Here is a 57,671-nt window from a genome sequence, read left to right as displayed (position 1 = left end):
TGCGGCCAAGTTCTATACCTTGCTCTAAATAGGGTTTCATTGCTTGTGTGTAACTAAATAAACTATCGGTGTATAAGCCTTCTCGGCCATGTTTATCTATTATTTCCTTTGCGCAAGCTAGGCGATATGCCCCCACCAACTCTAACTGCGTGGGATCCCATAGCACTAAGTGTTGGTAATCCATATCATATTTGTCGATGTCGCGGCGTTTTCCGCTGCCTTCACCTACCGCTCTAAAGGCGATTTCTCTGAGTCTCCCAAGCTCTCTAAACACCGGTGAGCTCCCCGTGTATTGATATAAATGAATATGCATGCCATCGTGTGTTTTACCTAATAATTGGCAACTCTCTATGGCTTTTTTTAGCTCTTTTCGACACTCAGGAATAGCAATAGGGGTTTGAGTTTTAAGGGGGAGAGGCTTTTTAGTGGTAAGGCGATAAAGTTGTTTACGAATGAGGTTTACGATTTCTTTATCTTTTAAATTTTCGATTAAATATGACTCGGGTGGAATGGAAGCGCCAATTTCAAACTCTAATGACTTTTGACGCTGCTTAAACATTTCTTTTACTAATAATAAGCTCGCAAGCGGTTTATAAATCATTGATGTACCATAAAAAAGCGGGCTGTTTTTGGCTTTTATATAAATAGGTAAAATAGGGCTGTTTGCTTTTTTAGCCATGCGTAAAAAGCCACTGTTCCACTTGCAATCTTTAATTCCGGTAGGGCTTAATCGAGATACTTCACCAGCAGGAAAAATTAACAAAGCACCTTCATTTTTTAAGTGTTTTTGAATATTGCTTAATTCTTGTTTTTTACTGGTACCTGATAAGTTATCTACTGGCAACAGCAATGAATGCATAGGGGTAACCGACATTAGCATTCGATTGGCAACCACTTTTAAATCTTGCCTAACGCTGGATAGTACTTTTATCAGCGCGAGTGCGTCGAGCGACCCAATGGGATGGTTAGCTACAATAACTAACTTACCTTCGCTGGGTATATTTTCAATTTGCTTTGGTTTGTAGCGGGTATCAAAGTCAAGCTCATCAAGCACTTGTTCAACAAACTCTAGCCCTTGTAAATGGGGGTAAGCATCGCCAAAGGCGACAAATTCTTGTTCATGTAATAAGTAGCCAAGCCCTTTTTTAACTAAACCTTTTACTTTAGGGGAGTTCTCTAATTGTGGTAAGTTTGCTGCTATTACTTTATCAACGCTTATCATATTAACCTCGTTTACAATTTGGCCTATTCGCCATGCTGTTTAGAGTAAAAAAAGGGTGTGACATTTACTTTGCAGTTGTGTGACTTTTTAAAGAGTAAATAATCAGCAGTAAATTTACTCAATGATGAAGGTAAAAATATTAAAGATTATAAGGAGTTTACATGTCGGTTTTAGTTGCCATTTCAGGGCGCGATAATACAAAACTAATAGCAAGGCTAACTGAATTGTTACTTAATGAAACTATTGAGCAATGGCCATCGTGTAAAAACCCCAGTGCTGTAGAGTTTGTACTGGCTTGGAATGCCCCGAATGACCTATGGCAACGATTGCCTAATTTAAAAGCCGTTTCTTCATTTGGCGCGGGTGTAGACAGTATTAATATGTCGCTATTGCATGAGCATGTAGATGTGGTGCGTATTGTTGATGAGCAACTAGCCGAGGACATGGCAGAATATGTATTAACTCATGTGTTAGCTCAAAAGCTGCGCTTAAAAGAATACTTTGTTAAACAATCACAAAGTAACTGGAAGCCTAAACGCGCCTATAAATATAAACATGTGGGTATTTTAGGTTTTGGTGAATTAGGAAAAGCATGCGCAGATAAGTTACGCATTAATGGCTTTACGCTAAGTGCATGGTCTAAAACGCCTAAAAAAAGTGAGCAGGTCAAGCTATACACCGAATTACAAGGGCTTGATGAAATGCTGCCCAAAATAGATTTTTTAGTGTGTTTATTGCCACTTACTGAGGCAACTAAAGGAATTATCAACGCACAATTATTAGCAAAGCTCCCTAAGCATGCTTGCGTAATAAATGTAGCAAGGGGTGAGCATGTTATAGAGCCAGATCTATTATCAGCGCTAGATTCAGATAATTTAAGATCGGCAACCCTTGATGTATTCACCGAAGAGCCATTACCAGGCTCTCACCCATTTTGGCAGCACCCAAAAGTGACTATTACTCCACATTGCGCAGCAATATCAGACTTAAATAGTGTTACAGAGCAAATAGCAGAAAATGTTAATCGCTTAAATAGCGGGCTTGAGCTAAACAATCGAGTTAATAGAACAAAAGGTTATTAATAGATAGCCAAACAGTTTAAAAAACAGCTTGTTAACATTTGTAATTTTAATTAATGTAAGGGCTAAACCTATAATAAAAATAATAAGAGTAACGTATGAAATCGAGTCAAGGTGGCGTAAAACTAAGCTTAGTTGTGGTTTCTATTATTGTATTGGGTGTATCGGCATGGTTTAACCAAGCGAGTGCAGATCAAATACCGCAAAGTAAAAACCAAAGTGAGCAAACAACGCAAACCGATTAGAAGTCAATTTTAGAAATTAAGCATGTAACTTACGGCTTAGCTTTAATTATAACTACTCGGCTTATAAAGCTAGTAAAGTAGCGTTTAGCGTTCTTCTACTAGCTTAAAATATCTCGCTACAAGTTATCCATCCCTAAATAAACCCTAAACCCCAAAGGGGCAGAGTAAGTGCCACTTTATTTGTTAAAAGTGAGGCATTAGTTTTGCACTAAAAGCGCTTAGCGTGTATCTCTCTGTTTTCATGTTTTTTCTCATCACTTTTTTTAAGCAACACATACGTTGCGCCGCTGCCACCATGATGTTTAAGGGCCGTATGATAAGCCAATACCGCAGGTAGAGCCTGTAGCCACTTATTAACGTAGCTTTTAAGTATACCTGGCTTAGCTTTATTTTTTATGCCAATGCCATGGCGTACTAGTACAACGCGTATGTTTCGCTGGTGGCAATCAGTAATAAAGTTAAATAATGTTGTGCGTGCGTTTTTAAGTAATTGGCCATGCAAATCTAATGTGGCATCAACTTGGTATTTAGCTAAGCGTAAGTTTTTAAATACAGCGCTTTGTACGCCGTCTTTTTTAAAACTGAGTAATGCATGCGGGTCTAAAAGTTCTACATGCTCAGTTTGTAAGTAATTTTCATCATTCGTAAGGCTAAGCTCAGCAGCTTTGCGTTTTTCTTGCTGGGCAAGGGTGGCACTAGGGTTACTTGCAAGAGGAGTTACAGTATCGTGGTTTATAGGTTTTACATCTTCCATAGAAGATAAAAATAAATCGAAATCAGATAAAGACATAGTAAGACCTAAATGAGGATTAATACGAGATAAATTTTATCTTAGTTCAATCTGTTCCCCAAGCCTTTTAATTTTTTAAATAAAAAAGCCCAGCAAGGCTGGGCTATAAAATATTCTAAGGAGAAATGTTAACTCTGCGTTACATTAAATTGTCCAAACGTATACATTTTGAACAAGTAAAATGTATTGATCAACACTAAACTCATATTTGAAACAACACTCGACGACATTAAATCCAAGCTAAAAGACAAAAATAACAGTCCACATGCACTAATTGCTGCAACACGCAGTATTGTTATGTGGTTAATAAAGAATGCACCTAAACCTAGTGCAAGTAATACAGTGTTTAAAAGCCAATCTAGCTCGTTTAGCATGGTCGTTTCAATAGTTCAGTTGTTGAAAAAAGGAGCGCCATTATGTTGATCTTTTGCACACCTTTCAACCAAGTAATTTTAAATTTTCAGATTAGTTTTTTTAATGCTAAATGTAGCTGGTTAGGGCTGCAAAAAAGCCATTATTTTTTATTAGTTGATACTTTTGACAGCTTTGCGGCGCCTTTAAATCTGCGCATAAATAAAGGGCGTTACGCTTCTCGTCTAGCTGCGGGTGTAAGTTTGAGTCAAGTAATGTACGGCCATGGCCAAAAACTCCAGGCCAATAAATACTTTCACTCACTAACCCTAATTTTTTATAGGTGAGTAAAGTTGGTTTTGGAAAAATAATGGCTACCGCAAAAATTACAGCCAGCGTAATAAGTAACCATTTTTTAGACTTTACAGGCAGCTCTGCAGGGGTAGATGTTGTTGGCTTAGTTGAAGGTTGCGGTGCTGTTTGCGGCCTATTGCGGGGCTTTTTTACTGGTGCTTTTCTTTTTTGTGGTGTTTTACCAAGCAATGATTGTTTTTTTGTGTTGTTTGACATAAAGCAAATCTGGCCTTTTTAGCGTAGGTCTCTATAATAAAATGATTAAATATCTAGTTATATAATAACTTATACAATGCTTTTAGCCTACGAGGAACATACATGGATACGCAGCTATCGATTTTAATAGTAGATGATGTTAGCACAGTGCGTAGTTTTTTGAGCCAAACGCTCATGCACTTAGGAATAGAAAACGTTAAAGAGGCTTCAACGGCTAAACAATGTATTAGCGAATGCCAAGCAGCTAATTACAATATGATCTTTTTAGATATTGAGCTGCCTGACGGTGATGGTAAAGAGTTAATCGCACAAATTAATGATATTAGCCCTGAAACCAATGTGGTAATGGTGTCGGCTCATTCAGCTGTTGAAAATGTTAAAGAAGCCATAGATAAAGGCGCTAAGGGATTTGTGGTTAAGCCATTTACCCCTAAAAAAATAGCTGCGATGTTGAAAAAGTTTTACCCAGATTTAGAAAGCGTTTAACCATAGATATTTAATACCGATCCACAATTAAATTTAATCGTTTTTAGGGGCTAAACGTGTCGCTATCTGCGTTAAGAAACTCTCATTTACGACTGCATGGATGCAGAGTAATGCAGAAACAATTGCAGAGAACAACTAAACAGCGAATTTTTTACCTTGATACCAACACGCTTTTTCAACCTGAAAATAGCTCACTTAATTATGCGGATTGGTATAATCCGCTAAATCTTATGGGATTATGCGGATTACTAACACTAAAAAGTATTAATGCTAAATTTTAAATATAAAAAAACCGGCCTAAGCCGGTTTTTTAATCATAAAACAAATTATAGCGCTTTAATTTTAGCTGCTAAACGGCTCTTATGACGAGCTGCTTTGTTTTTATGAATTAGACCCTTAGTTGCGTAACGGTCTAGGATAGGTGTAGCAACAGAGAAAGCTTGCTGTGCAGCTTCTTTATCGCCAGCTTCAATAGCAGCGGTTACTTTTTTGAAGTAAGTACGCATCATTGAACGACGGCTTGCGTTGTGCTGACGGTTTTTTTCGCTAGTGATAGCGCGTTTTTTTGCAGACTTGATGTTAGCCAAGGTTTGCTCCTAACAATCTTAAATAAAGCTTAAATTAAAGGCCGTGGAATATGCCTGTTTTTATCATGAATGTCAATGTAATTTTAACAATTCAAGAAAAACTGCTCCTTATAACGAACATCAATTTGCCGCTTTAGCAGTTAATATCGCTATTGTAACAAAGCACAGACGCCCAGCCTAGTGCTTTAAAGCGATTTATAAAAAAGACTGTGGCATAATCGCGTTAACTAAAGGTTTTTAAGTAGGTTTAAGGTGTCAAAAGGATTATTTCGCTCCGGTATGATTGTAAGTTGTATGACAATGATATCGCGTATTTTAGGGTTAGTACGAGATGCCGTCGTTGCAAACTTATTAGGCGCCAGTGCTGCTGCCGATGTTTTTTTATTTGCTAACCGTATTCCCAATTTTTTACGCCGACTATTTGCAGAGGGGGCCTTCGCTCAGGCATTTGTACCTGTACTTAGCGAAATTAAAGAGTACCATGGCGATGATAAGGTTAAGCTATTTGTAGCACAGGCTGCCGGCACGCTGGGCACAATTTTACTTTGTGTGACTATTTTTGGCGTTATTGCCTCGCCTGTTATTGCCGCGTTATTTGGTACTGGCTGGTTTATAGATTGGTGGCATGGCGGCCCAAATGCAGAAAAGTTTGTACTGGCAAGCTCGTTATTAAAGTTAACTTTTCCGTATTTGCTATTTGTTAGTTTGGTGGCACTTAGTGGTGCGGTAATGAATGTGTATAACCGTTTCGCAGTGGCTGCTTTTACGCCCGTATTACTTAATGTTTCAATTATTACTTGCGCTATTTTATTGCATGACCAATTTAGCGTAGGGGCGTATGCGTTAGCCATTGGGGTATTTGTGGGCGGTGTAGTGCAATTGTTGTTTCAGTTACCATTTTTATACCGAGCAAAAATGTTGGCACGTCCTCGCTGGGCGTGGCAAGACGACAACGTTAAAAAAGTGCGTAAGCTTATGCTACCGGCATTATTTGGTGTTTCAATAAGCCAAATTAACCTCCTGCTCGATACCATGATTGCCTCGCTATTAATGACGGGCTCTATCGCATGGCTTTATTATTCAGATAGGTTAATTGAGTTTCCACTAGGTTTATTTGGAATTGGTATTGCCACTGTTATTTTACCCGCACTTTCTAAATTACATAGCAGTAAAAAGCTCAGTGATTTTCAAGATACGTTAGATTGGGGTGTGCGTTTTGTCATTTTTTTAGGCATACCCGCCATGGTCGGCTTAATGATTATAAGCCCGCTTATCATTACTGTACTGTTTGACCACGGTGCATTTAAAGACGCTGATGTTGATCATGTCAAAGCGGTAAGCTTAGGGGTAGTTGCCTACTCGGTAGGGTTAGTTAGCTTTATGCTTATTAAAGTATTAGCGCCGGGTTTTTACTCGCGCCAAGATACCAAAACACCTGTGCGCATTGGTATTATTACGCTGGTGCTTAATATGGTATTTAATATCATGTTAGCCCCGTTTATAGGATATTTAGGGCTTGCTTTAGCAACGTCTATGTCGGCCAGCTGCAACGCTTTTTTACTTTACAGGCAACTTAAAAAAGAAAATGTGTATCAGTTTTCTGCTATGAGCCTACGCTTTACCATAAAATGCATAGTGGCAAGCTTGGTAATGGGCGCGCTAACTTGGTACATCAGCAGCCGTTATTATTGGGCTACATGGCATTTTTCTGAGCAAGTAATGTTGTTAATTGTATTGCTAGTAATTGCTGCAATAAGTTACTTTGCGGTGCTGTTTTTACTTGGTGTAAGACTAAATACGATAAAAAGTGTAGCAACTACTGAATCAAATTAAAAAAAAGATTATAATCGGCAGCCCTGTGGTTTTGAACGATTTTAAAGTCGTTAATAATACTCGCTGAAAAAGGCATTAGGTGGCATGGAGTTAATTAGAGGTATACACAATATTCGAGCGCAACATTATGGTTGTGTGTTGACTATTGGTAATTTTGACGGTGTGCATTTAGGCCATAGCGAAGTGTTAAAAGGGCTGTTAGCTGATGCTAAAGCACATAGCTTACCCAGCACTGTAATGTTGTTTGAGCCGCAGCCGCAAGAGTTTTTTGCTAAAAACAATGCGCCAGCAAGGCTTACTCGGTTACGCGATAAACTTAAGTTACTGAGCAACTTAGGTATTGAACGAGTTATTTGTATTAGCTTTAACCAACAATTTGCCAATATGCACGCTGAGCAATTTGTTAGCGATATTTTAATTAAAAAGCTAGGCGTTAAAGCACTCACAGTAGGTGATGATTTTAAATTTGGTAAACAGCGCCAAGGGAATTTTAATTTACTGCGCAGTATGGGCAAACAAGCGGGCATGGATGTAAAAAGCACCGCGAGTTTTCGCCAATTAAATGCTAGAGTAAGCAGCACACTAATACGTGAAGCATTAGCCGCAGGCGACTTAGAAAATGCAAAGTTAATGCTTGGGCATAATTATGCGATTTCAGGGCGTGTAATACATGGTTGGAAAAGAGGGCGAGAGCTTGGTTTTCGAACTGCAAATATAGCGCTTAAACGCCAAGTTTGCCCTGTAAATGGGGTGTTTGCAGTAAAAGCAAATATTGCCGGAAAACAGGTTTATGGGGTAGCCAATATTGGTAATAAACCCACTTTTAATGGAACGCGTGCTTTGTTAGAAGTTCATCTTTTTGACTTTGCACACGATATATATGGACAGTTTATGCATGTGGAGTTAATAAAAAAACTTCGCAATGAGAAAAAATTCGAGACATTAACACAGTTAACGGCACAAATAGCAACCGACGTTGCCGCCGCAAAACAGTGTTTTGGTTTAAATTAGGTAGCCGATAGATACGGAAAGTAGGATTAATGAGCGACTACAAACATACTTTGAATTTACCGGAAACGCAGTTTCCAATGCGTGGCAATTTGGCACAACGTGAACCAAAAATGCTTAAAGCATGGTATGAAGACGACCTGTACGGTCAAATTCGCAGCGCTAAAAAAGGTAAAAAAACCTTTATTTTGCATGACGGCCCTCCGTATGCAAACGGCGATATCCATTTAGGCCACTCAGTAAATAAAATTTTAAAAGACATTATTGTTAAGTCTAAAACTTTATCTGACTTTGATGCACCTTATGTACCTGGTTGGGACTGTCATGGTTTGCCAATTGAGTTAATGGTTGAGAAAAAAGTAGGCAAGCCAGGCGTTAAAGTAACCGCGAGCGAGTTTCGTGAAAAATGCCGTGCTTACGCTAAAAAGCAAGTTGAAGGTCAAAAAGTAGACTTTAAACGTTTAGGTGTGTTTGGCGATTGGGACAAACCTTACTTAACAATGAACTATGACTTTGAAGCAAACGCTATTCGCGTGCTTGGTCGTATTATTAAAAATGGCCACCTTCATAAAGGTGCTAAGCCTGTGCATTGGTGTACAGACTGTGGTTCTGCATTAGCAGAAGCTGAAGTAGAATACCAAGATAAGCAATCACCAGCGATTGACGTACGTTTTACATTTGCCGATCAAGATGCGGTTGTTAATGCCTTTGATTTAGCCGATGGTCATGAAGGGCAAGGCAGTGTAGGTACTGTTATTTGGACTACAACACCGTGGACCTTACCCGCTAACCGCGCCGTAGCTGTGCATGCAGATTTAGAGTACGCCTTAGTACAAGTAGATGATGAAGGCTCACAGCAACGTTTAATTTTAGGCTCAGAGCTTGTTAAAGATGCAATGGACCGTTATGGCTTTAATCATTTCCACGTACTAGGTTATGTTAAAGGTGCAGCACTTGAAAACTTACAGGTTGCTCACCCATTTTACGATTTTGATGTACCGGTAATTGTAGCAGACCACGTTACTACTGACTCAGGTACGGGTGTGGTACATACCGCGCCAGGCCATGGTCAAGAAGATTTCGCGGCAGGCTTAAATTACAACCTTGAAGTAGCAAACCCTGTAGGTGCTAATGGTGTTTATTTACCAGACACAGAGTTATTTGCTGGTCAGCATGTATTTAAAGCAAATGCCAGTGTAATTGACGTACTAACAGAGCGCGGTGCTTTAATGCATCATCATGCGCTTACGCATAGCTACCCGCATTGTTGGCGCCACAAAACGCCTATTATTTTCCGTGCTACACCGCAGTGGTTTGTAAGCATGGATCAGGCTAACTTACGTCAAGACTCGTTAAGCGAAATTAAAAACACGCAATGGTTGCCAGAGTGGGGCGAAAGCCGCATTGCAAACATGGTTGAAGGTCGCCCAGATTGGTGTATTTCACGCCAACGTACTTGGGGTGTGCCAATTGCTTTATTTGTTGATAAAGACACCGGTGCTTTACACCCAAATACGCAAGCGCTTATTGAGCAAGCTGCAGAACTAGTAGAAAAATCAGGCATTCAAGCTTGGTATGACCTAGAGCCAGCAACCTTGTTAGGCGAAGAAGATGCCAAGCAATACATGAAAGTACAAGATACGTTAGATGTATGGTTTGATTCGGGCGTAACACATGCATGTGTTGTTGATGCACGTGAAGAGTTAGTTGGCCCAGCCGATTTATACCTAGAGGGTTCTGATCAGCACCGTGGTTGGTTTATGTCATCAATGATGACCTCAGTTGCGATTAACGGTCACGCACCTTACAAGCAGGTACTAACGCATGGCTTTACCGTAGATGAAAACGGCCGCAAAATGTCAAAGTCGTTAGGCAACGTTATTTCACCACAAAACGTGATGAATAAACTTGGCGCTGACATTTTACGTTTATGGGTAGCCTCTACCGATTACACCGCCGAAATGACGGTATCGGATGAAATATTTAAACGCTCTGCAGACCGCTACCGCCGTATTCGTAACACCAGCCGTTACTTATTAGCTAACCTAAGTGGTTTTGATCCAAAAACAGATCAAGTTGCTGTTGATGATATGGTTGAGCTGGATAAGTGGATTGTTGGCCGTGCAGCCCAATTACAAGAAGAAATTTTAGCAGCCTACGATAGCTACCAAATGCTATTAGTTACGCAAAAGCTAATGAACTTCTGTACAGGTGAGCTTGGTTCGTTCTACTTAGATGTAATTAAAGACCGTCAGTACACAGCGAAAAGCGACAGTCATGCACGTCGTTCTTGTCAAACTGCGCTTTACCATATTGCTGAAGCAATGACGCGTTGGATGGCACCAATTATGAGCTTTACAGCGCAAGAAATCTGGGAAGCATTACCGGGTGAGCGTAGCGATTACGTATTTACATCAGTATGGTACGACGGTCTACACGCACCGACAAACAGCCAATTTAGCAACGATGACTGGCAAGCGATTCTAAATGTACGTGACGAAGTAAACCGCGTACTAGAAGCAGCCCGTAAAGAAGAAGTTATTGGTGCAACGCTGCAAGCGAGCGTTGACTTATACGCCGAAAAAGCACTGGCTGATAAGTTAGCAGCATTAGGTGATGAGTTACGTTTTGTATTACTAACGTCTGCGGTGAATGTATCTGCAGTAGATAGCCAGCCAAGTGATACGCAAACAACCGAAATTGAAGGTTTATACATTAGCGTAGCAGCCACAGATGCAACTAAATGTGAGCGTTGTTGGCATTACAGTGATGATGTAGGTTCAGAACCTGCTCACCCTGAAATTTGTGGTCGTTGTGTAAGCAATGTTGACGGCGAAGGTGAAAAGCGTCAATTCGCTTAGGAGTTTTACTCAGTGAGCAAACTAGCCCAAAAAAGTGGTTTAGTGTGGCTTTGGTTAAGTCTATTACTACTTGTAATAGACTTTGCCAGCAAAACACTTGTTGTAAATACCATGGCTTATCAAGAGTCGATTAATTTACTACCCGTTTTTAGTATTACTTACGTCCATAATTATGGTGCAGCCTATAGCTTTTTAAGCGAAGCGGGCGGTTGGCAGCGTTGGTTTTTAAGCTTTATTGCCATTGCTATTAGTGCGCTACTGGTGTGGTGGTTAAAGCGTTTACCAGCGACGAATAAAATACTGTGTAGCGCCTATGCATTAGTACTTGCCGGTGCTATTGGTAATTTATATGACCGTGTTGCATATGGCTATGTAATTGACTTTATACATGTGTTTTATAAAAACTCGCATTTTCCAGTATTTAATATTGCCGACTGTGCAATTTGTATTGGTGCCGCATTATTATTATTTGATGCCTTTACAGGCGAAAGTCCGAAGGAGCATAAAGCATGAGCCAAGCTGTAATTGGTGAAAACTCAGAAGTTATTTTTCATTTTTCTATTAAGTTAGAAGATGGCTCTGCCGCAGACTCTACAAAGGTTCATAACAAACCTGCAAAATTAACCATGGGTGATGGTAGCTTAACGGCTAACTTTGAAAAATGCCTGTTAGGTTTAACTGCTGGTGAAAGTAAAACATTTGAACTTGAGCCAGAAGATGCCTTTGGCCAGCCTAATCCAGATAACATTTATTACGTTGAGCGCAGTAAGTTTGGTGCAGAAACACCGGCTAAAGTAGGGGCTATTATTGCTTTTACTCAGCCAGACGGTACTGAGTTACCAGGGCTTGTTCGTGAAGTGCAAGGTGAGTCGGTAACAATAGACTTTAACCACCCACTAGCGGGTCAACGTTTAACGTTTGAAGTAGACATTATTGAGGTGCAAGGCTAATGGATATTTTATTAGCTAACCCACGAGGTTTTTGTGCGGGAGTTGACCGTGCAATAAGCATTGTAGAGCGCGCTTTAGATATTTTTGAAAAGCCAATTTATGTTCGTCACGAAGTGGTTCATAACCGCTATGTGGTTGATGGTTTAAAAAACCGCGGTGCAGTATTTGTTGAAGAGCTTGATCAAGTACCTGACGACAGCATCGTTATTTTTAGCGCCCATGGTGTGTCGCAAGCGGTACGCTCTGAAGCGAAGCGCCGTGATTTAAAAGTGTTTGATGCAACATGCCCATTAGTGACTAAAGTACATATGGAAGTGACCCGCGCTAGCCGTAAGGGAATTGAATGCATTTTAATTGGTCACCATGGTCACCCTGAAGTAGAGGGTACTATGGGGCAGTATGATAATAACGACGGTGGTATTTACCTTGTAGAAACCGCAGAAGATGTTGCCAAACTTAACGTTAAAAATGCTGATAACCTATTTTATTGTAGCCAAACTACGCTTTCGGTAGATGACACTGCAGATGTAATTGATGCGTTGCGCGAAAAATTCCCCGCAATTGATGGCCCGCGCAAAGATGATATTTGTTATGCCACACAAAACCGCCAAGATGCTGTGCGTGATTTAGCAGACAAAGTAGATGTGCTATTAGTTGTGGGGGCAAAAAACAGCTCTAACTCTAACCGTTTACGTGAACTTGCAGATAAAATGGGTACTACGGCTTATTTAATTGATGATGCAACTGATGTGCAAGAGCAATGGGTTTGTGAGTCTAAGTCTGTTGGTGTTACGGCTGGTGCCTCTGCGCCAGAAGTGCTTGTACAACAAGTTATTGCACGTTTAAAAGAGCTAGGTGGCAAGCAGGTAGTAGAAAACCCAGGTGAAGAAGAGAATATCGTATTTGCCGTTCCTGTTGAGCTGCGTTAATCTATATAAATTAATTATTTAGATTACAAGGAGAGCCGTTATGAGCAAGTTGCCGCAAGGTGAAACATTGCTTTTTTCGGCTCTTTTTAATGAGCGAGGGGTACTTGCCTCGCTTATTGTTACCCAAGTTGTTGCTACTATTTTAGCGTTTGCTCCTTTTGTTGAAGGGGATAGCTGGCAAAGCCTTGGCGTAATTAGTTTATTTTCTCATATGACCGTTTTGGTCAGTATTTCTGTTTTATACTCTTTTCGGCGTGTTTTACAAAAAAAGTCGCAAACCACCCAACTTTTTGCTTTTTTTATTTCCTTTTTAGTCAGTACCGCTTTATTTAGTGTACTGTGTGCCCGCTACTTTTTAGATATTGCAAATAATGAAACGAGCATTTATTTTGTACTACGAAACTGCTTAATTGTTTTTTTGATTACGGCTTTATTTGTACAGTTTTTACTGATTTATTTCGAAAAAGAGCAGCAAACAAAAGCGCTCTCTCGCGCGGAGCTTGATGCTTTGCAAGCCAGAATTCGCCCTCATTTTTTGTACAATAGCCTTAATACTGCTGCCGAGCTAACACACCACGATGCCGATGCTGCAGAGCAAGCAATACTTGCGCTTGCGGCGTTGTCGCAAGCGGCTATGCGCTCGGGGCAGCGCGTTTCACTTGAAGATGAGCTGACCTTATCAAAACAATATGTTGCGCTTGAAACATGGCGTTTTGGCAACCGCTTAAAGGTTAACTGGCATGTACCTGCTGATTTACCTGACCTTGATATACCGTGCTTAACCCTTCAGCCGTTAATAGAAAATGCGGTATGCCATGGTGTAGAGCCCAGTGAGACAGGGGCCGTTATTCGTGTTGAGCTACATGTAACAACAGGGTATTTAACATTAATTGTTTCTAACCCAATCACTCACAATGAAGCGTTAAAAAGACCAAATAACGGTATGGCTCTCGAAAATATTCGTCAGCGATTGTTTATCTATTACAAAGAAAAAGCACAACTAACGATCACACAAAAAGAGGATGTATTTAGAGTAAAAGTGGTGATCCCTAAGCAGTTTGAGAACCCCCAATGAATGTTGTAATTATTGATGATGAACCGCTAGCTCGCGCTAGAATAAAGCGGCTACTGCAGCACAACGAGCATATTTTAGTTAAAGGCGAAGGTGATAACGGCGCGCAGGGGCTTGCTATTATTAAGCAGGTTCAACCCGATTTGGTGTTTTTAGATATAGATATGCCGGGTATTAATGGCCTAGAAGTAGCACAGAAACTAAATACGCTAAGTGTGCCACCGGCAATAATATTTGTAACCGCTTACCCCGAGCATGCACTTGATGCGCTACAGCTCAGTGCCGCAGGGTACTTAGTAAAACCAGTTACTGAACAGGCATTAAATAAAGTGTTAGGGCAAGTAGGGCGCTTAAATAAAGCGCATATGCAAAAGCAGCAATCTACAAAAATTAGTTATCAGCTTGGTGGTACAATGAAAAGTATTGAACTTGATCAAGTGTATTACTTTAATGCCCAAGAGAAATACACCAATATGGTATTTCAAGGGGGCGAGGCCCTGATTGAGCAAAGTTTAAAGCAGCTTGAGCAACGCTATCCAACATTATTGTTACGCATTCACAGAAATACCCTTATAAACAAACAAAAGCTTGTTGCGCTGCATACCCAAAGCTCAGGTGTACATAGTGTAGAACTAGCTGGGTGTAAGGAGCAATTAAGCGTGAGTAGGCGAGAGCTAAAAACAGTAAAAAATATTCTACAGTAACTTTGTTTACCGTTTATCAACAAATTTAACCGCTTGTCCTAGTATTTATTGCATAACCACTTTCAATGCATAAACTTATAATTAGATAAAATTTATTTGGTTTTACTATGCATTCACCTCACAAAAAACCTCAAAAAGGCTTTACCTTAATTGAAGTGCTGATTGCGTTTATTATTTTAAGCTTTGGCTTATTAGGCGCTGTTGCACTGCAAGCAAAAGCTAAACAGGCAAGCTTTGACTCTATGCAGCGTGCAGCAGCAGTAGCGTTAGGAAATGATATTATTCAGCGCATTAGAGCAAATGATACCGCGCAGCTCGTTGCTTTATATACGCAAACCTTCACAAGTAAAACATCAACGACTACCTCTACGACTTGTTTTAGTGGGTCATGTACTGCTGCGCAAGTTGCAGCTCTTGATTTACAGCAATGGAAACGCGCTATTCGTGCGCGCGAAAACACAGGCTCATTGGATGATGCCACTGTATGTATAAATCCTACGGCCGCAGCAGGTACGGGCGGGCGTGGGTTTAATATTGAAGTCATAGTGTCTTGGCAAGGCCGCCAAGAGTTTAATGCTAATGATGAAACCAAAGCACTTAAATGCGGTACTGATGACAAAAAACGCCGTTTGGTTGCATTAAATAGCTATATATACCTAAGGAGCTAAGATGAGACAAAAAGGTTTTACACTAATCGAAATGATGATTTCATTATTTATTGGTGGGCTTATTTTAGGCGGGGTGATGTTTACCTATATTGGCATGAAAGTAACCACAAAAGACACAATGACAATAGGCGAGCTACAAGAGTCTGGCCGCTTAGCCATTAATATAATGCAGCGTGATATTGAGCAAGTGGGCTTTTGGGGCACTTACTACGATGATTCATTTACTGCAGCAAACACACAAACGTTGGCTAACCCCGGGGGGGATTGCTTTGAAGGGCTTAATAACGGTAGCTTCCCAGATTTAGCATCCGCTAGTAATTTCAGAACTATTTATGCAAAAGAAGCCAGTTCAACAAGCGAGCTTAACTGCATAAGTAAGCCCATAGCAGGAACTGATATTTTACAAATTAAGTTTTTACAAGGCGAGCAGCTAACTGTAGATGGCACTACGAACGAAACACAAGCAGGTGAAAACTATTTTATAGCTGAGCAAGAAAGCGCTGAGTTTGCTCGAGGCGTTGTAGGTGCAGGTAGTTTAAACGTAAATGCCACAGTGTGGCCTTATAGTCACCATGTTTATTACCTCGCAGAGCAAACTTATACGGTAAACAATAAAAGCCTTAAAGTACCAGCATTAATGCGTAAACGCTTAAATGGCGCCAATATGAAAGCCGAAACAATTATGGAGGGCGTTGAAAACATGCGCTTTGTTTTTGGTTTAGATACAGACAGTGATAGCCGTGTTGATTCGTACCGAAGTATTGACGACATGCAGCACTTTGATTGGGAAAACCGAAAAAGCATCTTAACAGTGCAAGTTTTTTTATTAGTAAGAGCACTGCAGCCAGATCCAGGTCTTAAAATAAAAAATCAAACCTATATTTTAGGTGAAGATGAAGACGCTCGAGAGCTTACTTTTAACGACTCTTACAGAAGAACAGTATTTACCACCACCATTCGTTTAAATAACGTGGGAGCAAATTTATGGCGTATCTAAGTCAACACGCAAATAAACAACAAGGTGTAGTGCTTATTACAGCCCTCATTATGGTTATTGCAGTAACGGGTATTGCCGTTACATTAATGAGCAGTAGTAGCGTTGACATAAAAATTACCAATGCAGCCCAAGAGCGCGAAGTGGCTGAAAATGAGCTTATTGGTGAAGTACAGCGTATGATTTCTGATGAAGCAAGCAAAGGCGCTGCTAATCAGTTTTTTTTAACGCCAGATGAAGTATCAAGCCATGCAGGCGCAGACGATGAGGGAATGGTCATCGCCGCGCATGACGATATGCAAAGTAAAATGGTAAACCTAAATCAGGGGGCACTTGATTTAGAGTGTCCCCGCAGATTTAATTTTACTGCGGGTATATCGTGCAACATGTTGCAAGTTTCTACCACTATTAAATACGGCTCTAAAGCAAAACACGAACTTACAATTGTAACCGGTGTTGCTCAAGAAATGGCCAGTATAAGTAAGGGGATTTAAAGATGAAAACGAATAAAGTTCTCGCCTCTTTAATTGGCATCACTTTAAGCAGCTATGTTGCTGCTGAAGATATAGAGTTGTATGTAAACCATGATGTGGATGTGGAAGAAAAACCGCGAGTACTGTTAATTTTTGATACATCAGGCAGTATGGCTTTTTCATCAACTAATGGTAATAGCTGTGGTTATAATAATTTTTTAGGCTTATTTAACTTATGCATAGATAGCCGCCTCGCTGCTGCGCAATTTGCCATGAATAAAGTGGTATTAGATAACGAAGACACTATCGATTTTGGTCTAATGCGCTTTGAAAGAAATTCAGCTGGAGGATATGTTGTAAATGGTGTTGGTAGTGATTCATCCGTGGTACGTACTTCTATTGCCGGGTTACCAGCAGATGGGGGAACACCATTAACAGAGACACTCTGGGAAGCATATTTGTATATTACTGGGCAGGAGGTTCAATACGGAGAGGGCGTTACTACTGCAGAGCGTGATACAAATGTAGAATTACGTACAGGTAGCCAATGGACAGACGTTGAGTGTGATTGGGTTTGGAATCGCCGTCGAGGTTGGGTGTATGAATGTGAAAATATAGTAAGAGACAATTACGAGTATACTTATATATCACCATTTGCAGACAGTGAAGCTGAAACAGCTCGTTGTGATAATTCAATTAATATTATTTACATGACCGATGGTGATCCATCTAATGACAACGGCAGTGATAGTGATATTAGTGATGAACATGAAAAGTACTTTGGAGAGCCATTAAACTGGAGCACCGATAGCTATTACAGTAACTACTTACATCAAATGGCTAAAATTATCCACGGTACAAGTGATGTTACTGTTGATTTATACCCAGCTACCCCCGATATTCACGAAACAGGCCGCTTGTACACGATAGGCTTTGGCTCAGGCATGAGCGCAAACGGGCAAGAACTATTAAGGCGCGCAGCCTTATTAGGTGGTGGTGAAAACTTACCAGCAAGCACGCCAGATGAGCTTTCTAACTCGCTAAATAGTGCTATTTCTCGGATTCGTGAAGTTAACGATAGCTTTTCATCGCCTTCAGTAGCAAGTAACAACGTAGATCAAACACGTAGCCGCGATGCTATCTACTTTGCCATGTTCTACCCAGAAACAAACACACGGTGGGGCGGTAATTTAAAAAAATTAAAAGTATCAGGAAGCGAAATAGTCGATTCAGCGGATAACACTGCGCTTGATTCAAACGGTCTAATAGACACTGATGCTAAAACATTTTGGTTGCCAGATGGGCAGTCTGCCGATGGTAACTTAGTAGCACAAGGAGGTGTAAATTATCACTTGTCTTCATTAACAGGCTCACCCGCTGAAGACAGGCGTAATCTTTATACCGATAAACAAGGCGATATAGTTGAGTTTACCACTAATATTGTGAGCGATATTTTAGATTTAGTCACCAACAACCCAATTAGCCTAGCCAGCTCTGATATTAAATGGGCAATGGGAATAGATGTTGATGATGAAGATAACGATGGCTCTAACACAGATCAACGTAGTGATATTTTTGGCGATCCTTTGCATTCTAAGCCCGTAGCAATCGACTATGGTAATGATGACATACGTATATTAATTGGTACTAACGCCGGCTTTTTACATATGTTTAAAGATGATGATACTAATAACCAAGTAACAGAAAGCTGGGCATTCATCCCCTCTGACCTTTACGATATTATTCAGCCCTTACGCAATAAAGACACTGGTAAACTCTATGGTATGGACGGCCCAATCAGTGTTTATTTTAGTGATAAGAGCTTGAATGATGAAGGTATCAACGATGGTATTGTTGATGCGAGCGATGGTGATGACGTGTGGGCGTTTGCAGGTATGCGCCGTGGTGGGAAAAACTATTATGCCTTTGATATTACTAACCCTGATCAGCCAAAAAAACTATGGGATAATCCTATAGAGGGCGGTAAAGGCGATTTTAAAGAGCTTGCTCAAACGTGGTCAAAACCCCAAATAGCGTACATAAAAGCATTTGGTGATAAACCATTACTCGTTTTTGGTGCAGGGTATGACACGAATAAAGATGCCGTGGTAAGAAGTGAAGACTCAGTTGGTCGTGGTATTTATATTGTAGAAGCCGAAACAGGCAAAAAAGTGTGGGCTTTAACACCAAGCGAAAATGGATTTAAAGGTAAACACTCGATTGCAGCAAATGTATCAACGCTTGACTCAGATTACGATGGTTACATTGATCGAATTTATGCTGCCGATACCGGGGGCGATATTTGGCGTATCGATATGCCAGGCACAAGCACCAATAATTTCACGCACTTCAAACTTGCTGAACTAGGTAGTAGTTTAGCAAGCCAGGACCGTAGATTTTTTTACCAGCCACTGGTGGCACGTACACTTTATAGTAAAGTAAGTGAAACAACAATTAATGGTGAAACAGTCATTACACGCTTAGATACACCGTATGATGCCATAGTAATAGGTAGTGGAAATCGCTCCAAACCAACAGGTACAAATGAAGACGATCAGCTGTTTATGATAAGAGATGAAAACACTGTAACTCAGTCATTCACGAGTGCCCCTACAGCGATTAAACCTGCAGATTTAATGCTTATGAACAGCGACCCGTTTGGTAATGCATTGGATGATGTAGATGAGTTTGTTGATTTAGAAGTTGATTTAGCTAAATTTAAAGGCTGGCGTTATGAATTAGGCACCGGCGAAAAGTCTTTAGCAGCAGCTACAGTGGTTGGCGGTGTCGCTTACTATACTAGCTTTACACCTTCATCTGAAACTTCGACAGAGAACCAATGTTCGTTAAGTGGCGGTGGCGGCTCGTTATATGCGTTCCATTTACATTATGGCACCAAAGTATATGACGACCTAAAATTTACTACTAGTTATGATGTGCCTGACACACCACAATTGTACTTCGGTGAAGGGCCTTCTTGTGCAGATGGCAACGGTGATGGCATGTGTGATGATAACCCAACCATTGAAGTGACCGAAGAAAGTCAGTTTTATCTAATTGGACCAGGAATAAAAGGCGAAAATGCACAAAATCCAATGAAGCCAGTAGAAATTATGGGGCCAGGTTTAACGGTTGTAGATGGTACCGTACAATTAGTGAATGACAATGATAGCGTAGGGTTTGGTTTTAAAACGCAACAAACCTATATTTATAAACGTGAAGAAAATGATGAAATTGATGATTAAGGAATATTAATGAATAAACAAGCACGCGGATTCACGTTAATAGAGCTAATGATAGCCGTAGCTATTGTAGGGATTTTAGCCTCAATAGCACTGCCAAATTATACTGAGTATGTAAAACGCTCTTCTCGGGCCGAGGCCGCAGCGGCGCTTTTAGACGCTGCTAACAAACAAGAGCAGTACTTTGTAGATAATCGTGAGTACACAGAAACATTTTCTGACTTAGGTATACAAGACACCACAGAAAACGGCCATTTTGAACTGTCGATTGATGTGGATGATGACGACAATACCTTTATAATTACAGCTAAACCTATTGCGGGTGCAGTAAAAGGCGACGGTGATTGCACACAAATTACAATCACTGACACTGGTTACAAAGGCGCTAAAGGAACCAAAGGTAACTCAGATGTTGAGTATTGTTGGGGGCGTTAACTAGGGCGTGTTGAACTTTGATGGTTGAATTTGCAGCAGCATGTTTGGTTTTTAGGCAAGGCAGAGCCTATGAAGTGTGGTTGTTCCCCATAAATAGGCGATAACGCAGCATAAATGCTAAACATGCGCTGCCCTTCGGGTTCTGCCTAGGGGCGATAAACTCTTTGTTGCCTACATGGATGTAGGTAAGGGGCGTGAGCAGGACGCGGAAGCTTTGCTCGGTTTTTACTTATTCTTACATGGATGTAAGTCATTAGAATAACGCAGGAGCAGTTATCGAGCCCACTAGGTTACAAACCTCGCGCCGCGATTTAATCGCCCCTAGATTGAACAAATTTCAATCCGCAAAGGTCAACACGCCCTAGTTGCTCTGACACTTATCGGTTGATTTAACACGTATTCGGCCTGTTTGACTCACAGATAAAGCCAACCCCTCAAGGTTGGCTTTATCTTTATTGGGGCAATATATAAATGTTCCGTTTTGAAAACCATTCAAAGAGCCGTCAGGTCTAAAGGTAATTGCACTACGAGGGTATTGCATAGAATCTGCAACGTGCACTTTTTCAAATGTGCTCAATAGTAAGTCATCGGTGTCTAGTGACGTAGACTTATCGTTATCAATAAACAGCGACATTTGCCCATCCCACTCATCTTTAGTGCATTGATTATCTTTTAAGCCACATAAAGTTACATAAGTGCCATTCTCAATGGCATAAAGGCGGCCATAATTAATGTTTCTGTGCAGCAAACTAACATGATTGTCGGCTCGGTTTTTCGCTAAAAAATCAGGAAAAACCGATAGAGAAATTTGGCTAACAATACTCACAATAGCAATAGATGCCATTAATTCTAAAAGCGTATAACCAGCCTGAGTTTGGGTAGATAACCTCATCCCTGAAGCCCTGAGTCAAAAAATATATTAGCTCAGTGTAGTAAATGATAGAAATATGACAATATAAAGCTGTATATTTTTTAACCGCAAGTTTGAGTTGTATCACCTGTATAAAAAGCTGTCCCCGATTGCGATAAAGTCAGTGCTTTATTATTTTCAGTACCACCATTAGGGCAAAAAACAAAATCACCAGGGTTTGTCGTAATTCTCCCGCTGGTATTAAAACGTAAGCGGCGGTCATTCCCTGTAAAGGTTAACTTGTCGTTATCTGATATTTCTTCCATTACTCTAAGTAATGTATCGGTAGCGCCATTATAGTGCCCGTCGTTATCTACATCGATAAATACAGCTATAATTTTATTCTCGTCCCACTTTTTATTGCAGTTAAAAGTGTCTTTACTATTTTTAATTTTACCTTGGCCAGTAGGGCATAAAACAACAATTTCATCTGTACTGGCAGCTTGTGATCGAGCAAAACTAACATTGCGCTTTAGTTCAAGTAAAAAGCTCTCAGCGCGGTTTTCTTCAAGCATGTCGCTGCTATCCCAAAGAGCAATAGAGGCAATAATGCCCACTATGGCTACTGCCACCATGAGCTCTAATAAAGTTAAACCGGTTTGGAATTTTTTCATATTATTTATACCTACTACATTTGTTATTATTATAGCTAGTTGAGAAAGATTTATAATTTAGACTTATAAATAATTATACCACGCTTGGTTGTTTTATCATCGAATTCAATTGCTTTGTTTGCTATGAACTCCGTGATTGTCTAAAATCGAGTCAACTAAAGCTTTAATAAGTAGTGAGCATGAAAAAAATAGAAGCAATCATCAAACCGTTTAAGTTAGACGACGTACGCGAAGCCTTATCAGATGTAGGTATTACGGGTATGACAGTAAGTGAAGTAAAAGGTTTTGGTCGTCAAAAAGGCCACACAGAACTTTATCGTGGTGCTGAGTACATGGTGGATTTTTTACCTAAGGTAAAACTTGATATTGTGCTAACCGATGAAGACGTTGAGCGCGCTATAGAAGTAATAGTAAAAACAGCGCAAACAGGCAAAATTGGCGATGGTAAAATATTTGTCACTGATGTTGAGCGTGTAGTACGTATACGCACAGCAGAAGAAGACGAAGAAGCAATTTAATTTTATAACGCAAAACATCTTTGTATATAAAGCTAAAAAGGCTGCAAATAGTTATATTTGCAGCCTTTTTTGTAAGATACTAATTTTTTAAATAGTAAAACTACTAAAGCTTATTGCTCTTGAGAATGCGCTTCACGCGCTTCTTCAATTTCTTGTGCAATTTCTTGCGCTTTTTGCTTCGTTTTTTCGGTTAATTCGCCCGCTGCTTCTTTGCTTTTTATCCATGCATCAACAGCAATTTCTTTGCCATCGTCGTACATGTTTAAGCCCATTGCTTTACTTTGTTCAAGTAGCTCATTTAAAGACTCATCGTTTTTAAGATCGTTGGCTTTATCTTTTACATCGTTCCATGTATCACCAAGCTGCTCTTGCATTTGTGCGCTTTTATCTTTTGCATCTTCTTGTACTTGTTGAGCGTCTTCACAGCCCGTAAGAGTAATTAAAGTGCCTAATAAAGCTAAACCTGCTAATTTATTCATGTGCCATCTCTCCTTAGAGATAAATTATTAATTCATGTAAATAGTAGAACAATGAAAATGAACGCACCTGTAACAACACGCTTAAATTTCAAATTAATGAATGAACACGATTGGCCGCTGCTGCATGAACTAGATCAAGACCCAGCGGTAATGAAATATATAAACCGGGGTGTACCGTCGTCATTAAAGCAAATTAAAGAAATTGGGCTCCCCAGAATGCTCGCCTATAAAAATACAAACAAAGGTTGGGGGCTGTGGAAAATCACCCTTAAAAAAGAGGGCTCTTTTATAGGGTGGGTACTTATTAGGCCTATGCACTTTTTTACTCAAACGCCCGATTTTTCCAATATTGAAATAGGGTGGCGCTTTAAGCAATCTATTTGGGGACATGGTTATGCAACGGAGGCGGCTAGTGCATTATGTAACGCCTTAAAAATGCAGCCAGAGATAAAAACGCTATCAGCAATGGCACTGGCCGATAATAAAGCTTCAATTAGCGTTATGCAAAAGCTGGGATTTACCTGGGTTAAAAACTATATACACACTGATGAGCAAGGCGATTTGGATGCTGTTTTATACGCAAAGGCGTTATAGCATACAAAAAATTACTTGTATAAACATTGACCTAGTATTCTATGGTATGCATAAATGAGCCAAGCGAGATTCTAATAATAAAGAAAGGATGTTTTATGGGTTTATTTTTTCGACCAAGCCGGCTCATTGTTAAGAGTGTGTTGATTGCACAATTTTGTATATTTAGCGTGCAGGCGGAGCAAGTTACAAAAAGCGCTGTAGCAATGCCTGACTCGTTTAGTGCAGATACAGCACAGGCTATTTTAGAGCAAGGTGGCAATGCTGTTGATGCGGCTATTGCCGCGCAATTTGTTTTAGCGGTAACGCTACCAGAAGCTGGAAATATTGGTGGGGGAGGCTTTATGCTTATACAAAAAGAGGGTAAAGGCGACTTTATAGACTATCGCGAAACCGCTCCCCAAGCAGCGCACAGAGATATGTATTTAGATGCCAAGGGCGATGTAATTAAAAACAAGTCAATTTATGGTATTCACGCAAGTGGTGTACCGGGGAGCGTAGCGGGTATGTGGCTGGCTCATCAAAAACACGGCACCTTAAAATGGCAAACATTAGTACAGCCTGCGGTTACCTTAGCAGAGCAAGGCTTCAAAGTGCCGCCCAAATTGGCTCAAGGGGTCGCACAATACATTGCTCATTTAGACAAGCAAAATATAAATGTAAATTTTAAACACTACTTTGCAGATATAAAAGCAAATCAGATTTTTAAACAGCCTGAGCTGGCCGCTACTTTAAAGCGCATTAGAGATGAAGGCCAAGATGGGTTTTATAAAGGCGAAACCGCCCGCATTATTGCCAACTTTATGCACCAGCACGGTGGTATTATTAACAAAACTGATTTGGCTAATTACACTGCTGTGTCGCGCAGGCCTATAAAGGCTAATTGGAATGGCTATGAAGTATTAACCTCACCACCACCAAGCTCTGGTGGGATTGCTATTTTACAGTGGTTAAAAATGTTTGAGCTTAAAAAAAGCGAAATGGGGCTGGTACATAACTCTACTCAATATGTACATTTACTTGCTGAAATCGGTAAGAGAGTGTTTGCAGATAGAGCAGAGTACTTGGGCGATCCGGACTTTTTTGACGTGCCAGTAACTGAGCTTACTGATATTGATTACTTAAAAGCGCGCAGTAACGATATTTCTCTAACAGCTATTTCTACCACCGAAAACATTAAACCAGGCCTTAAAGAAAGTGAGCAAACCACGCATTTTTCTATTATTGATAAAATGGGTAATGCGGTGGCCAATACCACAACGATTAATTTAAGCTTTGGTAGTGGCGTTGTGGTTGAAGGTGCTGGCTTTATATTAAATGACGAAATGGACGACTTTAGCGCTAAACCTGGGGTAATGAACGCCTTTGGTGCACTTGGCGGTAAAGCCAATGAAATTCAGCCACACAAGCGTATGCTTAGCTCAATGTCGCCAACTATACTGCTTAAAAACAATAGCGTTAAAATGGTTACAGGCTCGCCTGGGGGCACAACAATTATTAGCTCGGTGTATCAGTCTATTTTAAATGCGGTTGAATTTAATATGAGCGCTGAGGATATCGTTAACAGCACGCGGTTTCATCATCAGTTATGGCCTAAAAATGTGATCAGAACGCACGCAGGGCTTAATGAAAACACAAAGGATGAACTTATAAAAATGGGCTACACACTAGATGAGCGAAGTTTTGGTGACTTGCAGGTTATTGTAAATAAGGACGGTCAGTTACAAGCGGCTTCTCAGGCTACAGGTCGTGGTGAGTCTCGGGTATTTTAACATTTTTAGCTAACCCCTTTAAGCTAAAGGGGTTAGCCTTTACTGTATTAACCAATTGCGGGTACTAATCCCAGCATTTGCATAAATTGGGCTACAATAATTACAATGCCGCACAGCCCTGCAACCGCTAACCCCACATTACCACTGCGCACTTTGTATCCCGTTTGAGGACCCGATTTACGCTGCTTATACACCATAGATACCGGTAAAAATATTGCTAATACCACAAGGGCGATGGCTGCATAGCCAAGTGCCATTATAAATCCCTGAGGGTAAAATAACGCAAATCCTAAAGGGGGAATAAAAGTAATTAGTGCGGTTTTTATTCTCTCTGATTTGGAGTCGCCTTTATTAAATGCATCCGCAAAAAAATCAAATAAGCCTAAGCTAACACCTAAAAAAGAGGTGGCTAATGCTAAGTCGGCAAACAGAGTAACGGCGCTTGTTACCCGCGGATTATGTGCAATATTTGCCACACTCTCTACAAAGCCTGTTAAGCCATTACTATTGAGTAAATCACTTTGCTGCATAATACCTTGGCTAAGCAGTTGCCAAAAAATATAAATCACTAAAGGTAAAGCAGCACCTGCAATCATTACCTTGCGCAATACTTTTGTTTCTAGCCCTACATATTTAACAATTGACGGAATAGAGCCATGAAAACCAAACGAGGTAAAAATAACGGGTAAAGCAGATAAAATCAGCCCTTGCTCAACGGGCATTTCAAGTAAGTGCTTACCTTGTACATAGGGTGTAAGCATATAAAACAAGCTGCCTAGTACTAAAATTTTAATCGTAAACAACACGCGGTTAAGCTTATCTACTTTACTGGTGCCTAAAGTAACCACGCTACCTATTACAATGGCTAAAACTATAGAGGCAATTTGTGGTGCTATGTTTATGCTCAAATCACTACTAATACGCGACTGCAATTGTGCGCCACCCCCAGCTATATAGGCTGCACACAGGGCATAAAATAAAAATATCATCGAAAAGTTAGCAATGTACTGGCCGCGTTTTCCTAACCAGCGCTTTGCTAAGGTGTTTAACGTTGCATCTCTGGGGGCATGTTGGTGGAGCTCTAGCATTAATAATGCGGTGTAGGTCATCAGTAACCAGCTGGCTATTATCAGTGCAAGCGCGGTATTAAATCCAAGTCCTGCAGAGGCAATTGGCAATGCCAGCATACCTGCGCCTATGGTGGTGCCTGCAACAATTAACATGCTGCCTATTGTTTTATTTTTAAGCACTTAACTATCCTAAAATGTGTGAGAGGCACTCAAGATATAACTAGTTACTTAAAACATAAATAGTTTTGTAATAAATGCCGGTAAATAATAATGTAACTATGAATTTACAGCTGTATTTAGGCGTTTATATATACTGCGCATTACTTTCGCGCGTATAATTTACTTTAATAGGGTTTCTATCTCCTCAGTGCAAAGGAATGGCGTGTGCCAGTTAAATTATCTTATTTACTACTTGTCATTATTTGGTGTACTACACCATTAGGTATTGTATGGAGCAGTGAAACAGTAGCGCCAACGCTTGCTGTTTTAATGCGCATGATTATAGGCCTATTTGTTGCTGGGTTAATTGTTGCTATAGCTAATATTCGTGTACCTTGGAGCAAAAACGCGTGTACGTTATACGCATACTCTAGTTTGGGCATTTTTGGTGGTATGTCATTAAGTTACATGGCTGCTACCACAGTACCTTCAGGTATTATTTCGTTAGTGTTTGGCCTTGCGCCTATTCTTTCTGGCTTTTTAGCGCAAAGGTTACTTAACGAGCCTAAATTTAGCCCTATTAAATTAATAGCGCTGAGCTGTGCATTAATAGGCCTATATTTTGTAAGTTATAACCAGCTACAAACCTCACAAGCTCAAGGTATAGGGTTGATGTATGTGTTATTGGCGGTCACGTTATTTAGCTTAAGTGGGGTAATGATCAAACGGGTAAAAATCGCTATTCACCCAATGGCAACCACGTTTGGAGCGCTGGTTTTTGTTACTCCGTTATTTGGGCTGTTATGGTGGATGGTAGATGGGCAAATAAGTACGGTTTATTGGAGTGCTCGCGCGTTATGGAGTATTGCGTATTTAGGTATCTTTGGCTCGATTGTAGGGGCTCTGGCGTATTTTCATGTATTACAAAAGTTAAACGCCAGTACTGTAGCCTTAAGTAGTTTAATCACACCAAGTTTTGCACTAGCGCTAGGCGCACTGCTAAATAACGAACCTTTAAGCCAAGAGCTCATTATAGGCGCCATTATTATATTTTTAAGCTTAACGCTATTTCAGTTTGGCGATAAGCTCATAAAGCGCCGCGGCAGCTAGCAGTTTAAGGCTATTACATTTTTGCTATCTGAATAATTAAACGGCGGTTTTTATTTCGCCCTAAAATATTTTCGTTAGTATCAACAAAGCGTTTTTCACCTAGGCCCGTGGTTTGCACTTTGCCCTCATCAACACCTAAGCTGACCATATAATCTTTTATAGCTTTAGCACGCTTACGCGATAAATCTAAGTTATTCCAACGGCCACCGTAGCTATCGGTATACGAATCAATACTGATAGACTCAATACTGGTATCATTTTTTAAATACTCAGCAATTTTATCTAAGCGCTTTTGCGACTCTTTAGTGAGCTTACTACTATTTGATTGGTAGTTCATTACAGTAAATGAAATATCTTCAAAGCTGTATGGTAAAAGTTCATCGCGGCACTGTAAAAACGCCCAGTAGGCTTGTTTAAAATTAACGCTTGAAATACCAACGGCAATTTTGTCGGCACTATTTTGCCAGTCTTGGTAGTAAAAGGTAGGATGAAACCCTTTTTCAAGTTCAGTTAGCATTTCCCATGCAGTTTTATTACCAAGCTCACCATCAAACTTTTTAAGTAACTTCATCGTGGTTATATCACGTGCGGGCAGGCCTGAACGCCACGCTGGTGGCACCGCCTTTAAACCGGCTATGTCGTAATTGTCGGGGCGCACAACCATATCTAGATTAAAGGTTAGGTTTTTGTTTTTACTCGCCGATGCCTTAAATATGGCTTCACCGTAGTAGGGCACTTCGTGGTTTAATTGGCACTGTAAGCGCGTTGTTTTTATAACTTCCCAATTGGAGTTATCTTGATTTGCGCTGTATTGGCGCATAGCCGCTTGCGATGAATAACTCATCAAGGCGGTGCCAAGGCTTACGCTAATAAAAAACAACTTACACTTCATAAAACGCTCCGGTTAATCTACTAAGCCAATATTTTGGCGTGCTACAAAAGCTGGGAACAATTAATTGCCAATACGGGTAGCAATTATTTAAAAGCAAATAGTATGCCTAAAATATATTAATTAAAAATTTATAAAGCCCTAGCCGAGTCACCCCCAATTTTGACATAATAGTGAGCTTATCCTCATAAACCAAGAAGACTATGGCAAATACTGAGCAAACACTTTTCGCACAACGCTTTCGCGGCTTTTTTCCTGTTGTTATTGATGTAGAAACCGCCGGCTTTAATAAAGAAACCGACGCTTTACTTGAAATTGCTGTATCCATTTTAAAAATGGATGACGAAGGGTTACTCAGCATAGATCATACCGTTCATTTTCATGTAGAGCCTTTTGAAGGTGCTAATATAGAACAGGCAGCCATTGAATTTAACGGCATAGACCCGTTTAGCCCGTTGCGTGGCGCAGTACCAGAAGAGGAAGCAATTAAAGAAATTTGTAAAGCAGTGCGTAAAGCGCAAAAAGCTGCTGGGTGTCAACGCTCAGTTGTAGTAGCACATAATGCTGCCTTTGATCATGGCTTTTTAAATGCAGCCATTGAGCGTAACAATATTAAGCGTACGCCATTTCATCCATTTGTGAGTTTCGACACCACCTCGCTTGCAGGGTTAGCTTTAGGCCAAACGGTACTTGCTAAAGCATGTAGAGCAGCGGGCATTGAGTTTGATAACAGCCAAGCACACTCTGCTCTTTACGATACAGAGCGCACAGCAGAGCTGTATTGTTTAATAGTAAATCGTTGGCAAGAACTAGGGGGCTGGCCATTAGCGCCACTCCCTGAAAGTGACGCTCAAGAAATTGAAAACACTCAAGAGGATACTAAAACGACTGAGTGATTTTTCCCTCAGAAAGTTTTACTAAGTGGGGTGGATAAATACGCGAAAACTGTTTTGTATCTTTTGCTATTTTAAGCTCCACACCTGGGTGCATTATTTCATTAATTTTAAGTCGGCTAGTTGCCAATAGCTGAGAAATTTTTTGCTTAACCAATCTTTTTTGTCGTTGAACCTGCAAAGCGCGTGTTTTTATATGTTGCTCATTAGCGGCAATTTTATCGAGTAGTTGTTGGCGTTGAATAGCAACAGGAATTTTTATCGCTTTTTCTTTAGCTTGTTTAAGCGCCGATGTTTTACTGGCTAATACTTTTTCAAAATCAATTATTTGAGATTGTTTTGAGCGCAATTCATGCCAGTTTTGAGCTAGAAACACACGGGTTTTAGTACCTGCCGGCGCACCTAGTTCACCGGTTTCAATACGCATAGCATCAAGAATATTCCCCCCAATTATTTTGCCGCGCGGGTTACCTGCTTTACCCACACGTATTAAGCGCCTTGCGCTTAAATTACAATGCAATGCTTGGCGTTCTATAAATAAATCTTGCGCACTTTTAATATTACAGTACTGAGCATAGCCAATAGAAATAGTACGCTTAGCAGAAATTTCGCAAGTAAATGCTTCTTCATTTTCACGTTTACGGCCAATAGCGCCGAGCATAATAGTTACTGCACTTTGGCTTTCAATCGTGCCTGATTCAACAAACCCTAATACAGTAATATCGCCATTGGCTTTAACCCGCATACCGTCTTTTACATCACCAGAGATAATTACACTACCATCAAAATCAACGTGGCCTGTACTTACATCTACATTATGAAAACATAAAACATCGTCAACCCGCATGCCCCTAGGTAAGGCCACAGGCACGCCTTTACAATCAGCAATTAGCATGTTTGGGTTATTAGGGTCTATTTTTGTGCCTTCAAAGGGCTGTAATTGATGCTCTTTACCAGGCGTTGCCTTAATCATATCGCCAAAAACCGTATAGCCATCTTCACCTGGTGTAGCAGCTACACGCTGCATTAAAGGAGTGCCGGGTTTTACCGTAATAATAGCGCCAAGGTCTTTCATATCCACCTTGCCGCCTTCTTTTGCTTGGGGGCTAAGTACGCGGTCTTGCGCAGTAGAGCAAAGGCGAACAAACCTCGCATCACTGCCTTCTTTGGGGTTTCGGCCATGGGCCACAATAGCGTTATATGCTGTACCTGCAGGGTGAGAAAACTGCTGTCCTAAAAACGTATCAAGTGCGCGAGGGCTAATGCCTTTTTTCACGCCAGCTTCAGCCAAAGCGGCTTGAGCTGCCTCCATAGAGAGTAAAGCACCGCCTCTGGCCGTGGTAAGCGTTGCCTCTGCAACCATGTTTTTTTCATCAACGTTAATAACAAGGCTCGCGTCCGTGGCCTTGGCAATTACTAATGATTCTTGCTGATAATTTTTACTCGGTGAAAATAACTTCCCAATATTGCCAGAGAGGACTTCAAACTCGCAATAATCCGACTGTTCAAGCAGCTCAATAAGTTGAGCACTCGTTACCGGAAATCCATTATCAATAGGGTGCGCAGATAACGCCAGCTCCCCCGTTTGTTCATTAAATAAAAAAACCGACATTTATAAATTCCCTACGTAATATGCCTGTTATTATGATTATTATTTTTACTACTAAAGTCTTATGGTTAGTGTAAAATTTAACTCCTTATTTGAGCACAACTTGAACAGTATGTTAAGTAAATGTTCAGTATTTGTTTGCTTTTTTACAAACTTGTGCTTGTTTACTGTTCAGTTGATTCAGTTAGCTAAAATAAAAGTGTCACACCCCTTGAGTATCAGACGTTTACTCAGTTATACTGCCCTCACTGAAAGAAATTCATATTTCAGGGGCTGATTAGGATTCGACGGAATTCAAGAAGCCTGAGGTGCATGTCGAGGTGCGGTTTGCCTCGTAAAAAAGCCGCAATTTAAAGTAATCGCAAACGACGATAACTACTCTCTAGCAGCTTAGGCTGGCTAGCGCTCCTTCCATGTATTCTTGTGGACTGGATTTTGGAGTGTCACCCTAACACCTGATCGCGACGGAAACCCTGGCCGGGGTTGAAGCGTTAAAACTAAGCGGCCTCGCCTTTATCTACCGTGTTTGTCCGGGATTTAAAGGTTAATTAAATGACAATACTAAACATGTAGTACCGACGGTCGAGGCTTTTCGGACGGGGGTTCAAATCCCCCCAGCTCCACCAATTCGCTGTTCGATAACATCCGAACAGATACAGGAAACCCGCTAACCATATAGGTTAGCGGGTTTTTTATTGCCTGTAATATCCCAAGATGTTTACCTACATCCAGTATTTTTAGTACCATGGTTAGTACCACAGCACTCATTTGTGAATATGCTGTGGTACTAAAAATAAGAAAGCCTTGAATTCACAGGGCTAGAGCATGGTATATATAAAATAAATGGCCAGAACTGTAAAACCCCTCAACGATACACAAATTAAGCAAGCTAAGCCTAAGGAAAAGGAATATTCACTTTCAGATGGTAGTGGCCTTCTATTATCTATAAGGCCTAATGGTACTAAAAGTTGGATATTTAAGTACTACAGGCCATTTACTAAAAAAAGAACAAACCTTTCTTTTGGGCAATATCCTCAAATTACCCTCGCCGCTGCTAGAATAAAAAGAGAGGAGGCACGCGGGCTTCTTGCTAATGAAATAGACCCAAAAGAGTATAAAGAGCAACAATATATTCAAGAGACGCAAACACGTTTAAATACTTTAGAGAAAGTAGCGATGGAGTGGTTTGAGATTCATAAACCAAAAGTAAAGCCTAAGCACGCAGATGGTATTCTGGGAAAGTTAAAAAATCATGTGTTTCCTGAACTAGGCAAGCGGCCTATAAGTAGTATCGATGCTGTTGTAACAATTAATGCATTGAGGCCTGTTGCTGCAAAAGGCACTCTTGAAACAGTAAGAAAGACGTGTCAGATTCTCAATCAAGTTATGGGCTACGCAGTAAATACAGGGATTATAAAGCATAACCCTTTGGAAAGAATTAGAGATGGATTTGCAAAACCAATAACAAAGCCGATGCCAACGATAGATGCTATCAGGTTATCTGAGTTTATGGCGGATCTTTCGAGAGCCAGTATAAAGTTTCCTACTCGGTGTGCGATTGAGTGGCAATTACATACAATGGTAAGGCCAAATGAAGCCACTAAAGCAAAATGGTCTGAGATAGATTTAGAAAACAAGGTATGGACAATACCTGCAGAAAAAATGAAAGCAGCTAAAGTCCATAAAATACCATTAACTCCAAGAACGCTAAAATTACTTGAGTTGATGAGCCCGATAAGTGGACACCGAGAATATATTTTCCCTGCTGATAGAAACCCTAGAGAGCATATGAACCCTCAAACCCCAAATGCAGCAATAAGTCGAATGGGCTATAAGGGAGAACTTGTTGCACATGGCTTAAGATCACTTGCAAGTACTGTTTTAAATGAATCTAGGTTATTTGACTTTGAGTTAATAGAAGTTTCATTAGCGCATCAAGACACTAACCAAGTTCGAGCTGCATATAATCGAAGTGACTATCTAGAAAGTAGAAGAGAAATGATGTGCTGGTGGAGTGAGTATATTCATAACGCTAAGGTCAAATCGCTTGTTTAATAAATTATCCCAGTTCAACGCCATTGACATAGTTACTGCTAATTTGATTTCTAATAACAATGAGCTTGTTGAATCAGGCTCATTATTGGCTTGTTTAGAACATATAAAAAAAATATTTTTAGATATTGAAAAGAGTACAACGTTAACAACTTTTGATGAGCTTCACTTGCTCGGAGTTACTCGAAAAGAGATCAAGGCTAAGTTTGATAAGTTATATAGCTCGGTTAAAAAAGACCAAAAGTTACAACCAATAGATTTTTTAGCATTAGGTGAGCTTATAGGTGAGCTTAATGCATTGAGCCGTTATTCAAAAAGCTTGATGTATCATCAAGGAGTTTCTTTAAGAAATGAGAAGGTTGCCAAGGTAAGGGGGTTAAAAACCCTAACGTATAAAAGAGTAGCAAAGGAGTTATATCAAATAGTAAGCGCAAAAGAAGCTTATAATATATTTGATGCTTGGGTTGTTGTTTCAAGTATAGACTTGCTACTTAGGTTGTATCTAAATCCAAAGTTAGTCATATCTGAGCATAAAGCTACCCAGAGTTTAGCAAAATACATAGGCGTTAATTTAAGCAAAGGTAAAAGGAGCCAGCAGCAATTAAAGCAACGAGATATTGTGTTTAGCTACCTTGAAAAGCACTTTGCCTGTGATTGTACTACTTTATACCAGTCATTTTTTGATAGTGGTTACCAAGATATTAATGGCATAGCTAAGACTGAAGAGGATCGGCGACTCACGTTAGCTTACAGTGCGGTTGATAAGCTTATCAAGCTAAAAGCTTTTCAAAGCTTAAAACCTAAAATTAGCCTCGATGTGCTAGTTGATAAAATACTCACAGGGCTTGCTAAAAAATTTCGTATTTCAGCATTTGATGGCTATACCGAGGCTATTTATATTAGTTGCCTATACGTCAAAATCCCTAATTATGAGGCTTTTTATTACCAAAACAACAGGCTTCACAAAGACTTAAAATCAACTCAAAACAGTAAGCTTGATGAAATGATTTTTAATGCGTTTAATAATACCCCTTTTATGTAAATGCTAAACTCATCGCTATAATTATTACCTCAAGACTTATGTTTTTTTATTATGCGGTAAATGGAGTTTAACTAACTAAACTCCATTTTTGTCATATATTTTTTTATTCATAATCCTTCCCGTACTTAAGCGAACGTCTTGGTTCGTTTTAATAACTTATGGGATTTAATCCCTTCAATAATTGGAATGATATTATGAACTTAAATAACCTATTAACTAATAGCAAAAGAATTCTTCGCCTTAAAGATGTACAAACTTTGACTGGTTTATCTCGAACTATGATTTACGATTTACAGAGTAAAGGCGAGTTCCCACAAAGTATAAAGTTAGTGCAAAGTGGGCGAGCTATGGGGTGGCAATATAGTGATGTTATTAATTGGATTGACTCAAGAGTGCAAGCATGAGGTTTTTAGCTAAACGAGAAGTTAAAATTGCTGATGAAGATATTTTTATTTCAAAAGTTGCAATTCAAAAGCACTTTGGTTTTTCGTCTTATTTAGTCGGCAAGCTAGTAAAAGAAAGGACTCTTTCAGAGCCTGTGGAGTTAGCTCAAAAAGTTACTGGTTGGCCTTTGACAGAGGTAAAGCAACTCAACCAAATTAGCACTTCTTAGGATAACAAGGGATGTTATTTCATTAGTTAGACCCTTTTATATGACCTTTACTTGCTTAAAGCGTCAGTAATAGTGCGGTTAACTTCATTGTTGTAGTGCAGGTTATTTATAATATTTAGAGAAAATCATGCCATCTCAGTTAGTTCAAAAATTAAAAGATAAATATGGTGTTGAAGTACATTATCAAAAACTATCAGAAGAGTCTTATATAGCTTTGGAGATAATGAATTTCCCAAGTGGATATTACTACGACATTATAAAAGCTATGCTAAAGCAATTGGATGTGATGCTTTGTAAGTTTTCCAAAGTGCTCGTACTCAGGCTCGATTTAAGATTAGAACAATATAGTAAAGACAATAAAGTTGTTTCACAGTTTATTAATAGTATTCAAAAGAAAATAAAGAATACATACGGTGAGTTCGCCTATATATGGGTAAGAGAGCAAAACAAAGCTGATAAGCAGCATTACCACATAGCTTACTTTTTTAATGGTCATAAAATCATACACCCTAGTAAAGTAATAAGTTTAATTCAGGCAGGGTGGTTTAAAGCTTCGGCTGGTGGAACACTTTATGTACCTGAACATTGCTTTTATCAGTTATTTATTAATCAGCCTAACTTTTACGATAACTTTAAGGAGGCCGTTTACAGACTTAGCTACCTTGCTAAATGCTATTCTAAACGGCGTGTTTCGCAATCCGTAAAAAACTATTCTTCAAGTAGACTCGAATATAATGAGGGTAGTTAAATGGCTAGGGGTGGCAAAAGAAAAGGAGCAGGTGCGCCAAAAGGTAATAAAAATGCTCTTAAGCATGGCGGCAGGGCTAAGGTAATGCATGGTGTACCTTTAGATAAAGAGCTATCTGACTTTGAATATAAAGCCTTGTGCTTAGTGCAGTTAGAAACGCTAAAAAAGCTCAGTGAAGATGACAGTTACGAATCCAAACTTCTAATTTATAAACATTTTATGAGATATAAAGGCACTTTGTCGTTCGAGTTTTAAGGGGGTCGCTGGGCTTGGTACATAGCTGAGTCGCTTTAAAACGGTAAAATAAAAAAAGGAAAATAACCGATCAAGCTACCAAATAATCAAAGATTTTTTATTTGTCATTTAAATTCAATAACTTAAGGTTTTAGTGGCAAGCCTTGTATTAATTCTAAAAGGTGATCGCCTTTGTATTCGATCACCTTTGGTCTTTAAATTTACCATTTCACTACCATGCAAGAGTTAAAGCGGCCTTTGTTTTGATAAACGGGTCAGTTTTATATAATATCTTTTACTTAATAATGGATTATAGCTACTTCGCCAGTAAAGGAACTCTATGTCACTCCCTGATTACCAATCTTTTATGACCCCGTTACTTGCATGCTTAGCCAATGGTAAAACAGTTAAACTGCGTGATATTGATGCCGATGTTTACCGTAAACTTGGGCTTAGCGCCGATCAACTAAAGCTCCGCATACCGAGCGGCAAGCAAACCTATGCCTATCATCGCTTGGGTTGGGCTAAAACTTACTTAGTTCAAGCGGGTTTAATAGAGCAGCCTAAAAGGGCTTTTTGTAAAATCACACAAAAAGGGCTAGCTGCAATTGAGTCGGGCGAACCAATCAATAACCAATACTTAAGTAAGTTCGATGCTTTCCTCGATTTTAAAACACGCTCTAAAGACGCAAACGAGCCCACACAAATAAACGCCACCAGCATAGTAAGTAATGACGCTGATAAAACCCCTGAAGAGCTTATAGAAGCTGCAGTAGATACGCTCAACACCAACCTAAGTGACGAAATACTTAAAGCGATATTAGCAGCGACCCCCGTATTTTTTGAAAACCTAGTGGTCGATTTAATGCTCGCCATGGGTTACGGCGGATCACGTAAAGATGCAGGTCAAGCTACTCAATACACGCAAGATGGTGGCATCGATGGGGTAATCAAAGAAGATAAACTTGGTCTTGAAATGATATACTTGCAAGCCAAGCGTTATACCAATAAAACAGTTGGTCGCCCAGATATACAAGCCTTTGCAGGTGCGCTTGATATGCACCGTGCTAAAAAGGGCGTTTTCATTACCACCAGCAGCTTTAGTAAAGATGCCCTCGAATACGTAGGCATGATAGAAAAGCGCATAGTGCTGGTTGATGGCGCACAATTAACCGAACTCATGCTTATCCATAATTTAGGCGTAAGCACCAAACATGTATTTGAAGTAAAAGCGCTCGATAGCGATTACTTTATGGAAGATTAAAATGACAACTAATAATAACTTTTCTCAAACCGCTGCATTTATCTGGTCAGTAGCTGATCTCCTTCGCGGTGACTTTAAACAGTCTCAATATGGTCGTGTTATTTTACCCTTAACCTTACTACGCCGCCTTGAGTGTGTGCTCGCACCAAGTAAAGATGCAGTAGTAGCAGAGTTTGAGCGTATTAAAGCCTTAAACCTGCCAGAAGATGCACAAGAAAAGCTATTAATGCGAGCAACAAACGGCTTAACCTTTTTTAATACCTCGCCTATGGATTTAGGCAAAATGGGTCAAAGCGATATTAAAGCTAACCTTGAGCGTTATATTCAATGCTTTTCAGCTGATGCCCGCGAAATATTTGAGCACTTTAAGTTTGATGAGTTTATAGGGCTATTAGATGACGCCAACTTACTTTTTAAAGTAGTTAAAAAATTCGCAACGACCGACTTAAGCCCACAAGCGATATCAAATCACGATATGGGTTTAGTGTTTGAAGAGCTAATACGTCGCTTTGCTGAAAGCTCTAACGAAACCGCAGGGGAGCACTTTACCCCTCGCGATATAGTGCGTTTAACTACTTCATTAGTATTTATGGAAGACGACGACGCCCTCACCAAAGAAGGGATTATTCGTACCATTTACGATCCAACAGCGGGTACTGGGGGCTTTTTATCATCGGGGATGGAATACGTACACGAGCTTAACCCCAATGCGGTTATGCGCGCGTTTGGTCAAGAGCTCAACCCAGAGTCTTACGCTATTTGTAAAGCCGATATGCTGATTAAAGGGCAAGACGTTAGTCGTATTAAACTCGGTAACACCTTATCTAATGATCAGCTAGCAGTAGATAAATTTGATTACATGCTGTCTAACCCACCATTTGGCGTCGATTGGAAAAAGATTGAAGGCGATATTAAAGACGAGCATACCATTAAGGGCTTTGATGGTCGCTTTGGTGCAGGCTTACCAAGGGTGTCTGACGGTTCGCTATTATTTTTAATGCACCTTATTAGTAAAATGCGCGATGCCTCTGCAGATGTTACTAACAGCGGCGGGCGTATTGGTATTATTCTAAATGGTTCACCTTTATTTACGGGCGGGGCAGGCAGTGGTGAAAGCGAAATTCGTCGTTATATTTTAGAGTCTGATTTACTTGAGGCAATTATAGCCTTACCGACTGATATGTTTTACAACACAGGCATTGCTACCTATGTGTGGGTTTTGTCGAACAAAAAAGCACAGCAGCCAAGCGCTGAGCGTAAAAACAAGGTTCAGCTAATAAATGGCGCTAACCTATGCGGTAAAATGCGTAAATCTCTTGGTTCTAAACGTAATATCATGAGCGAAGACGATATTAAAGTTATCACTCGTAGCTTTGGTAACTTTGAACAAGTAGAAACAACAACACTTGAAGAGCTAGGCTTAATTAAACCTACAGAGGCTAAAAGTAGCCGTGGTCGCCAAGCTGCTAATCCAAAAGCCGATGTAGCAAAAACCTTTGCCAGTAAAATATTTAACACCTATGAGTTTGGTTATCGCCGTATCACCATCGAACGCCCACTTAGGTTGTCAGCGCAAGTAACTGATGAAGCTATTGCATCACTTCGTTTTGCACCTAAGCCATACAATGCAGCCATGATGGCGCTGTATGAAAAGTTTGGCGCGCAGTGGACTACTGACGAGCAATATGGCGATTTAAGTGCTATTGAGATTGAAGCCAGAGCTATTATTAAAGCTGACTTCCCCGAGCTGAAAGAAAAACAAATTAAAGATGTATTAGAGCCTAAGCTTTGGTTATTCCAAAAGGCCCTTATGGAAAAAGCGCAGCAACTACAAACACAATTAGGTGGAGATGTTGGTGGCAAGCACTTGCAATCAGACGACTTTAACCAGTTTGATATAACCTATACACAAGCCCTTAAAGCGTTAGATATTAAGCTCGACAGCAAAGAGAAAAAACAGCTGCTCGATGCCATTACCTTTAAAAACCCAGATGCAGAATGCGTGGTTGATAAAATCTATAAAGATTCAGCAGACCCAATATATGGCGCATTTGAATATCAAGGTAATGTGACAAAGTGGCAAGGTAAAGTTGTTACTTATAAGCAAGATGGCGACCTGCGTGATAACGAAAACGTTCCGTTTAAAGAGGCCTATTTAGATGGCTCAGCTCAGCCAAGTATTAGCACTCAGGAAATGGTTGAAAACTATTTTAACCGCGAAGTATCACCGCACGTAAGTGATGCATGGATAAACGACACTAAGCGCGATGATAAAGATGGCGAGCTCGGTGTTGTGGGTTACGAAATCCCATTTAACCGCCATTTCTACGTGTATGAACCACCAAGAGCATTAGAAGAAATTGATGCGGACTTGGATGCGGTATCGGCTGAGATTATGCAGCTACTTCAAGAGGTGCATTCATAATGACAGGTCGTTATAAGGCATATCCAGAATATAAACTCTCGAATAACTTCGAGCTTGGATATATTCCATCTCACTGGGGTACTAGTAAGGTTAGGTATGTATCATACTGTTTGGATGGTAGACGTATCCCTTTAAATGGAACTGAGAGAGGTGAGATGCAAGGCTCTGTCCCATATTGGGGAGCGAACAGTGTAGTTGACCATATAAACGAGTATATTTTTGACGAAGACTTAGTATTACTCGGGGAAGATGGCGCTCCTTTCTTCGATACGACTAAGAACGTAGCTTTTTTTGTTCAAGGTAAAGTTTGGCCGAATAATCACGTTCACGTGTTACGTCCAGAAGGGAGTAAAGTTAACGCTAAGTTCCTAACATATGCCCTTAATTGTGTAGATTATCATCTATACATTACAGGTAGTACCAGAGATAAGCTTAATCAATCTGCTATGAATGATATAGCTTTACGCATTTGCTCATTGGAAGAACAACAAAAAATTGCCAATTTCCTCGATTTTGAGACCGCCAAGATCGACACCTTAATCGCCAAGCAAGAAAAGCTGATTGAGCTGTTAAAAGAAAAGCGCCAAGCGCTGATTAGCCATGCAGTGACTAAAGGACTCAATGCACAAGTCCCGATGAAAGATTCTGGAGTCGAATGGTTAGGCGCAGTGCCAGAGCATTGGCAGATAGTTCCTTTAAAGTATTTATGTACTTTCAGTGGAGGCGGAACACCTACCAAAGATAACTTAAGTTATTGGACTAATGGCACAGTGCCTTGGGTATCGCCGAAAGACATGAAGTCTTTTTGGATTGATAAGACCCAAGATAACGTTACTGAAAGAGCCATAAAAGAGTCATCTACCAACATTGTTGATGAGGGGGCATTATTAATGGTTGTCCGTTCTGGAATACTACAAAGGACAATACCGATTGCGATAAATACAGTGCCAGTAACAATGAACCAAGATATGAAAGCTCTTAAATTTAATGACAGAATTGATGTTCAGTATGCCGCAGGGTTTATTCTTGGTAGCGTTGACTCATTATTACTTGATTGGTCTAAAGATGGTGCAACGGTAGAGAGTATTGAATATGAATACTTAGCAAATGGTCTTTTCCCCGTCCCACCTAAGCAAGAACAGCAAGCTATTATAAGCTTCATAAATAAACAACAGAGCACTTTTCAGACGTTAGAAGATAAAGCTTTAGTGGGAATTAAACTACTTTCAGAGCGTCGAACAGCCTTAATTTCTGCCGCAGTGACAGGCAAAATCGACGTGCGGAACTTGGAGCAACCTAATGACTAAGAGTGTTACACCACCCCTTGGGCAGTTTATTTTATTTAAAACAGACGAAGGGCAAACCAAGGTTGAATGTCGCTTTGAAACTGAAACACTGTGGTTAACTCAAAACCTAATAGCTGAGCTGTATCAAAAGAGTGTACCCACTATAAATGAACACTTAAGTAACATTTATAGTGAGGGCGAACTTGAACAAAATGCAACCATTAGGAATTTCCGAATAGTTCGAAAAGAGGGCACACGAGAAGTTGCTCGTGATGTAGCGCATTATAATTTAGAAGCTATATTAGCGGTGGGTTACCGCGTGCGCTCTAAACAAGGCACTAAATTTCGCCAGTGGGCAACAAGAACATTACAAGAGTACCTAACCAAAGGTTTTGTAATGGATGACGAGCGCCTTAAAAACCCTGATAACATGCAGTACTTTGATGAGCTGTTAAACCGCATACGCGACATACGTTCATCAGAGAAAATTTTCTGGCGCAAGGTGTGCGATATATACGCCACCAGCATTGATTACGACGGCAAAGCACAAACCAGTGTTGATTTTTTTGCTAAAGTTCAAAACAAAATGCATTGGGCTGCACATGGTAATACAGCGGCAGAATTAGTCTTTAAACGTATTGATGCCGACAAACCTCATTTAGGCTTAACTAGCTTTGCAGGTGCAGAGCCAACCCGCAAAGAGGTGGTTACAGGCAAAAACTATTTAGACGAGAAAGAACTCGATACTTTAAATAGATTGGTTAATTCCTACTTAGAATTTGCAGAGCTACAGGCGCGCAATGGCAAGTTAATGAAAATGGCAGACTGGGCAAGCAAGCTTGATGATTTTTTGCGCCTAAGTGATTATGAAGTGCTTAACCATGCTGGCAACATTTCACAGGCACAAGCCACTGAAAAAGCAAAACAAGAATACGATAAGTACCGCAGAGTAATTGATGCCCAGCCATCAAAGGTTGATTTAGACTTAGCCAATGCACTAAAGCAGCTGCAGGGTAAACCTGAGAAGTAACTTAAATAAATTTTGCACATAAAGTAAAAATAACAAAGGGATAGAAAGTAATGGATATAGAATTATGGAAAAGGATTTCAGGCTTTGTTGACTTAAACAGCTACCCTGAGCTTCCTTGCCCTTATTGTAATAAATATGCACTGAAATTGGACAAGGACAGTGTACAAACACGTCCTGTAAATAAAGATAGTTTACTTATTACCAGTCGAAAATACCGATTTGAAAAAGAAAGAAAACAGATACTAATTGATAAAAGTCGTGAAGTAAGTAATAAAAGTGAGGGGTTTTTCATTCCATTACTTCTTACCTTTGCAAGTGCTCATGCTGAGGCGGTAGAGCCTACGAATGGTAATACTTTTATATTTAACAGCTTTTTTGAATGTGCGAACTGTCAACAGAGTATAAGTGCTTCAGGAATGTTATTGGAGCATCAAACAGGTATGAGTCAGTCATCATCAAAGGCTAAAAAAATTAAAATTGAGAACTTTTCTCCATCTATTTTTATATTCCCGATATCAAAAAATGTTCCCTCACATATAGCTGAAGAGCTATTAGACGCATTTAAACACTTTCATTTTGATCCTCCATCGTCCGCATCTAAATTAAGACGCGCAATTGAAAACTTTTGCAAGGATATGCAAGTTGAGGAGAATAATAATAACCTCGGACGTATGATAAAAAATTTAGAGAAAACTCATCCTGAAGAGGCTAAATACCTTGATGCATTGAGGCTGATTGGTAACGAAGGGACGCACGGTTCAAATGTTGCTGAACTCGATTTATTGTACGCTTTTCAAGTTTTCCAGTTTGTTTTAGAACTTTATGATCGAAATGCTCGCTACAACGAACTCAACCATGTGTATGACAAGTTGGCTAAAAAATATGAGAAAAAGAAGCAGTCACAGCAGCTACCCAAGCTCGAACAATTAGATAATGCTAAATAACAAAATAAGAATAAAATCATGAACGATTTAACTCAAGAACGAATTTTTCAAGACGACATAATTAGTCAGATGGTAGCTAATGGCTGGGTTGAAGGCACAGGCGCTGGCTATAACTGTGAAACCGCTTTGTATGAACAAGATTCGCTGACCTTTGTCAAAAACACCCAACCTAAAGAGTGGCAAAAGCTGTGTAAGGTGTTCCCCAATGACCCTGAACGCCACTTTTTAGAAGCGCTGGTGGCACAACTTAAAAAAGCCGATATAAACGCCACAGATAAAGCCTCACGCACGTATGGTGTATTAGGTGTATTACGCCATGGTTTAAAAATTCGTAATGCGCGTTTTGAGCTATGCCAATTTAAACCAGAGCATAATCTAAACCCCGAAACCTTAGCGCGTTACGAGCAAAACACCTGCCGTATAGTACAAGAGTTAGTATATAGCCCGTATGCTAATGCAGAGCACTTAGCTGCAACAGGTAGCAAAGCCAAAAGCTGGCGTATAGATTTAGTGTTGTTTGTAAACGGCTTACCTGTATCAACCCTTGAGCTTAAATCAGAATTTAAGCAAGCGGTTGAAAACGCGATTAAGCAGTATAAACAAACCCGCCTACCTAAAGACCCTGCGACTAAAAAGACAGAGCCGTTACTTACTTTTAAGCGTGGCGCATTAGTGCATTTTGCTGTAAGCCAGTACGAAGTGTATATGACCACTAAGCTCGCTGGTGACGACACCTTCTTTTTACCCTTTAACAAAGGTACAAGTGAAGGTGGTGCAGGCAATGATGTACCTGAAGACACTAGCCGTTATGCAACCGATTACCTGTGGAATGAAGTATTAGTGCCTAAAAACCTGCTTAACATTTTAGGTAGCTTTGTACACCTTCAAATAGAAGACAAGGAAGATTGGGAAGGGCGTAAATACAAAAAAGAAACGCTTATTTTCCCGCGTTATCACCAATGGGATGTAGTAAGTAAGCTGATTGATGCAGCAATTGAAGAGGGCACAGGTAATAAGTATTTAGTGCAACACAGTGCGGGCTCAGGTAAGTCAAACTCTATTGCTTGGACAGCCCACCAGCTTTCTACTCTGTATGACGAGCAAGGTAATAAACAATTTCATTCAGTGATTGTTGTAACAGACCGAACGGTACTTGATGATCAGCTGCAAGATACTATTTATCAGTTTGAGCATGCAGACGGTGTAGTAGGGCGTATTAATAATAAAGAAGGTGACGGTTCTAAATCAGAAAAGCTCGCCAGCGCACTTGAAAACGCTCAGCCTATTATTATTGTAACCATTCAAACCTTTCCGTTTGTGTTACGTGCTATAGAGAACAGTACTAGCTTAAAAGAGCGCAGCTATGCGGTTATTGCCGATGAAGCTCATTCATCACAAAGCGGCTCTACTGCTCGACAGTTAAAAGAAGTGCTAATGACTGAAGAGACTGATGACGACATTGAGTTATCGTCAGAGGATATACTCGATGCAACCGTTGCAGCCCGCCGTGGTAGTGCAAACCTTAACTACTATGCATTTACTGCCACACCTAAAGCAAAAACAATAGAGCTATTTGGTCGGTTACCTGACCCAGAACTACCGCCATCAAAACAGAATAAGCCAGTGGCGTATCACATATATTCAATGCGCCAAGCAATAGAGGAAGGCTTTATATTAGATGTACTTAAAAATTACACTAACTATAAGGTGATGTACCAACTTGCTCAAAAAATAGAAGCGGCAGATAAAGAGGTTGATAGTAAAAAAGCAGCGGTAAAACTTAACCAATGGGTGCGTTTACACGACCATAATATATCGCAAAAAGTTAAAGTGATTATTGAACACTTTAAAGATAACGTAATGGGTTTATTAGGCGGACAAGCTAAAGCAATGGTAGTAACTGGCTCACGTAAAGAGGCTGTACGTTATAAGCTAGCATTTGATAAGTATGTAGCTGAAGCCCTAGCTGAGCAAAAAACAGGTTATTCGACAATACGCGCTATGGTGGCATTTTCAGGCGAAGTTGAATTTACTAAAAGCGATACTGATAGCGCTACATTTTTAGATAAAAAGTTTACCGAAAAAAGCATGAACCCTGAACTTAAAGGCCGCGATATGCGAAAAGCCTTTGATAGTGACGATTACCAAGTAATGCTGGTGGCTAATAAGTTTCAAACAGGGTTCGACCAACCAAAACTATGCGCTATGTACGTAGATAAAAAGCTAGGCGGCGTTGAGTGTGTACAAACGCTGTCGCGACTAAACCGTACTTACCCAAGTAAAGCTGAAACAGGCACGTTTGTATTGGACTTTTTTAATGCCCCTGAAGACATACTAGGAGCATTTCAGCCTTACTATCAAACCGCAGAGCTTGCTGATGTTACTGACCCTCAGATTGTTTTTGATTTGTTTGAAAAGCTGCGTGCTAGCGGTATATTTTTGTGGTCTGAGGTTGAGCAGTTTTGTGCGGCTTTCTTTACCAAAAACAAGTCAAACGCGGCGATCAGTAATATTATTCACCCCGCTAAAGAGCGTTGGCAAAAGCGTTACGCATCGGCAATTGAGGCGTATATAAAAGCGAAAGAAATGTTTGAACGCACTAAAAAGACTGAAGACGCAGTATTAATAGCCAATGCAGAAACAAGCTTTAAAGAGTGCAAACAAGAAAAAGACCGCCTAGAGATATTTAAAAAGGATTTAGGCAGCTTTACCCGCTTTTATGAGTTTATGTCGCAGCTGATGGAGTACGATGACAAAGAGCTGGAAAAGCTAAGCTTATTCGCTCGCCACTTACGCCCACTGTTACGTGAAAAAGTAGTGACTGAAGATGAGCTTGATTTAGATAACGTGGTAATGAGCCATTACCGTTTATCAAAAATACGCCAACAAGATATACAGCTAAAAGAAGATGCGCCTGATTATAAGCTAGAGCCAAGTAATGATGTGGGTAGTGCTAAAGCGAAGGATAAAAAAGAAGCGTTTTTATCACAAATAATTGACAAGCTTAATGAGGTTTTTATTACTGATAACCTAACTAATAAAGACATGCTTAATTATGCTTTTACAGTACGCGATAAACTAACTGAAAACGCCTCTGTAATGAGCCAGATTGCAAACAACAGCCCAGAGCAAGCTATGTTAGGTGATTTCCCTCAAGCGATGGATGACGCCATTTTAGGAAGCAGTGACGCACACCAAGAACAAATGATGCAGCTACTATCAGATCCCACAAGAAACCAGCAATTTGCACGAGTGATATTTGATATGTTGAGCGGATTAAATAGTAGAAAGTGATTCTAGGGTACGATTACAATATTTGAGAAGTAAACTTAATGATAAAGGAGTGACATTATGAATGTTAATAAAACCACTTTGGTTAAGAAGGAGAAGTTAGTTGTTAATAGTAATCAAAAAACACAACTTAGTGATTATGAATTAAATAAAGTAGCCTCAAGAATTGAGGATGAAATAAATACTAGCCAAAATAGAAAAGCAACGGTTAAAATTTTTGAGGTGGAGTAAAGTATATGGATGTACGTGTTTTTGTTAGTGAAGAAGTAAAGGCCAGTTCTTCACAACCGTTATTAAAAAAAATTGTTGATGAATTTAAATTGTATAAAAGTGGAAAGGGTAGGCCTGCGCACTTTGGTAGAGATGTGCCATATGATTTTCCTTTTTCTGTAAAGGAATCTGGCCTTGCCCATATACATTTAAAAGACTCAACATCAAAAGGTTGGCATTTAAAAAAAGTATCGTTTAGCAAAACCAGTAATACAGCTTTAATTTATTGCCAAGGCTCGGTTCAAAAAAACTGTTATTTTTTAATTTCAATTTTAGAGAATGCACATGAAACATATAAGGTTAAACCTTTATATTTAGAATACCTAGCTGAAAGAGCCGAAGTATTTAGAGAAAAGTTTTAGATAGAGAGTATTTATGAAAAACATCAATTGGTTTACTGATGAACCATCAGAGGTAGGTCTTCACTTTGTAGCTGTAAAATATGGTGAAGGGGCTGGGACATTCGATTTTATAGAGTGGGATGGCAATAAATGGCTTACTGAATATGAAGGTAAAGTTATTGCATACACTACACTGGAAGGTTTAATAAGAGATAGTAATATAGAATGGCCAGAAGAAACTAAAAAAGTAGAGCTGAAAAAAGACCCAAATGTAGATGCTGATAGTCTGTGGGAAGAAATGTAGGACAAAAAGTTATAAAAGTTTTATTAAACGAATTTAACGTAGGGGTTCGAATATGACACTTGTTTTTAGTACCACAGTTAGTACCATCAACCCCGTTTTTGATTTGGTATTTATAACTAAATCAATGGATTGCATTGTCTACCAAGACTCCCCCAGCTCCACCAATACAGGTATTTAAGTTCGTTACTTAAAACCATAAAAAAACCGCCAATTTGAGCAATCAAGTTGGCGGTTTTTTTATGGGTTTAATCTAAGCGGCGCTTATCGTGGTTAGCTTCATTTTTATCGTTCTTATTTTCATTTTAATGCTGATAATAATGAGTGTTAAAAACGACATTAAACTTATTAATAGCGTTAAATCTAAAATTGGTGACTTGGCGAGTTGTGTGTTTGCAGGCGAGGCCGGCAAAGCGTTAGGCTTATTTTGTTGCTGCCTAATATAGCTTTGGCTTATCCAATCAACGGCGTTGATCCACTGAATTTTATCTGGGTTATCATTAGCAAGCTTGCTCATTACATGGGCGTCATTATTGAGCGATTTAGCAAGATTAATTAATTGCTCCCAAAATACATGTTCCGTGCCTAGCGCGTCTATTTCTTGTAAGTGCTGCTTTAACTTTTCTGCGCCCATGCTGTTTATGTTTGGTTGCTTTAGAATCTTTGCGTAACTGTTTATGTGCGCTGAAAAGCGAGCAAAATAGCTATCAATTTTTTGCTGCGCCCTTTGGTCAAGCTCATCTGTGCTGTGGGTGTTAGGCAAGGTGAGTTCTGGGTACTTTTTTTGATTTGCTAAGTACTGCTTATAATTAACGTAATTTAATGTTGTAGAGGGCGAAGCTATTGAGCTGTCTATCATACTCATTTTAAATGTGTTAAAGCTTATTACTGCTGAGCAAATAAGGCAGATGAATAATAAGCTATAACAAAAAAATAATGCGCTTTGCAGTGCTAATTTGGGCAAGGCGGCAGGGCTATTTATGCCGGACTTTTTTATGCTGGTTAATTTACGATCTATGTTTTTAACCGCAGGCTCGCTAGGTGAAACAACCAATTTAGTACCCGTGGCGCTTTGAGGTGCCCTTACACTTGCATGTGGCTCTACTTTGGTTATTAAACCAAAACTTTTTAGTTTAGATTCTGTTTTAACTGCATCAATACTCGATAGGTCTTTGACGAGTGCGTAGGCTCGGCCATCAAATAATTTTACAGCGACATTATGGGGAATTTTTAAAAACAGACAAAGTTGCTCTTGTACGGTACTAATGTCAGCATTTTGGTGTAACTGACCATTAAAAATAATTTTAAATGAGGCGCTCACGCTATGTCCTTATTCGTGCAACTTCCATTGAGGAATTTTTATTATTGTTTTAACACGCTGTTAATTTACCAGATAAAATAAGGGGTTTCTAGTATTTGGCCTCATTAAACTAGTAAAAAAGCCTGAATAAAATTTGTTCTATTAAATTTTTAACGCATTGTTTTGTGGTAGCTTTGATGGAAGTGCTTGTTTTTATGTTGTTTTATTGGGTACGCGGTATATGGGCTTTTATAAAGCAATTTTTGTGAGTTGTTTACATTAATTAATATGGTGAGAGAAACGGTTAGCGTGCTCTGTAGCATTTAAATACATTGCCCTTTGCTAGGGGGGTTACAAAGGGCAACAAGGGTGCTTTATTTTACAGCTGCTTTGATAGGCGTATCACCATCAAACAACTCAAAAACGCGGTTGCCATTAAATGCGTTAGTAGCAATATGTAATAGGGCATTGGCAACGTTTTCGCGACTAATTTTAGCTTTAGAGCGATCGCTTGGGCGCTCGGTGGTTACTTTCATTGAGGCGCTTTCATTGGTTAAAGTGCCAGGGCGCACTATGGTGTAGTTTAAGCCACTGTTTATAAGGTGCTCATCAGCCATATGTTTGGCAACTAAGTAAGGCTTTAAGTCGCTTTCAATCGAGTCTGGATCGTCAGCGCCAATAGAGCTGATCATAATAAAATGCTTAACGCCATGCTCTTTAGCATACGTTGCTGCTTTGGTGGCTGCCCATAAATCGATTAGCACGGTTTTATCTGTGCCTGTACTTCCGCCAGAACCCGCAGCAAATATTACTTGGTCGCAATCTTTTAACGCAGTAGAAAAGTCGCCTTCGAGGTCTTGCTCTACAATAGTTAAAAACGGGCTATCTAAATCACTTAGCTTACTTTTATCGCGCACTAATGCGGATACATTTTGCTCGTTTTTTAAAAGCAGCTCGGTTGCCATTTTACCTATTTGCCCGCTAGCGCCAATAATTAGGGTCTTACTCATAATTAATTCCTTCTCAATTTAGTGTAAAGGTGTTTGGTACAAATAGACCTTGGGGTAGGCATTCTTTTTTAAAGGGTAAAACAGTGTTTTTATCAATAAATTGGTCATTTAAAAGCAGATAAAAAATGAGTCTGAACTGAGTATGAAAATTAGCTGCTTTTTGCCGTGTTTATTCGATCATTATGCTGACTTCGGTGACATAATTATGATGATACAAACTAATGCGAACAGCATGTTCTTGGTAGTTATAGTAAAGGGTACGATAGGTATTATCGCCTTTACTATTAATGGGATCCCCTAGTGCATGTTGATAAAATTTAGCAATATCATTGATAGAGGCAGCCAAATACCCAGTGCGTACTTTGGGGTATTCGTCAGTTACATCCATAGTGGTTATGAATTCTTCAGGTAAGGGAATTTCGGTTACGTTTTGGCTAAATGTGTTGAACGATATTGCAGCGAGTAATGCTGCAGCACAGGTTAAAGCTTTCATTGTTTTCCTTTTATTTATACCTATTCGCATTCGTACATAGGGTGCGCATGGGTATATAAACTCCTTTTATAGATATTATTTTACGCAAAAAAAGAATGATGTCATTTAAATTTTATTTCGTATTAAATCACGAACTATAAAACGCGCTGGGTGAATAGCTTGGCTTACACGCTCGCTTAGTGGGCGTGGCTCATTATTTAATGTACTAATAAAGTGCTCGCTTAACAGCGGTGCACTGCATAATGCGCGCGCGCCAAATCCGGTAAAAATATGTAAGCCTTGATGTGGCTTTTGCAAAGGCGAGTATTGATAGCGTTTACCTAAGCGTAAATTAGCAAAGGCGTTAATATAATCGCTTTGCTCACACCATTGTCCTGCCATTGGTAAGTGATCTATAAATGTGCAGCGCACAGCTGCTTTAGCACTGGTAATGTCACCTAATGTGGTGGCAAAGTCGCTTTGCTGGTAAAAGCTAAGTAGTTGCTCATGGTTTAGCTGGTTGTCTTTTTCTGTAACGGCGCGACTTTTTGTGTTTTTTTCAAATGTTGCGCCCATACAGTGCTTGCCTAAATAGGCAGGGGTAAAATAACCTTTATGGCACAACACGGTTTTAAGCTTTTTAGAGTGTTCACTCGCTTGTATATGCGATACTTGGCCGCGCACTCCTACAATAGGTAATGCGTTTGTTTGTTCAAACGCATCGCTATGCTCACCTGCACATATTATTACATCACTAAATGGGCCGTACTGAATGTTATTAGCGGCTAAATACCAGCCGTCGGGTGTTTTGTTAAGCTGCTTAATATGGCAATTAAAATAGCTATTAATGGAGTTAAGGCTATTGGCCGCTTTTAGCATTGCCTCAACTAGCTGGGGTGGGTTTACCCAGCCGCCTTGCTCAAAATAAACGCCGGGGTAGCCGGTTGTTACGCCTGCGAGTTTATCTCCTTGCTCTACAGTTACATTGCGCATTAAGGCTTGAGGCCATAGCTGTTTTTGTTCTAAGTTTTGGTGTTTATCGGCAAGTGGTTTTTTTACCGCATGTTGCAACACACCGCACCAACTATGATCAAAATTAAAGCCGTTTTTAAGTAGTTGCTGGTAGCTGCGTTTAGCGTATAAAAAACTATGCGCAAATAATTCACTGTGAGGTGAGTTTTTAGCTTGTAAGTGCGGGTAAACCGCGCCTTGTACATTATGTGAAGCGCCCATAGCTGGTTTTTCATCTTGGCAAAATAGGGTGCTTTTAATGCCCCGCTTAGCCAAACTGTGCAAAATACAGCTACTTGCAATTCCGCCTCCTATTACAGCAACATGTTCTAGCTTGGCAGGGGGGTGTTCAAAGTACGGGGGCGATGAGTGCGCACTATTTGCATCTGCTACTTGACCTATCAGCATTTCGCGTTTTCGGCCAAAACCTTTTGCTTTTTGCATATTAAAGCCTGCGGCTATTAAGCCTCGGCGTACAAAGCCTGCCGCGGTAAACGTGGCTAGTGTTGCCTGCTTGCGCGATATATCAACCATGGCGTTAAACACACTTTGTTGCCACATGTCGGGGTTTTTACTCGGTGCAAAGCCATCTAAAAACCACGCATCGACCACCCCTGATTGCGGGTAGCTCATTGCATTTATTGAATCAAGTACATCGCCAAAATACAAATCAAGAGTAACCTGGCCGCTATTAAATTCTATACGATGACAGCCGCCTAAATTTATAGGGTAGTGCGTTATTAATTCATCACTAAGTTTGTGTAATGTTGGCCACGCTTGCAGTGCTTTTTTTAGATCATCAGCATTAAGCGGGTATTTTTCAAACGAAATAAAATGCAACCGCTTAACCCGTTTGTCTACTTGATTTTGAACTTGTTGATTGGCAAGGTGGTCATTAAATTGTTGCCATGCATTTAAAAAGTTTAAGCCAGTACCAAAACCGGTTTCGGCAATAACAAAATGCGCTTGGTCATGATTTTGTAACCGCGCCTGTATATTGTTTTGTTGATAAAATACGTAATGCGATTCAGCAAGGCCGTCGTCATTAGAAAAATAAACATCGTCAAAGTTATCGGCTACCGGTGTGCCTACTTCATTAAAGTGTATTTGGGCGTTTTTTATCATGACTTATTAAATTTTTAGACAGTATTTTTTAATTATTTTACGGGTTTTCTTTGAAATAGTCTGGCGTTATTTATAAGCTATTAAATTCAGAGTACAGGTGTACGCTAGAAAGCTGACCACTTAACACCTAAAAACAGCGTAAAATACACAGTAATTTAGTATCAAGCTAAGGGAATTACCCATGAGAAGAGCCGTAATTACGGGTATCGGTGTTGTATCAAGCATCGGTAATAACAAACAAGAAGTATTAGAGTCACTAAAAGCGGGCAAAAGCGGTATTGCTTTTAACCAAGAATTTGCCGATTACAACTTACGCAGTAATGTATCAGGCAAAATTGATATTGATGTTAAAGAACACGTTGACCGTAAAGCAATGCGCTTTATGGGTGATGCTGCTGCTTACTCTTATATTTCTATGAAGCAAGCAATTGAAGATGCTGGCTTATCTGATGAGCAAGTATCTAATGAGCGCACGGGTTTATTAGTTGGCTCTGGTGGTGGCTCTTCAAAGTGGCAAGTAGAAGCAGCCGACATTTTGCGCGAAAAAGGCGTAAAACGTGTAGGCCCATATATGGTACCGCGTACAATGGCGAGCACCACATCGGCCTGTTTAGCAACGCCATTTAAAATTAAAGGTGTTAACTATTCTATAAGCTCTGCGTGTGCAACATCTGCACATTGTATTGGTCACGCGGTTGAGCAAATTCAATTAGGCAAGCAAGATGTTATTTTTGCCGGTGGTGGTGAAGAGCTACACTGGACCCTTGCAATGGAATTTGACGCAATGGGCGCATTGTCTACCAAATACAACGAAACGCCAGAAAAAGCATCACGTACGTACGATGCAAACCGCGATGGCTTTGTTATTTCTGCTGGCGGCGGTATTGTTGTAGTAGAAGAGCTTGAGCATGCACTTGCTCGTGGCGCACATATTTACGCAGAAATTGTAGGCTATGGCGCTACATCTGATGGCTACGACATGGTAGCACCTTCAGGTGAAGGCGCAGTACGCTGTATGCGCCAAGCAATGCAAGGCGTTGATGCACCAATTGATTATTTAAACACGCACGGTACATCTACGCCAGTGGGCGATGTTAAAGAGCTAGGTGCTATTCAAGAAGTGTTTGGTGGTAACTCGCCGCTTATTAGTGCGACTAAATCATTAACGGGTCACGCACTGGGTGCTGCGGGTGTTCACGAAGCTATTTTCTCAATTTTAATGATGGAAAACGACTTTGTAGCGCCATCTATTAACGTAGAAGAGCTAGATGAGCAGGCACAAGGCCTTAACATTGTAACTGAGCGCCGTGATGCGCAGCTTAATACGGTTATGTCTAATAGCTTTGGCTTTGGTGGTACAAACGCCACATTAGTTATGAGCAAATATAAAGGTTAATTCGTTTTCTCTTTATAGTGATTAAAAGCCGAGCATTGCTCGGCTTTTTAGTTTGTGTAATGGCTCGGTTGTTCGTTACAATAGCGCCTCATTTTGCCATACGGACTCCCCAATGAAGATTCTTGCCGATCAAAACATGCCTTTAGTTGAGCAGTATTTTGCAGACTTTGGTGAGGTAACGCGCTTTGATGGTCGAAACTTAGCACCCGATGCGTTAATTGATGTTGATGTATTACTTACGCGCTCGGTTACTAAAGTAAACAGTGACCTGCTTGCTCATGCTAATAAATTAAGCTTTGTAGGTACCGCCACTATTGGTGTTGATCATATAGATACACAGTTACTTAATAAGAAAGGCGTTGCCTTTAGTAGTGCCCCAGGTTGCAATGCAGTGGCGGTGGCTGAGTATGTAATAAGTAGCTTGTTTGCATTAAGCCAAGAAAACGCAGTCCCTCTAAGTGGTCAAACAATAGGTATTGTTGGGGTGGGTAATATTGGCAGCTGTTTAGCACAAAAACTAAAAGCGCTTAATGTTGATGTTTTATTATGTGACCCAATTAAACATGAGCAGGGCTTATTAGCCGAGCATGTTGAGCTTGACGAACTACTTGAGCGCGTAGATGCGGTTACTTTTCATGTGCCGCTGATTAAAGCAGGTGAGCACAAAACGCATCATCTAATTGATGAAAAACGTCTTAACGCGTTAAAGCCTGGGTTAGCAGTTATAAATGCGAGCCGTGGAGAAGTGATTGATAACCACGCTTTGTTATCGGTTATGGAGCAAGGGGCAGACTTAGATTTGGTTCTTGATGTTTGGGAAAACGAACCTAACATTTTAATTCCATTGCTTGATCATGTGCGCTATGCCAGCGTGCACATTGCTGGGCATACTCTTGAAGGAAAAGCCCGCGGTACACAAATGCTATATCAAGCACTGTGTAAATTAAAAGGTGTAACCGCAGAAAAGTCGCTTTCTGATTTTTTACCAGAACCTGCCGTTACAAGCCTAAGTTTAGAGAGTAGCTTTACTGAGGCTGATATTGCGCGTTTAGTGCATTTGATTTACGACGTACGCCGCGATGATGGCATTTTGCTGCGCAACTTAGCAAAAGACGGGTTTGATAGTTTACGTAAAAACTACCCAGTAAGGCGTGAGTTTAGCACTTTAACGGTGCAAGGTGGTACGCAGCATATAGATGCATTCGCTCAGCTTGGCTTTAACACCGCAAACTAATTTAACTAGCAGTGTTGTTTTAACACTGCTTAAAGAGGAAAAAATATGTCGCAAAAATATAACGTTGCTGTACTTGGCGCTACAGGCTTAGTCGGTCGTCAAATTATTGAAACCTTGGAAGAGCGTAAATTTCCGGTAGATCAACTTTTTTTACTAGCCAGTAGCCGCAGCGCAGGTGAAGACATAAAGTTTCGTGGTGAAACCATTGAAGTGCAAGATGTAGAGGGCTTTGACTTTAGCCAAGCACACATAGGCTTGTTTTCAGCTGGTGGCAGTGTGTCAGAAAAATACGCGCCAATTGCAGCTGATGCTGGCTGTGTTGTAATTGATAACACCTCACATTTTAGAAACGATTTTGAAGTACCGCTAGTGGTACCAGAAGTGAATGCAGCAAGCCTTGAAGACTTTAGAAACCGCAATATTATTGCAAACCCTAACTGTTCTACTATTCAAATGATGCTAGCCCTTAAACCAATTTACGATGCTTATGGTATTGACCGTATTAATGTATCTACATACCAAGCTGTATCTGGTGCAGGTAAAGAAGCAGTAGATGAACTGGCAAAGCAAACAGCTAATTTAATGAATGCTCGCCCAATGGAAAACGAAATCTTTCCTAAGCAAATTGCATTTAACGTTATCCCTCAAATAGATACTTTTGAAGATAACGGCTACACACGCGAAGAAATGAAAATGGTAAACGAAACGCATAAAATTTTGGGCGATACCACTATTGCTGTTAACCCAACCTGTGTGCGTGTACCTGTATTTTTTGGCCACTCAGAGTCAATCAACATTGAAACACGCATGCCGTATGACTTTGAACACGTTAAGCAGCTTTTAAATGATGCCCCAGGGGTTGAGCTTATTGAAGATGAGGGCGATTACCCAACAGCGGTGTCAGATGCCAGTGGTAATGATACGGTTTACGTTGGCCGCTTGCGCGCCGATATTTCGCACCCTCATGGTTTAAATATGTGGGTTGTCAGTGATAACACCCGTAAAGGGGCTGCCACTAATAGCGTACAAATAGCAGAAGAGTTAATCGCTAACTACTTATAAATAGCAGCCAATATTGTGTATAAATTAAGCGGCAAACTTTTATAGTTTGCCGCTTTTGTATTTTAGGGAGCCAAATTATTGCCGCTTGGTATTGCTACTAAACTAAACGCCTTGATCTATCACGATAAAATAGTATTAAGAATAAAGTTTTAAGGTATTTATTTTCAAAGCGTTGCAATGGATATTAGGCCGCAACTGGTTTATAGTTTGTAACTGGAATAGAGCTTGCAATAAAAATAGATTGTAATAACAAATGTAGATCAGCTATTTGGCTGGTTACGGCAAGAATAATTAATGTTGAGCAGCTAAATAAATAGCAAAGCATTTAACATTTACACATTAAAGGATCAGCATGCGCGGTTTAGCTTCACTTATTATATTAGCGTCTGCATTGGTAGTAACTCCAATTTACTCTCAAGACAGCACCCAATTAAAGGGGCCAAAAGGCGCTGACTATGGTGCGCAAGGGCGATCAATAGGGCCTATAAAACCAACCGATACGCTATGGCGTATTGCTGCCAAAGTACGCCCAGATAACTCAGTTAGTATCTACCAAGTTATGCAAGCCTTGTATAACAAAAACCCTAATTCTTTTTTAGAACAAAACCTAAACCACATGCAAAGTGGTGCCTATTTAAAAATACCCACCTTAGCGGAAATTAGACGCGTAGACCCACAACTTGCTAAACAACGCTCAGAGCAAGATGACGCGCTGTGGGAAAAAAAGAAAAATGGCACACTAACTACAAGTGAAATTAACGCCGCGCAAACCAAAGTAACACAAGCTCGTAAAGCCGATGTTGACGACGCTAAAAAAGAAATCCAAAAAGAATTAAATGAAATAAAAACAGAGCAAGGTAATAAACTTGTAGAGCTGCAGCAGCAATTTAAAAGCTCGGTTAATAATGTAGAAGAAATATTAGCTGAAAATAATAACCTTAAAAAACAATTGTCGGGTATCTCTAAAGAGCTCGCTAATGTAAAAGAGCAACTAGGCCAAGACAGCGAAATTCAAAAACAGCTAAAAGAGCTAATAGAAAAACAAAACGAAATAATAGCTCAGCAAAAAGTGCAAGAAGTACCAAAAGAAGAGCCTTTTGACCTAGGCGCTTTAATGTCTAACCCGCTTGTGCTTATTTTATTAATGACCATTCCTGCATTATTAATTATTTTTGCTGTGGTGATGTTTTTACGAAAGCGCGCCAATAAAGATGAAGCAGCGCAAGAAGACGACGATTTTCTGCCGCAAACCCCAAGCTTTACCGAAGGTGAGCCGCAAAGTAATGATACGTTAGACGATCCAATTATTCCTGATCCCCTTGATGATTTAGATATTCAATTAGATGACAATCATAGCAACGACATGTTGCCTGAAGATGATATTGCATTTGATGACTCTCTTGATGATGCGCTAGACGACGAGTTTACTGATTCAGAAAACTTGCTTGACCAAGACGAATTAGAAAGCCTATTAAGTGATGACATTGTTTTTGATGACGAAGGCAGCGAAGGGGACGAGTTAGACATTTTCATGCAGCAGGGCTTTGATGAACCTGTAAATGACAAAAAAGATGATGAAATTGACCTTGATTTAGATGATACAAAAGATTCTGACGATATTTTAAGCAGTGACGACCTAGACGATTTATTTGACGAGGACGATAGCCTGCCAGAAATCGATTTGCCTGAGGTTGAAAAGCCTACCGCGGATAACAGCTTAGAAAGCAATGATGAGTTGGCTGCCTTAAGCGAAGAGCTTGCCCAAGAAGAAGACGATGACTTTGATATTGATGAATTATTAGATCAACAAGCTGATACAGAATCACCAAAAGACGAAGATTTTGATTTAGACGACATAGACAGCTTAATTGATGAAGCAAGTGATACACCTGATGAAGCCCCTGCTGATGCGCTAGTTGAAGAAAACGATGACTTTGATTTAGACGACATAGACAGCTTAATTGATGAAGCAAGTGATATACCTGATGAAGCCCCTGCTGATGCGCTAGTTGAAGAAAACGATGACTTTGATTTAGACGACATAGACAGCTTAATTGATGAAGCAAGTGATATACCTGATGAAGCCCCTGCTGATGCGCTAGTTGAA

The 57,671-nt window shown here is 40.0% G+C and carries 56 protein-coding genes and 1 other RNA gene (1 of these 57 running past the window's edge); 42 read left to right on the top strand and 15 right to left on the bottom strand.

Going from position 1 to position 57,671, the window contains the following annotated elements:
* A protein-coding gene (locus tag PSH50_RS13820) for a lysophospholipid acyltransferase family protein (protein WP_273609780.1) crosses the window boundary here: on the bottom strand, positions 1-1,222 show its 5' portion. It extends 485 nt beyond the left edge of the window; the window shows 1,222 of its 1,707 coding nt (coding positions 1-1,222); its start codon is at positions 1,220-1,222; the stop codon falls past the left edge of the window.
* A 161-nt stretch (positions 1,223-1,383) separates the two neighbouring features.
* Here PSH50_RS13820 and PSH50_RS13815 point away from each other — a divergent pair, with 161 nt between their 5' ends.
* A complete protein-coding gene (locus PSH50_RS13815) occupies positions 1,384-2,304 on the top strand; it encodes a glyoxylate/hydroxypyruvate reductase A (protein WP_273609779.1) in 921 nt (306 codons plus the stop codon).
* A 95-nt stretch (positions 2,305-2,399) separates the two neighbouring features.
* Positions 2,400-2,546 carry a hypothetical protein gene (locus PSH50_RS13810; protein WP_273609778.1) on the top strand — a complete coding sequence of 49 codons (147 nt, stop codon included), beginning with the start codon at positions 2,400-2,402 and terminating at the stop codon, positions 2,544-2,546.
* A gap of 208 nt (positions 2,547-2,754) precedes the next feature.
* Here PSH50_RS13810 and smrA read toward each other — a convergent pair whose 3' ends face one another.
* From smrA to PSH50_RS13795, 3 genes are all read right to left on the bottom strand, one after another.
* Complete coding sequence (gene smrA, locus PSH50_RS13805; protein WP_273609777.1) at positions 2,755-3,336, bottom strand: DNA endonuclease SmrA; 582 nt, start codon at positions 3,334-3,336, stop codon at positions 2,755-2,757.
* 128 nt (positions 3,337-3,464) lie between these two features.
* Positions 3,465-3,710, bottom strand: coding sequence for a hypothetical protein (locus tag PSH50_RS13800; protein WP_273609776.1), 246 nt, complete (start codon positions 3,708-3,710; stop codon positions 3,465-3,467).
* Between the two features lie 106 nt (positions 3,711-3,816).
* Complete coding sequence (locus tag PSH50_RS13795; protein ID WP_273609775.1) at positions 3,817-4,257, bottom strand: hypothetical protein; 441 nt, start codon at positions 4,255-4,257, stop codon at positions 3,817-3,819.
* A 102-nt stretch (positions 4,258-4,359) separates the two neighbouring features.
* Between PSH50_RS13795 and PSH50_RS13790 the strand changes: the two genes are divergently transcribed.
* Positions 4,360-4,743: a response regulator gene (locus PSH50_RS13790; RefSeq protein WP_273609774.1), complete on the top strand. Its 384-nt coding sequence runs from the start codon at positions 4,360-4,362 to the stop codon at positions 4,741-4,743.
* Between the two features lie 326 nt (positions 4,744-5,069).
* Here PSH50_RS13790 and rpsT read toward each other — a convergent pair whose 3' ends face one another.
* Complete coding sequence (gene rpsT, locus PSH50_RS13785) at positions 5,070-5,330, bottom strand: 30S ribosomal protein S20 (RefSeq protein ID WP_004588355.1); 261 nt, start codon at positions 5,328-5,330, stop codon at positions 5,070-5,072.
* A 252-nt stretch (positions 5,331-5,582) separates the two neighbouring features.
* Here rpsT and murJ point away from each other — a divergent pair, with 252 nt between their 5' ends.
* The 13 genes from murJ (at position 5,583) to PSH50_RS13720 (ending at position 20,499) form a co-directional block, all read left to right on the top strand.
* On the top strand, positions 5,583-7,163 hold the full coding sequence (gene murJ, locus PSH50_RS13780) for a murein biosynthesis integral membrane protein MurJ (protein ID WP_273609773.1): 1,581 nt from the start codon (positions 5,583-5,585) through the stop codon (positions 7,161-7,163).
* 84 nt (positions 7,164-7,247) lie between these two features.
* On the top strand, positions 7,248-8,174 hold the full coding sequence (gene ribF / locus PSH50_RS13775) for a bifunctional riboflavin kinase/FAD synthetase (RefSeq protein WP_273609772.1): 927 nt from the start codon (positions 7,248-7,250) through the stop codon (positions 8,172-8,174).
* Positions 8,175-8,203: 29 nt separating this feature from the next.
* Complete coding sequence (ileS, locus tag PSH50_RS13770; RefSeq protein WP_273609771.1) at positions 8,204-11,032, top strand: isoleucine--tRNA ligase; 2,829 nt, start codon at positions 8,204-8,206, stop codon at positions 11,030-11,032.
* Positions 11,033-11,044: 12 nt separating this feature from the next.
* Positions 11,045-11,545 carry a signal peptidase II gene (gene lspA, locus PSH50_RS13765; protein WP_089348231.1) on the top strand — a complete coding sequence of 167 codons (501 nt, stop codon included), beginning with the start codon at positions 11,045-11,047 and terminating at the stop codon, positions 11,543-11,545.
* Complete coding sequence (gene fkpB / locus PSH50_RS13760; RefSeq protein WP_089348230.1) at positions 11,542-11,982, top strand: FKBP-type peptidyl-prolyl cis-trans isomerase; 441 nt, start codon at positions 11,542-11,544, stop codon at positions 11,980-11,982. The genes lspA and fkpB overlap by 4 nt, the downstream gene beginning before the upstream one ends.
* Positions 11,982-12,911 carry a 4-hydroxy-3-methylbut-2-enyl diphosphate reductase gene (gene ispH, locus PSH50_RS13755; protein ID WP_273609770.1) on the top strand — a complete coding sequence of 310 codons (930 nt, stop codon included), beginning with the start codon at positions 11,982-11,984 and terminating at the stop codon, positions 12,909-12,911. The genes fkpB and ispH overlap by 1 nt, the downstream gene beginning before the upstream one ends.
* 40 nt (positions 12,912-12,951) lie before the next feature.
* Positions 12,952-13,986 carry a sensor histidine kinase gene (locus tag PSH50_RS13750; protein WP_273609769.1) on the top strand — a complete coding sequence of 345 codons (1,035 nt, stop codon included), beginning with the start codon at positions 12,952-12,954 and terminating at the stop codon, positions 13,984-13,986.
* Positions 13,983-14,687: a LytTR family DNA-binding domain-containing protein gene (locus PSH50_RS13745; protein ID WP_273609768.1), complete on the top strand. Its 705-nt coding sequence runs from the start codon at positions 13,983-13,985 to the stop codon at positions 14,685-14,687. Before PSH50_RS13750 ends, PSH50_RS13745 begins: the two co-directional genes overlap by 4 nt.
* A gap of 107 nt (positions 14,688-14,794) precedes the next feature.
* Positions 14,795-15,355: a type IV pilus modification protein PilV gene (gene pilV / locus PSH50_RS13740; RefSeq protein WP_273609767.1), complete on the top strand. Its 561-nt coding sequence runs from the start codon at positions 14,795-14,797 to the stop codon at positions 15,353-15,355.
* 1 nt (position 15,356) lies between these two features.
* Entirely contained in the window at positions 15,357-16,352 is a 996-nt protein-coding gene (locus PSH50_RS13735; protein ID WP_273609766.1) for a PilW family protein, read from the top strand.
* On the top strand, positions 16,340-16,843 hold the full coding sequence (locus PSH50_RS13730; protein WP_273609765.1) for a pilus assembly protein PilX: 504 nt from the start codon (positions 16,340-16,342) through the stop codon (positions 16,841-16,843). Before PSH50_RS13735 ends, PSH50_RS13730 begins: the two co-directional genes overlap by 13 nt.
* 2 nt (positions 16,844-16,845) lie before the next feature.
* The gene (locus PSH50_RS13725; RefSeq protein WP_273609764.1) at positions 16,846-20,067 is read left to right on the top strand and encodes a pilus assembly protein; all 3,222 of its coding nucleotides are present in this window, start codon (positions 16,846-16,848) and stop codon (positions 20,065-20,067) included.
* A 9-nt stretch (positions 20,068-20,076) separates the two neighbouring features.
* Positions 20,077-20,499, top strand: coding sequence for a type IV pilin protein (locus PSH50_RS13720; protein ID WP_273609763.1), 423 nt, complete (start codon positions 20,077-20,079; stop codon positions 20,497-20,499).
* 361 nt (positions 20,500-20,860) lie between these two features.
* Here PSH50_RS13720 and PSH50_RS13715 read toward each other — a convergent pair whose 3' ends face one another.
* Positions 20,861-21,391 (bottom strand): GspH/FimT family pseudopilin, encoded by a 531-nt coding sequence (locus tag PSH50_RS13715; protein WP_273609762.1) that lies wholly within the window; start codon positions 21,389-21,391, stop codon positions 20,861-20,863.
* An 80-nt stretch (positions 21,392-21,471) separates the two neighbouring features.
* The gene (locus tag PSH50_RS13710; RefSeq protein WP_273609761.1) at positions 21,472-22,023 is read right to left on the bottom strand and encodes a GspH/FimT family pseudopilin; all 552 of its coding nucleotides are present in this window, start codon (positions 22,021-22,023) and stop codon (positions 21,472-21,474) included.
* A 179-nt stretch (positions 22,024-22,202) separates the two neighbouring features.
* Here PSH50_RS13710 and PSH50_RS13705 point away from each other — a divergent pair, with 179 nt between their 5' ends.
* A complete protein-coding gene (locus PSH50_RS13705) occupies positions 22,203-22,541 on the top strand; it encodes a P-II family nitrogen regulator (RefSeq protein WP_004588371.1) in 339 nt (112 codons plus the stop codon).
* Positions 22,542-22,651: 110 nt separating this feature from the next.
* Here the strand turns inward: PSH50_RS13705 and PSH50_RS13700 are convergent, their stop codons facing one another.
* The gene (locus PSH50_RS13700; RefSeq protein ID WP_273609760.1) at positions 22,652-23,020 is read right to left on the bottom strand and encodes a hypothetical protein; all 369 of its coding nucleotides are present in this window, start codon (positions 23,018-23,020) and stop codon (positions 22,652-22,654) included.
* Between the two features lie 51 nt (positions 23,021-23,071).
* Here PSH50_RS13700 and PSH50_RS13695 point away from each other — a divergent pair, with 51 nt between their 5' ends.
* Positions 23,072-23,614: a GNAT family N-acetyltransferase gene (locus tag PSH50_RS13695; protein ID WP_273609759.1), complete on the top strand. Its 543-nt coding sequence runs from the start codon at positions 23,072-23,074 to the stop codon at positions 23,612-23,614.
* A gap of 95 nt (positions 23,615-23,709) precedes the next feature.
* Positions 23,710-25,383: a gamma-glutamyltransferase gene (gene ggt / locus PSH50_RS13690; RefSeq protein WP_273609758.1), complete on the top strand. Its 1,674-nt coding sequence runs from the start codon at positions 23,710-23,712 to the stop codon at positions 25,381-25,383.
* Positions 25,384-25,430: 47 nt separating this feature from the next.
* On the opposite strand, the gene PSH50_RS13685 is transcribed toward ggt, so the two are convergent.
* Entirely contained in the window at positions 25,431-26,633 is a 1,203-nt protein-coding gene (locus PSH50_RS13685; RefSeq protein WP_273609757.1) for an aromatic amino acid transport family protein, read from the bottom strand.
* Positions 26,634-26,837: 204 nt separating this feature from the next.
* Here PSH50_RS13685 and PSH50_RS13680 point away from each other — a divergent pair, with 204 nt between their 5' ends.
* A complete protein-coding gene (locus tag PSH50_RS13680; protein WP_273609756.1) occupies positions 26,838-27,722 on the top strand; it encodes a DMT family transporter in 885 nt (294 codons plus the stop codon).
* Between the two features lie 13 nt (positions 27,723-27,735).
* Here the strand turns inward: PSH50_RS13680 and PSH50_RS13675 are convergent, their stop codons facing one another.
* Positions 27,736-28,614, bottom strand: a complete 879-nt coding sequence (locus PSH50_RS13675; RefSeq protein WP_024032261.1) for an OmpA family protein — start codon at positions 28,612-28,614, stop codon at positions 27,736-27,738.
* A gap of 200 nt (positions 28,615-28,814) precedes the next feature.
* Here PSH50_RS13675 and rnt point away from each other — a divergent pair, with 200 nt between their 5' ends.
* Positions 28,815-29,507 (top strand): ribonuclease T, encoded by a 693-nt coding sequence (gene rnt / locus PSH50_RS13670; RefSeq protein WP_273609755.1) that lies wholly within the window; start codon positions 28,815-28,817, stop codon positions 29,505-29,507.
* On the opposite strand, the gene PSH50_RS13665 is transcribed toward rnt, so the two are convergent.
* The gene (locus tag PSH50_RS13665) at positions 29,491-31,116 is read right to left on the bottom strand and encodes a DUF342 domain-containing protein (protein ID WP_273609754.1); all 1,626 of its coding nucleotides are present in this window, start codon (positions 31,114-31,116) and stop codon (positions 29,491-29,493) included. The genes rnt and PSH50_RS13665 overlap by 17 nt on opposite strands.
* Before the next feature lie 266 nt (positions 31,117-31,382).
* Here PSH50_RS13665 and ssrA point away from each other — a divergent pair.
* The 17 genes from ssrA (at position 31,383) to PSH50_RS13580 (ending at position 47,135) form a co-directional block, all read left to right on the top strand.
* Positions 31,383-31,739: a transfer-messenger RNA gene (gene ssrA, locus PSH50_RS13660) on the top strand.
* A 217-nt stretch (positions 31,740-31,956) separates the two neighbouring features.
* The gene (locus tag PSH50_RS13655; RefSeq protein WP_273609753.1) at positions 31,957-33,168 is read left to right on the top strand and encodes an integrase domain-containing protein; all 1,212 of its coding nucleotides are present in this window, start codon (positions 31,957-31,959) and stop codon (positions 33,166-33,168) included.
* Complete coding sequence (locus tag PSH50_RS13650; protein WP_273609752.1) at positions 33,161-34,207, top strand: hypothetical protein; 1,047 nt, start codon at positions 33,161-33,163, stop codon at positions 34,205-34,207. The genes PSH50_RS13655 and PSH50_RS13650 overlap by 8 nt, the downstream gene beginning before the upstream one ends.
* A 194-nt stretch (positions 34,208-34,401) precedes the next feature.
* A complete protein-coding gene (locus PSH50_RS13645) occupies positions 34,402-34,611 on the top strand; it encodes an AlpA family transcriptional regulator (protein WP_169059939.1) in 210 nt (69 codons plus the stop codon).
* Positions 34,608-34,820 carry a hypothetical protein gene (locus tag PSH50_RS13640; protein ID WP_055018124.1) on the top strand — a complete coding sequence of 71 codons (213 nt, stop codon included), beginning with the start codon at positions 34,608-34,610 and terminating at the stop codon, positions 34,818-34,820. Before PSH50_RS13645 ends, PSH50_RS13640 begins: the two co-directional genes overlap by 4 nt.
* Positions 34,821-34,947: 127 nt before the next feature.
* A complete protein-coding gene (locus PSH50_RS13635; RefSeq protein WP_273609751.1) occupies positions 34,948-35,568 on the top strand; it encodes an inovirus-type Gp2 protein in 621 nt (206 codons plus the stop codon).
* A complete protein-coding gene (locus PSH50_RS13630; protein ID WP_273609750.1) occupies positions 35,569-35,823 on the top strand; it encodes a hypothetical protein in 255 nt (84 codons plus the stop codon).
* 319 nt (positions 35,824-36,142) lie between these two features.
* Positions 36,143-37,066, top strand: a complete 924-nt coding sequence (locus PSH50_RS13625) for a restriction endonuclease (RefSeq protein ID WP_273609749.1) — start codon at positions 36,143-36,145, stop codon at positions 37,064-37,066.
* A gap of 1 nt (position 37,067) precedes the next feature.
* On the top strand, positions 37,068-39,491 hold the full coding sequence (locus PSH50_RS13620; protein ID WP_273609748.1) for a class I SAM-dependent DNA methyltransferase: 2,424 nt from the start codon (positions 37,068-37,070) through the stop codon (positions 39,489-39,491).
* The gene (locus tag PSH50_RS13615; protein ID WP_273609747.1) at positions 39,491-40,798 is read left to right on the top strand and encodes a restriction endonuclease subunit S; all 1,308 of its coding nucleotides are present in this window, start codon (positions 39,491-39,493) and stop codon (positions 40,796-40,798) included. Before PSH50_RS13620 ends, PSH50_RS13615 begins: the two co-directional genes overlap by 1 nt.
* On the top strand, positions 40,791-41,807 hold the full coding sequence (locus PSH50_RS13610) for a virulence RhuM family protein (RefSeq protein WP_273609746.1): 1,017 nt from the start codon (positions 40,791-40,793) through the stop codon (positions 41,805-41,807). Before PSH50_RS13615 ends, PSH50_RS13610 begins: the two co-directional genes overlap by 8 nt.
* A gap of 50 nt (positions 41,808-41,857) precedes the next feature.
* The gene (locus tag PSH50_RS13605; protein WP_273609745.1) at positions 41,858-42,751 is read left to right on the top strand and encodes a DUF4145 domain-containing protein; all 894 of its coding nucleotides are present in this window, start codon (positions 41,858-41,860) and stop codon (positions 42,749-42,751) included.
* Positions 42,752-42,769: 18 nt separating this feature from the next.
* Positions 42,770-46,045: a type I restriction endonuclease subunit R gene (locus PSH50_RS13600; protein WP_273609744.1), complete on the top strand. Its 3,276-nt coding sequence runs from the start codon at positions 42,770-42,772 to the stop codon at positions 46,043-46,045.
* Between the two features lie 57 nt (positions 46,046-46,102).
* The gene (locus tag PSH50_RS13595; RefSeq protein ID WP_273609743.1) at positions 46,103-46,273 is read left to right on the top strand and encodes a hypothetical protein; all 171 of its coding nucleotides are present in this window, start codon (positions 46,103-46,105) and stop codon (positions 46,271-46,273) included.
* Positions 46,274-46,278: 5 nt separating this feature from the next.
* Positions 46,279-46,674 (top strand): type II toxin-antitoxin system YafO family toxin, encoded by a 396-nt coding sequence (locus PSH50_RS13590; RefSeq protein ID WP_082422723.1) that lies wholly within the window; start codon positions 46,279-46,281, stop codon positions 46,672-46,674.
* A gap of 13 nt (positions 46,675-46,687) precedes the next feature.
* Complete coding sequence (locus PSH50_RS13585) at positions 46,688-46,957, top strand: hypothetical protein (protein WP_273609742.1); 270 nt, start codon at positions 46,688-46,690, stop codon at positions 46,955-46,957.
* Between the two features lie 52 nt (positions 46,958-47,009).
* Positions 47,010-47,135, top strand: coding sequence for a hypothetical protein (locus tag PSH50_RS13580; RefSeq protein WP_273609741.1), 126 nt, complete (start codon positions 47,010-47,012; stop codon positions 47,133-47,135).
* Positions 47,136-47,207: 72 nt separating this feature from the next.
* Here the strand turns inward: PSH50_RS13580 and PSH50_RS13575 are convergent, their stop codons facing one another.
* The 4 genes from PSH50_RS13575 to mnmC form a co-directional block, all read right to left on the bottom strand.
* Positions 47,208-48,275, bottom strand: a complete 1,068-nt coding sequence (locus PSH50_RS13575; protein WP_273609740.1) for a hypothetical protein — start codon at positions 48,273-48,275, stop codon at positions 47,208-47,210.
* Positions 48,276-48,628: 353 nt separating this feature from the next.
* Positions 48,629-49,264: an NAD(P)-binding oxidoreductase gene (locus PSH50_RS13570; RefSeq protein ID WP_273609739.1), complete on the bottom strand. Its 636-nt coding sequence runs from the start codon at positions 49,262-49,264 to the stop codon at positions 48,629-48,631.
* A 169-nt stretch (positions 49,265-49,433) separates the two neighbouring features.
* Positions 49,434-49,757: a hypothetical protein gene (locus PSH50_RS13565; protein ID WP_273609738.1), complete on the bottom strand. Its 324-nt coding sequence runs from the start codon at positions 49,755-49,757 to the stop codon at positions 49,434-49,436.
* Between the two features lie 105 nt (positions 49,758-49,862).
* A complete protein-coding gene (gene mnmC / locus PSH50_RS13560) occupies positions 49,863-51,872 on the bottom strand; it encodes a bifunctional tRNA (5-methylaminomethyl-2-thiouridine)(34)-methyltransferase MnmD/FAD-dependent 5-carboxymethylaminomethyl-2-thiouridine(34) oxidoreductase MnmC (protein WP_273609737.1) in 2,010 nt (669 codons plus the stop codon).
* A gap of 181 nt (positions 51,873-52,053) precedes the next feature.
* Here mnmC and fabB point away from each other — a divergent pair, with 181 nt between their 5' ends.
* From fabB to PSH50_RS13540, 4 genes are all read left to right on the top strand, one after another.
* Positions 52,054-53,268: a beta-ketoacyl-ACP synthase I gene (fabB, locus tag PSH50_RS13555; RefSeq protein WP_273609736.1), complete on the top strand. Its 1,215-nt coding sequence runs from the start codon at positions 52,054-52,056 to the stop codon at positions 53,266-53,268.
* A 112-nt stretch (positions 53,269-53,380) separates the two neighbouring features.
* Positions 53,381-54,502, top strand: a complete 1,122-nt coding sequence (locus tag PSH50_RS13550) for a 4-phosphoerythronate dehydrogenase (protein WP_273609735.1) — start codon at positions 53,381-53,383, stop codon at positions 54,500-54,502.
* Positions 54,503-54,547: 45 nt separating this feature from the next.
* Positions 54,548-55,564, top strand: coding sequence for an aspartate-semialdehyde dehydrogenase (locus PSH50_RS13545; protein ID WP_273609734.1), 1,017 nt, complete (start codon positions 54,548-54,550; stop codon positions 55,562-55,564).
* 352 nt (positions 55,565-55,916) lie between these two features.
* On the top strand, positions 55,917-57,671 hold a 1,755-nt coding region (locus tag PSH50_RS13540; protein ID WP_337946901.1), incomplete at its 3' end, for a FimV/HubP family polar landmark protein.

The sequence above is a fragment of the Pseudoalteromonas sp. Angola-7 genome (assembly GCF_028599255.1).
Classification (GTDB): Bacteria; Pseudomonadota; Gammaproteobacteria; order Enterobacterales; family Alteromonadaceae; genus Pseudoalteromonas; species Pseudoalteromonas atlantica.
Note: the sequence above shows the minus strand (reverse complement) of the source record. Positions and strands in the feature narration are given on the sequence as shown.

Excerpts from the sequence above, each read along its gene's own strand:
- PSH50_RS13815 (WP_273609779.1), top strand. The coding sequence starts at position 1,384 with ATGTCGGTTTTAGTTGCCATTTCAGGGCGCGATAATACAAAACTAATA.
- PSH50_RS13810 (WP_273609778.1), top strand. The coding sequence starts at position 2,400 with ATGAAATCGAGTCAAGGTGGCGTAAAACTAAGCTTAGTTGTGGTTTCT.
- smrA (WP_273609777.1), bottom strand. The coding sequence starts at position 3,336 with ATGTCTTTATCTGATTTCGATTTATTTTTATCTTCTATGGAAGATGTA.
- PSH50_RS13800 (WP_273609776.1), bottom strand. The coding sequence starts at position 3,710 with ATGCTAAACGAGCTAGATTGGCTTTTAAACACTGTATTACTTGCACTA.
- PSH50_RS13795 (WP_273609775.1), bottom strand. The coding sequence starts at position 4,257 with ATGTCAAACAACACAAAAAAACAATCATTGCTTGGTAAAACACCACAA.
- PSH50_RS13790 (WP_273609774.1), top strand. The coding sequence starts at position 4,360 with ATGGATACGCAGCTATCGATTTTAATAGTAGATGATGTTAGCACAGTG.
- ribF (WP_273609772.1), top strand. The coding sequence starts at position 7,248 with ATGGAGTTAATTAGAGGTATACACAATATTCGAGCGCAACATTATGGT.
- ileS (WP_273609771.1), top strand. The coding sequence starts at position 8,204 with ATGAGCGACTACAAACATACTTTGAATTTACCGGAAACGCAGTTTCCA.
- fkpB (WP_089348230.1), top strand. The coding sequence starts at position 11,542 with ATGAGCCAAGCTGTAATTGGTGAAAACTCAGAAGTTATTTTTCATTTT.
- ispH (WP_273609770.1), top strand. The coding sequence starts at position 11,982 with ATGGATATTTTATTAGCTAACCCACGAGGTTTTTGTGCGGGAGTTGAC.
- PSH50_RS13750 (WP_273609769.1), top strand. The coding sequence starts at position 12,952 with ATGAGCAAGTTGCCGCAAGGTGAAACATTGCTTTTTTCGGCTCTTTTT.
- PSH50_RS13745 (WP_273609768.1), top strand. The coding sequence starts at position 13,983 with ATGAATGTTGTAATTATTGATGATGAACCGCTAGCTCGCGCTAGAATA.
- pilV (WP_273609767.1), top strand. The coding sequence starts at position 14,795 with ATGCATTCACCTCACAAAAAACCTCAAAAAGGCTTTACCTTAATTGAA.
- PSH50_RS13735 (WP_273609766.1), top strand. The coding sequence starts at position 15,357 with ATGAGACAAAAAGGTTTTACACTAATCGAAATGATGATTTCATTATTT.
- PSH50_RS13730 (WP_273609765.1), top strand. The coding sequence starts at position 16,340 with ATGGCGTATCTAAGTCAACACGCAAATAAACAACAAGGTGTAGTGCTT.
- PSH50_RS13725 (WP_273609764.1), top strand. The coding sequence starts at position 16,846 with ATGAAAACGAATAAAGTTCTCGCCTCTTTAATTGGCATCACTTTAAGC.
- PSH50_RS13720 (WP_273609763.1), top strand. The coding sequence starts at position 20,077 with ATGAATAAACAAGCACGCGGATTCACGTTAATAGAGCTAATGATAGCC.
- PSH50_RS13715 (WP_273609762.1), bottom strand. The coding sequence starts at position 21,391 with ATGAGGTTATCTACCCAAACTCAGGCTGGTTATACGCTTTTAGAATTA.
- PSH50_RS13710 (WP_273609761.1), bottom strand. The coding sequence starts at position 22,023 with ATGAAAAAATTCCAAACCGGTTTAACTTTATTAGAGCTCATGGTGGCA.
- PSH50_RS13705 (WP_004588371.1), top strand. The coding sequence starts at position 22,203 with ATGAAAAAAATAGAAGCAATCATCAAACCGTTTAAGTTAGACGACGTA.
- PSH50_RS13700 (WP_273609760.1), bottom strand. The coding sequence starts at position 23,020 with ATGAATAAATTAGCAGGTTTAGCTTTATTAGGCACTTTAATTACTCTT.
- PSH50_RS13695 (WP_273609759.1), top strand. The coding sequence starts at position 23,072 with ATGAAAATGAACGCACCTGTAACAACACGCTTAAATTTCAAATTAATG.
- ggt (WP_273609758.1), top strand. The coding sequence starts at position 23,710 with ATGGGTTTATTTTTTCGACCAAGCCGGCTCATTGTTAAGAGTGTGTTG.
- PSH50_RS13675 (WP_024032261.1), bottom strand. The coding sequence starts at position 28,614 with ATGAAGTGTAAGTTGTTTTTTATTAGCGTAAGCCTTGGCACCGCCTTG.
- rnt (WP_273609755.1), top strand. The coding sequence starts at position 28,815 with ATGGCAAATACTGAGCAAACACTTTTCGCACAACGCTTTCGCGGCTTT.
- PSH50_RS13665 (WP_273609754.1), bottom strand. The coding sequence starts at position 31,116 with ATGTCGGTTTTTTTATTTAATGAACAAACGGGGGAGCTGGCGTTATCT.
- PSH50_RS13655 (WP_273609753.1), top strand. The coding sequence starts at position 31,957 with ATGGCCAGAACTGTAAAACCCCTCAACGATACACAAATTAAGCAAGCT.
- PSH50_RS13645 (WP_169059939.1), top strand. The coding sequence starts at position 34,402 with ATGAACTTAAATAACCTATTAACTAATAGCAAAAGAATTCTTCGCCTT.
- PSH50_RS13640 (WP_055018124.1), top strand. The coding sequence starts at position 34,608 with ATGAGGTTTTTAGCTAAACGAGAAGTTAAAATTGCTGATGAAGATATT.
- PSH50_RS13635 (WP_273609751.1), top strand. The coding sequence starts at position 34,948 with ATGCCATCTCAGTTAGTTCAAAAATTAAAAGATAAATATGGTGTTGAA.
- PSH50_RS13630 (WP_273609750.1), top strand. The coding sequence starts at position 35,569 with ATGGCTAGGGGTGGCAAAAGAAAAGGAGCAGGTGCGCCAAAAGGTAAT.
- PSH50_RS13625 (WP_273609749.1), top strand. The coding sequence starts at position 36,143 with ATGTCACTCCCTGATTACCAATCTTTTATGACCCCGTTACTTGCATGC.
- PSH50_RS13620 (WP_273609748.1), top strand. The coding sequence starts at position 37,068 with ATGACAACTAATAATAACTTTTCTCAAACCGCTGCATTTATCTGGTCA.
- PSH50_RS13615 (WP_273609747.1), top strand. The coding sequence starts at position 39,491 with ATGACAGGTCGTTATAAGGCATATCCAGAATATAAACTCTCGAATAAC.
- PSH50_RS13610 (WP_273609746.1), top strand. The coding sequence starts at position 40,791 with ATGACTAAGAGTGTTACACCACCCCTTGGGCAGTTTATTTTATTTAAA.
- PSH50_RS13605 (WP_273609745.1), top strand. The coding sequence starts at position 41,858 with ATGGATATAGAATTATGGAAAAGGATTTCAGGCTTTGTTGACTTAAAC.
- PSH50_RS13600 (WP_273609744.1), top strand. The coding sequence starts at position 42,770 with ATGAACGATTTAACTCAAGAACGAATTTTTCAAGACGACATAATTAGT.
- PSH50_RS13595 (WP_273609743.1), top strand. The coding sequence starts at position 46,103 with ATGAATGTTAATAAAACCACTTTGGTTAAGAAGGAGAAGTTAGTTGTT.
- PSH50_RS13590 (WP_082422723.1), top strand. The coding sequence starts at position 46,279 with ATGGATGTACGTGTTTTTGTTAGTGAAGAAGTAAAGGCCAGTTCTTCA.
- PSH50_RS13585 (WP_273609742.1), top strand. The coding sequence starts at position 46,688 with ATGAAAAACATCAATTGGTTTACTGATGAACCATCAGAGGTAGGTCTT.
- PSH50_RS13580 (WP_273609741.1), top strand. The coding sequence starts at position 47,010 with ATGACACTTGTTTTTAGTACCACAGTTAGTACCATCAACCCCGTTTTT.
- PSH50_RS13570 (WP_273609739.1), bottom strand. The coding sequence starts at position 49,264 with ATGAGTAAGACCCTAATTATTGGCGCTAGCGGGCAAATAGGTAAAATG.
- PSH50_RS13565 (WP_273609738.1), bottom strand. The coding sequence starts at position 49,757 with ATGAAAGCTTTAACCTGTGCTGCAGCATTACTCGCTGCAATATCGTTC.
- mnmC (WP_273609737.1), bottom strand. The coding sequence starts at position 51,872 with ATGATAAAAAACGCCCAAATACACTTTAATGAAGTAGGCACACCGGTA.
- fabB (WP_273609736.1), top strand. The coding sequence starts at position 52,054 with ATGAGAAGAGCCGTAATTACGGGTATCGGTGTTGTATCAAGCATCGGT.
- PSH50_RS13550 (WP_273609735.1), top strand. The coding sequence starts at position 53,381 with ATGAAGATTCTTGCCGATCAAAACATGCCTTTAGTTGAGCAGTATTTT.
- PSH50_RS13545 (WP_273609734.1), top strand. The coding sequence starts at position 54,548 with ATGTCGCAAAAATATAACGTTGCTGTACTTGGCGCTACAGGCTTAGTC.